The sequence below is a fragment of the Brochothrix campestris FSL F6-1037 genome, assembly GCF_000525915.1.
GTDB classification, from domain to species: Bacteria; Bacillota; Bacilli; order Lactobacillales; family Listeriaceae; genus Brochothrix; species Brochothrix campestris.
In genome coordinates, this window is sequence record NZ_AODH01000012.1 from 1 (window position 1) to 57,671 (window position 57,671).

Consider the following 57,671-nt stretch of genomic DNA (forward strand, 5'->3'; position numbering starts at 1 on the left):
TTCATTTTCTTTGTAATGCTATTACAGTGACTTTGTGTACGAGATGATAAGACTGAATAGAAATGTTGTTATATCCTCTCGTATTTAAATCCTAAACTTGGGTGATTTCAAAAATAACGCATCGACGGGAAATAGTCGAGACGTTATTTTTTCCAATCACTGCCGTTTAGAACGGCTTTAAATTCTTTTGTTCTAGGAAACACGAGCCTTGGAGGTGAGTGTACAGATGGTACTCGACTCCGATAAGGCGAGGCATTGACGACCTAGAACAGCGTTTATCTTCAGTTTGGAGCGATTATCCCTAGTGGGATAATCGCTCTTTTTCTAGTTTAACTTCATAATATTTGCCCGTATCACTGCGACCGTCTTATCTAGCGCTATTGTTTCACGTGAATCAAACGTTAGTGGAATAATCCGCTCGATGCCTCCTGCGCCCAGTAGAACAGGAACACCCATCGCCATCTTCGTTACACCATATTCACCATCTAAGACAGCAGCAGCCGCGGTAATAATTTTGGCGTCATTATAAATGGCCTGTACAAAGGCGGCAAGTACGTTACCGATACCGAACTGTGTATGTCCCTTCCGTTCAAAAATATCAAAACCGAAGTAAACAACCTTTTTTTTCGAGCGCTAAGCGTTCGACTGTTTGACCAAGTAATGTTTCATAATCCGCTAACGCTAGCCCGCCGATACGGACGTGAGAAAAACAAGCAAATTGCGAATTGCCATGTTCACCAATCATAAATGCTTGAATACTGCTCGGATTAACACCTGCCAACTGTTGTGACAATTGCCGACGTAAACGCATGCTATCTAAGGCTGTACCTGTACCAATCACATAGGCTCGCGGCAAACCTGATAGTTGCCAAATTAAATAGGTAATAATATCACAAGGATTGGTGGCAATCACATACTTGCCAAGAAAGCCCGCTTCCTTCAATTTTGGAATAACGCTTCGAGCAATTGTTGCCGAACCTTCAAGTAGCATCAAGCGGTCTTCTTCAAGCGCAGTTGCTCGTTCAGTATAGGCGACGAGGATCATATCACAGCTGGCTAAATCGGTTAATGAAACAAGTTTAACCTGAGTAGCTGTCTGTGTTACTTCGATACCATCCATAAAATCAAGCACTTCACCCTCTGCTCTATCTGTATCACAATCATAGACGAGTATTTCATCCACAAGCTGTTGATGCGTTAACGCTGATACAGCTGCGATACCGACATTGCCAATACCAAGAACACCCACACGACGTTTTGTTTGGCTCATTATCTCGCCTCCCCAAATAAACCTAAGGCTGCGATGCGAGCTACCGCTTCTACTAAACGTTCAGTTGGTTGCAACACACTGACTCGCACATAATTAGCTCCCATCGAACCAAAACCTTCTCCGGGTGCCACCGCAATCTGCGCTTCATCAAGTAAGTAGTTCGCAAAGGAAGCGCCTGTAAAACCATCTGGCACTTTAAACCAAGCAAATAAAGAACCTTTCGATGCTTCGACCGACCACCCAATTGCCTGCAAGCCCTTCACTAAGGTATTAAGTCGTGTTTCATACACGAGACGATTCGCTTCAACCTGCTCAAGTGAACCTGTTAAGGCTTGCGTCATCCCATCTTGGATAAAGCCAGGCACCATCGTGTAAGCATTGCTGTGGTAATTTTTTAAAGCGGCAATAATCGAGGCGTTCCCGACGACAAAGCCAAAGCGATAATCAGCCATCGAAAATGTTTTTGAAGCTGTATATAACTCAACACCTTGTGCTTTACCGTCTTTCATTTGCATTAAACTTAACGGCGTTACGCCATTATAACCAATCGCTGCATATGCAAAATCATGCACAATTGCAATCTGATATTTTGCAGCGAAACGTATCGCCTTTTCAAAAAAGACTGGTGTTGCAACCGCTCCGGTTGGATTGTTCGGATAGTTCAACATCATCACCTTTGCCGCTACAGCAACCTCCTCCGGAATCGCATCAAAATCAGGTAAAAAATCAGTTTCAGCAGTCACCGGCATTTCATATATCGTTGCCTGTGCTAATTTTGCTGCGGCGAAATAAGGTGGATAGGCTGGATTCGTCAACAAAATGGTATCACCTGGATTGAGTAAGGTTTGTGGCACTGCTACAACACTCACACCCGATGAACTCACAATCATCACCTCTGTAGCAGGATCAATCTCAACATCGTAAACACGCTTATAAAATTGTGCCACCGCGTCTTTCACATTATCCTTACCCATAAACGGTGGATAACTATGATTGCTCGGATCAATGATTGCCGCTTGCATCGCTGCTTGAATCGCAGGGTCAGTCGCTAGATCAGGACTCCCACTCGCTAAATCAATGACATCGTCACCAACCTTTATTTTTGCATTGATTCGATCGTCTATCTCACTGAAGTAATTAATCGGCAACGATTTTACAACGTCTGCCATTTCGAATTGAGCCATAAGATTGCATCCCCTTTTTATACAGTAATATACTGATATATTACACTAAAAACGGTTTTATTCCTAATTAAATTCACGATCATTCATATTTATTCATACGTCGATTAATGGTAAACACACCATAAAACAAAAAGATGCTAACAAAGAACAATATGACACCCGGCATAAATCCTTCGGGGGTAAACACCATTTCAATTGTATGTTCCCCTTTTGTTACTGGAATTGAGAGAAAGGCATCGTCAACAGTGTTAGCTTCAACTACCTTACCATCAACTTTGACCTCCCAACCATTATCGGCTGGAATCGTTGTAAAGAGCGTTTGCTTACGCGCTTTAACATTGACAGTCGCTGACGCTTTCCGACCGTCGACCTTAAATTCTACGCCACTTTGTTTAATCCGTCCCGCATCCTCTTGATATTGATTCACATCCAGAAAAATCACGATTGGCTTGCCAATCGAAACGGCATCCGTCCCATAAAAATTCGTTGTATACTCAATATCACGGGCCATTGGATAATAACCTAAATCGTAGTATTGTCCGTTAATTGATAATTGGGTTGCCTTATTAACACCATTAACAGTTAGTAATACCGATGATGAACCAATCTGACCATAGTTTGTTGGCCAAATACTCATGTATGCTTGTTTATTGGCAGGAACATGCACCTTCCAAGTGATTTTTTTATCAACTTCATTTTTAATTGCTGTATACGTCACATTTTCAGTGTTTGGATCAGTAACCGTGGACACATTATCGGTCGAGATAACAGTTGGTATTGCGCTCGTAAAATAAGTGTTGTGTGATTGCGCTAATTGACTGTACAGCTGCGTTTGTGTTCCTAAGTTATCATTTTTTTTCACTTTGAATTTGTTAATATTCGCATCGGTTAAGATACCTAACGGTAGCGCATTTTCATTTTTAAATAAATAGTAGCCTTTATCATTCGAATATTGACTAAACCCAAATTTATTAATCGGCATTTTAGTGATGTTGTAGCGCACGCCAAACAACGAATCCATTAACAAGGTATTATTGGCATATCGTATATTCAAGTTTGTACCTCGTGATTTAAATCCTAAGTCATTCATAAAGGATAACGTGTTACGATTACGGACCGATGAAAACTGACTCAGCCCATTAAAGCCATAATTAATCGCATCATTGGCAGAAACGGGATCCATTGTTTCGGTGCGATAAAACGTCGTTGCATCGGCTGTGATTGTTTTCTCAATCACTTCTCGATAACTTGTGTAAGGGAGCTGATACGAAGTTCTCGCGGGATAATTCCAATCTTCTAACACGCCATTAAGCATTGTTTTCATGTTGATGACAGCCTCACTCACCATCACAATCACCAATATAACTGCTAACTTTTTCATAATTGTGCGGTTCAAACTGGAAATTGCAAATACAATCGCATAAATGATTAAAAAGATTACAGTTAAATAGAGCGAATCTTGTTCTAAATACGTATAGAGAGACTCTGGCAGTAAGTATTTCACGCCTAAAAACAGCGCTGCTAAACTAATAATAATTGTAATTACACGGCCATTATCACTCCGTTGATAGTTAGTAAAACCGTAACCCGCTAACATCACGACGATAAATGAAAACAAGAATGAATAGCGGAATAAAAACATGTAAGGTGAATGCATTCCTTGCCAAAATAAATTCAAAGCCGAAATATTAAAGCTGATAAAGACAATCAACACTAGAGCGCCAAACGCTAATTTCGTCCGCAAGTTGCATTTTTTAGTAACAAAAAAGTAAATCGCCATAATCAAGGGGATTAACCCGGCATATGTAAATGGAATACTATCATATTTGGTGGTATCATAAACGCCGATCATAGATTTAACAACAACATCCCATAGATGTGTTTCACTCGTAAAAAAACTGGTCACCTTTGTAAGTGCTTCACCATTGTTGCGTAAATCCAACACCATCGGCAGAATCATAATCATCGCTGATAAGCCCGCTAAGAGAGCTGTTGCAAAATACAGCACCAGTTTGCGCAATCGTTTTTGCGGCTCAATAACGAGTAAGGCAAACATGTATAACACACTAAAAATGCCGATCATAAAGCCCATATAATAGTTAGAAATAAACAATAAGGCGTACGCCACAAACAATAACGTCGGCTTAAAATGCTCCATCAGACGATTCACACCCAATACAACTAATGGGAGATAAATCAAACCATCAAGCCACATGATTGACATTGAATAAGCCCCCACAAAAGACATCAAGGCATAAGCTACACTTAAACCAATCTGTATGAGTGGATGAATCTTAAATGTCGCTTTTGCATATATCCAAAACGTAAGACCGATTAGACCGACTTTAACAATCGTTAATAAATAAATGAAATCGGGAATATTGGCATTCGAAAAAAAAGTACACTAAAAACGGAAAAACACCGCCTAAATAATAAGACATAAAGGCGTAATAATTAAAGCCTAGTCCTAAATTCCAATTATAAAAAAGACTTCCCTTTCCATGTAATACATTATTAAAACTTGCATAAAAATTGCTATACTGTGAAAAACTATCACTTGCTAAGATTGAGCGTTCACTGCCCCAATAAATACCTAGGCTATAATAGACCAAAGCCATTACCACTAACGGAATCATAAAAGCACAAATATATTGTGTGAAATTATGTTTGATTACTTTGTATGCTTTTTTCATTTGTCTCCTCCTGCGTATACTGTCTCTTACATCATACTATATTATTGTTCTTCTCCTCAACAGATGCACAAATAGCAATAAAAAACCACAACAGCGAGTTGTGGTTTGGGAATGTAGACTGAATAGCAATGCTGTTGACTGCGTTGCTTTCACTTTTATTTCTCTAGTTCAATCAACCAGAAGCTTTCAACTTTATTTCTCTAGTTCAATCAACCAGAAACTTTCAACTTTTATTTTCTTCTAATAACTACGACTAACGCTGCTAAGCTTAACAGTAATGCAAGACCACTGACAAACCAAAGTCCAATCGATTGGCTTGTTTCAGCAGTTTTTTCGTGATTGCTCACAGTTGCTGTTTTTCCATGTGCATCTGTTTTTGTGTTTGCTTGTTCAATCATCGTCTGCGAATGTGGTGTATCAGCATCGGCGTCACCTGTCCATTCTACGATGCTTTTATCCTCATAGTATTGGTAGGCATTCCAGTCCATCGCTCCTGTTTGAGCAGGGTTTTGAGCCACAAATTGAAACGATTGGAATTGACCTTGTTCAATTCCACCCTCTTCATTTTTCTTTTCCCATGTGACACGTTCAATCTTATCTGCTTTATTTGTGGTGGTCGTTACCTTCCAACCTGGTAGCGGTTGATAGTTTAAAAAGTTGGCCGTTTCAGGGACAACGAGTACCACCTTTATAGTCGCATTGTCTTTTTCATTCGGCACCTTCATTGTATATGTTTCATAGCTTTCTGTTTGAGAAGTTGCCGGGCTCACCGTAACATGAGCACTGACCGACATTGAAAATCCAAATACACCAATTAATACAGCTATCATAACGCTAAGTTGTTTCATTCGTCTTGCTCCCTTCTTATCTGCTAATTCTAATTTCAAATGTATCTTCAACCGTTTCAAAGTCGGTTGATAAGGCTTTAATCGTCACCTGCCATTTACCAGTTTGACTAATAAACAACCCTTTGGCACGATAACGTTGCGCCTCTTTATCCCAGTCTAAGGTGGTTGTGGTTGATACCTCGCTCCGGTTTTTGGCAACAATCATTTGAACTTGCTGCCAATCAGCCTTAACATCAGCTTGATCCAGTTGCACATCAAAGACATTTTCACCAACGATTGCTGGCGCAATCGTTAAATTGATTTGATGCTGCTTGAGCGTACTCTTTAAAACGAGTGGCGTAGGCTCAGGTGGGGGTGGTGTCGCCGTATTTGTTAAAAAACCGACTAAGCCTAGAATGATAATTCCCGCTCCAATTTCAGCCCATAACGTGCCTTTATTTGGCACATTTGTACGCTTCATTGCCCGCGCCACGAAATGACCAATCCCAATCACACCCATAATAAACACCACTAGCGCTTTAATTAACAGTGTTCGTCCATAGGTCGATGTGAATACTTGCATGATTGAACTAAAATATAACGCACTTAACAAAATACCACTCATAATCAAGGTCAGCACCGCGCCAAAGGCCACTGGCGCAAAGCGTTGGAGACTTGTGTCATACGCCAACTTGACTGTGGTGGAGTATTCACGACGTAGCGTGAGATATAAGGTTAAAATGATCATCACCCCACCAATCCAGACGCTAGCCGCTGTTAAATGGAGCCAGTCGGTCACTGTCGATAACACGATAATCGTTGCCGCTTGTGAATGACCACTAGTTGCTGTCGCGAGTGTCATCCCAATGAAACCAACCGTCATAACACTCAGTTTAAGTGCCCATTTATCTGTCGAACGATTGAAATAAAAATGGCCACTAACTGCAAAGACCATTAAGGCACAACATCGCCAAAACCAAAGCCGACCAAATGTCGTCTCGGTGAGCGTTTGCCAAGCTAACTTAAAATCTAATGCTTGCCAAAGACTGACATTATTTAACAGGGCCGTTTGAGCAATAAACTGGAGGATAAACGCCAGAATCACTAACATCATTCCGGTCATCACCAGTGTTTTCAATGCGCTTTTTAACGCCTGTTTACTTGCGGTCGGAATAAGATAGAGCAAGGCTAATTGAACACCTGCAATCATGCTGAGACCAATATAAAGCGGCCATTTAACAAGCGATTGCATGATTGGTGTGTTCGACTGATCACTGGTTGCATCGGGAATCGCGTCTGTGGCTTGATAACCAAACATAAACGTGCCAGAAACAGCATGCCCATCCGCTGAAATCACCCGCCAATTCACACTATAAATCCCTTTACTTAAAGCGTCAGTCAATTTGACACTGACGATACGGTTGCTCTCTTGTTCAATAAAAGCAGCCCCTTTATCGACACGATTCCCCGCTTCATCTGTTACCGCGATGGTCGGTGCTTGATTTTGAATCGCTTCATCAAATTGAACCGACACCTGTGCTGGGCTCTCCTCGACATTCGCTTGCATCGCTGGGGTTGTTTGTTGCACATAAGCATGAGCCGATACAAGTTGCAATGGCATCAGCGTCAATACTACAATCAATCCTATTAATGTTCCGAGTTGGCTTATACGCAATTGCAACATGCATTCACCTCATTTACAATCCCGTCCATCTTACTATCAGAATGAAATCGTCTTTTTTTCAACATTGAAACCGCTCCTTTAAACGCTTACCGTTAGTATAGCAAAATCTCTGTCACGATTAACACACAAAATGACGCCTTCAACCACCTTTTATGTCCATTTTGTGACAGGTGTATATTTTTGAGATACGACTCTTATTAATTACTGCTATACTGATTATATCATGATAGAAAGAGGTGCAGAAATGACTCATTTAAATTGGGCAATACTCGGTTTAGGTTCAATCGCAACGGAGATGGCAGCTGCTCTACAAGAGGCACATGGCACTATTTATGCCGTCGCTTCACGTTCACAAACAAAAGCAAACACATTTGCAGCTGCGTATAATGTAACGGCTGTATACGGCTCCTACGAGACGATGCTGGCGGATGAAAACATTGATGTCGTTTATATCGCGACACCACACAGCAATCACTATGAATATATTATCGCTAGTTTGCTTCATAACAAACACGTACTCTGTGAAAAAGCCATCACTGTCAACAACTTACAATTAGCTGAAATCACCGCCTTAGCCAAACAAAAACAGTTAATTGTGGCTGAAGCGATGACCATTTTCCATATGCCGCTCTTCAAAAAAATCAAACAATTGATTAACAAAGGCGACTTAGGAACACTTAAAATGATTCAAGCCTCGTTCGGGAGTGTCAAGGAAGACGATGTATCGAATCGTTTCTTTGATCCAGCCTTAGCTGGTGGCGCCTTACTCGATATTGGCACCTATGCCGTATCCTTCGCCCGCTATTTTTTAAGCAGTCAACCAACCGTCATTAAAACAACGATGTTGCCATTCGAGACAGGTGTCGATGAACAGTCTGGGATTTTATTGCAGACGAAAGAAGGCGAAATCGCTGTTATCAATCTAAGTATCCGCGCAAAAATGCCCAAAACAGCGATTATCGGTGGCGATAAAGGTTATTTTTCAATTACAGACTACCCTCGTGGTACACAAGCCTCTTTTTTCAATACCGAAACTGGCACAACAACATTGATTGAAGCTGGCCGTGCTGCAGATGCCTTCCAGTATGAGATTGATGCGTTTGAAACGGCTGTTACCAGTCAGAAAGAACATACCTTATCACTGAGCAACGATGTTATCAGCATCCTAACTGAGGTCCGCCAACAATGGGGAATGTCTTATCCGTTCGAAAAATAAGGCAAAAAAAAGAAGGGGCGATTGCCCTTTCTTTTTTTTGCCTTATTTAATCACTTTATAGTTTTTAAAGTTTACGACTGTTGTTGGGTTCGCTTTAACTTCTTCAATTGCTGAATCTCGTTTAGTGATAGTTAACACCGCTGAGTTTGTTAAAAACTTAATAATGATACCTTCACCCGACATATCCTCACGTTTAAACTTAACTAAGTCGCCTACTTCTCCTACTGGTACGATTTCTTTTTTCTCTGACACATAAATCAACTCCTTTATACTATTAAGAATAACATATATTTGGAATTGTTTTGCTATTATTGTTTTAACGTGGTATGATAAACATGTGCTTTTGATAGGTAAATAAATGAATTCAAACTTCTTTTTATGCCTAAACAAGACTACAACTATTTGCACTTAGTGCATAACTGGAGGTTTTTTATAATGGAAACAGGTAAAGTAAAATGGTTTAACTCAGAAAAAGGTTTTGGTTTCATCGAACGCGAAAACGGTGACGATGTATTCGTACATTTCTCAGCTATTCAATCTGAAGGATTCAAAACTTTAGAAGAAGGCCAAGCTGTAAACTTCGAAGTTGAAGATGGACAACGTGGACCTCAAGCTGCTAACGTTGAAAAAGCGTAAGTAACTGTTAGACCTACCCTCGGGTAGGTCTTTTTTCATGTCTTTTTTTAAAGATAGTCAGACGCTGGAAAGTATGCTATACTGAGTACTTGCGATGAGTCTTTTGCAGCGTGTTCTGTCCGCTGCGCAGTGTGAAATAGTCACTGCACTAGCCCCCTCAACATCTTTGCTTTGTGGAAAGCAGTTGGGGGGGGCTTTTTAGATGCATTTTAACTGAATCGGTCTACCCCAATCGTCTTATTTTTATTTTCAATGCTCATTTCCTTGCATGACTGGACTTTCTTTTCTAGAATGATAGTAATGTGCAGCCTATTCTATACTTAGTTTCAGCGAAGGGAGCGTTTTGATGAGCAATTCACAAACAAAATATTTACAATTACTTGCTTCACATTATCCAACACCCGCACAAACGATTACCGAAATTATTAATCTGGAGGCTATCCTTAATCTGCCAAAGGGAACCGAACATTTTTTAAGTGATTTACACGGTGAATATGATGCGTTTGAACAGGTTTTTCGTAACGGATCCGGTGTCATTAAACGGAAACTAAGCGTTCTCTTTGCCAACGAACTATCTGAGACCGAATTGACGACTTTAGCTACCTTAATTTATTACCCCCGTCCCAAAATGCGTATCATCTTACGGACTTTTTCTGCTACTGAAAAGAATGACTGGTACCGTATTACCTTATTACGTCTCATTAAGTTAACAAGTTTTGTCTCTTCGAAATACACACGCTCTAAAGTACGGAAACTAATGTCGCCAGACTTCACTTACATCATTGAAGAACTACTTTACCAAAATAATGATCAAATTGAAAAAGAGGCGTATTATCATGAAATTCTCACGAGCGTGATTGAACTGAACAGCGCAGCTGATTTAATCCACGCCCTAGCGACCTTAATTCGGCGCTTGGTGGTTGATCATTTACACATCGTCGGTGATGTCTTTGACCGTGGTCCAGCGCCTGACAAAATCATTAACCGTTTAACAAAACACCAGTCGCTCGACTTCCAATGGGGCAATCATGATATGATTTGGATGGGAGCAGCGAGCGGGTCTGCTGTTTGCATCGCCAATGTTTTACGGATTTCAGCCCGCTATTTGAATCTCGATACGGTAGAAGACAGCTATGGTATCTCACTGCGTCCACTTGCGATTTTCGCTGACACGACGTACGAAAACACATCGACCGCTTTTATGCCTAAAAAGAGCCAAGAAAGCGCTAAAACAACATCTGAAATCAATCAAATCGCTCGAATGCATAAAGCAATAGCCATTATTCAATTCAAACTTGAAGGTGCCATCATTCAGCGACACCCTGAATTCAATATGACAGACCGTCTCCTGTTGAATAAAATCAATTATACTAACGGTACTATCACAGTTAACAACCACACCTACACGTTAACTGACACCGACTTCCCGACGATTGATCCAGCTAATCCTTATACACTCACTCCCGAAGAAAACGATGTGATTGAGCGGCTGTTATTAGGTTTTATCAACTCTGCTAAATTACAGGAACACGTTGCCTTCCTCTATGCGAAAGGCAGCATGTATTTACGCTATAATGGCAATTTAATCTACCATGGCTGTATTCCATTAAATGAGGATGGTTCCTTTAAAGCGTTGACGATTGCTAATAAACCGTATACTGGGAGAGCCTTGTTTGATAAATTCGATCAGTATGCCCGACAAGCCTTTTCACAACCTGAAGGGTCGAAAGAGAAAGAAGCAGCGCTCGATTACGTTTGGTACTTATGGACCGGCGAAACATCACCGCTTTTCGGCAAGACGGCAATGACCACCTTCGAGCGTTATTTCATCGCTGAAGCAGAAACTCATCACGAAGTTAAGAATCCGTACTATCTTAAACGCAATGACGAGGAAACAGTCGCCACTATTTTACGTGAGTTCAATCTTTCACCCGATGATGGTCATATTATTAACGGCCACACACCTGTGAAAGAAGGCGCTGGCGAAAGCCCAATCAAAGCCAATGGCAAGCTACTTGTGATTGATGGCGGCTTCTCCAAAGCTTATCAAAGCGTGACTAGCATTGCCGGATACACCTTAATCTATAATGCTTATGGGCTACAGTTAGTGAAGCACCAACCATTCACATCGACAGAAGATGCCATTATGAACGAAACTGACATTATTTCTACCCGTCGTATTATTGAAACAGAGACTATACGACAATGTGTTAAAGACACTGATATCGGACAGCACTTACAACAGCAAATTAACGATCTCAAATCGCTGCTCACAGCTTACCGACAAGGGCTGATAAAATAAAAAAACAGAGTTAGAATCGCGTGACACTTCGATTCTAACTCTGCTTTTTTTACTGTTTTACTCCTCTAATAAAAAATGAATAGCAACAACAGATTCACACCAAGATAAACACACCCTACCAACAAAAAATGTGCATAGGTTAAGGTGATTAATTCCGATAACATCCCTGCTTCTTGAATGTCTTCCTGTGATCGTTTATTCGGTCCAAAATTAAAAAACAAGCGCATCGATGAATGAAAAATATCAAAAAAGCCACCACGTACGACCATTAATAATAAACCGAGTAACAAGAAAATAATGCCCACTAAAAAACTAACGTTCATGAAATTTTCAACGGTCCATCCTGGTTGTTTAAACGTGACAATTAACACGACAACCAACAGACTCAAGCCTAAATAAAAGCCACTCTTTTTCACTATAAATGTTCCTCTCTCATCTAATGTATCTTAACCTTATTATAACTCACTTTTGTCAAACAAACAAAAAGCTACCACCACTAAGATTACTCCCTTAGTGACGGTAGCTGATTATTTGTGGCCTATTTGACGTAAGCTGCTTTTAAGCTATAGTCAGCACCAAAGTTATGACGGTACATATCTTTAATGTCTGGATTTTGTAAGATTGATAATGAACGTTGGTAAATTGGTGCAATTGCAACATCTTCATTAATTAAGATGTTTTGTGCTTTAATGAAGTTGTCCCAACGTTTGGCAGGATCTGCTGCATCTGTTGTTTTATTAGCTGTAATTAATGCATCATATTCTTTGTTAGAGTAGTTGATGTTCGCATTTGTTCCACCAGTCACATATAAGTCTAAGAATGTCATTGGATCTTGGAAGTCAGCGCCCCAACCTGATAATTCAATGTCGAAGTCAGATTTGCTATCTAAATCAACACGGTTGTTGAATGGTACATTTTTAAGACTAACTGTTAAGCCAGGTAAGTTTTTCTCTAATTGATCTTTCATGTACTGTGATGAAGATTTGGCGTTATCAGTATCGTCACTTAATAATTCAAGTGTCACTTTGTCGCCTACTTCTTTTTTAGCTGCTTCCCACGCTTTTTGGGCTGCTTTCACGTCGTATGTGAGGTAATCATTAGCAGAAGCTGCTGCCTTTGTAAAGTCTTCACCTTCTAAAGTTGCAAGACCTTCAGGAACTTCTTGATCTGTCGCAACTGAACCGTTCGCTAAAATGTTTTTAACGTAAGCTTCTTTGTCAAATGCTTGCGCAACTGCTGTACGAACATTTTTATTTGCTAAAGCAGTCTCTTTTCCATCACGTTTTTGATTGAATTTAAGATAGAAAACAGACGCTTGCGGTACACTGATACGGTTTTTATCGTTTGCATATTGTTTTGCATACTCAGCTGATAAAGTCACTGCGTCAGCTTCACCTTTAGTGTATAAGTTAATACCCGTTGATGGTTGTTTAACCACGTTGATTTTTGCACTTTCTAACTTAACGTTTTTAGCATCCCAGTATTTATCATTTTTAACATATTCCCATGTATCACCACTACCATCCCAGTCTTTCATTTTGAAAGCACCGTTATAAATAATGTTCTCACTTGTTTTACCGTACTCTTTGCCTTGTGCTTTAACGTATTTTTCATTTTGCGGCAAGAAAGTACCAAATGCATATAATGAGTTAATATATGTGATCGGACGTTCTAACGTAATTTCAAGTGTCTTATCGTCAATCGCTTTAACACCTAATGTATCAACAGCTTTTTTCTTTGTCATAATATCTGAGGCGTTTTCAACAACACCATCAAACATATACGCATATTGTGAACCCGTTTCTGGATTGACAGCTTTTTGCCAACCAAAGACGAAATCGGCTGCAGTGACATCATCACCGTTTGACCATTTGGCATCTTCACGTAGTTTAAACGTGTATTTCTTATTGTCGTCACTGATTTTTGGTTCTTCAGCAGCAACACCTAATTCATATTTATCATCTTTACCTAATGTATAAAGTCCTTCGAATACTTGGTCCATCGCAGTGAATGAGACAGTGTCTGTTGCCATTACTGAATCCATTGTCGAAATTTGTGATGATTCAAGTAAGCTGATTTTTTGCTCTTTTGTTTCTTTACTCGATTCTTTTTTATCACTCGATGAACTACTTCCCCCACCGCAGGCCGCTAACACAAGACCTACTACTAAAACGATTGCCATTACCACAGATGCCTTAAACTTCTTCATAAACAAATTCCTCCCCTAAAAATAAGTTTCTTTCTCGCTATTACATACCTGTTTGTTCGAACAAGTATGTGCTATAACACTATTGTATCATAAGTTGTTTCATTAATCACAAGATTCTGACATTTAAATAACTTTTTTATGTGAATTTTCTAATAACTATCAAAAGTACAGCTTTCAGTCGCATTTTGAAAAGCAGTCCACTCTTGTTATACTTACATTACTAGTCGGAGGTGCTGCAATGAATGGTTTATTAAAAAAAATTTGGTTGCTCGTCGCTGTTTTAGCGATTGTTTACATCATCATCTTATTCATTACATAAAAAGAGCCGCTTTATCATCGATTAAGCTCGATAATAAAGCGACTCTTTTTTGTTTTATTTAATATAAGCAGCTTTTAGGCTGTAATCAGAACCAAAGTTATGACGGTAAAGATCTTTGATTGCTGGGTTTTGTAAGATTGCTAACGAACGTTGGTAAATTGGTGAAATCGCTGCATCCTCATTGATTAACATGTTTTGCGCTTTCACAAAGTTATCCCAACGTTTTTGCGGATCAGACGCATCTGTTGATTTACTTGCATTGATTAAGGCATCGTACTCTTTGTTGCTGTAGTTAATGTTTGCATTTGTACCACCTGTTACATATAACTCTAAGAATGTTAATGGATCTTGGAAATCCGCACCCCAACCTGATAATTCAATATCGAAGTCTGATTTACTATCTAAATCAACACGGTTGTTAAATGGTACATTTTTAAGGCTAACTGTTAAGCCTGGTAAGTTTGTTTCTAATTGATCTTTCATGTATTGTGATGACGATTTAGCATTGTCAGTATCATCGCTTAATAATTCAAGCGTCACTTTTTCGCCCACTTCTTTTTGCGCTAATTTCCATTCTTTTTGTGCTGCTTTAACATCAAATGTTAAGTAATCATTTGCTGCCGCTGCTGTTTTAGTGAAATCTTCTTCTGTTTTTTCATTTTTAGCTAAGCCAGCTGGCACTTGTTGATCAGACACAACTGAACCGTTTGCTAAGATGTTTTTCACATAGGCTTCTTTGTTGTAAGCTTGAGCAATCGCTTTACGCACGTGTTCGTTTGCAAGAATCGTTGCTTTACCATTACGTTTTTGGTTGAATTTCATGTAAAAGACTGACGCTTGAGCCACAGTAATTTTATCATCATCATTCGCATATTGTTTCGCATACTCAGCTGATAAGGTTACCGCATCAGCTTCACCTTTAGTGTAGAGGTTAATTCCTGTTGAAGGTTGTTTAACAACGCTAATTTTAGCATTTGCTAATTTCACATCTTCGGCACCCCAGTATTTATCATTTTTAACATATTCCCATGAGTCACCGTTACCATCCCAATCTTTCATGGTGAAGGCACCATTATAGATGAGGTTATCACTTGATTTCGCATAGTTTTTACCTTGTTCTTTCACATATTTTTCATTTTGTGGTAAGAACGTTACAAAGGCAAATAATGACTTGGCATATGTAGTTGGACGCTCTAACGTCACTTCTAATGTTTTATCATCAACTGCTTTAACCCCTAAACTATCAAGTTCCTTTTTACCAGCCATAATATCAGAGGCATTGGCAATAAATCCATCAAACATGTAGGCGTATTGTGAACCTGTGTCTGGATTCACTGCTTTTTTCCAACCGTACACAAAATCTTGTGCTGTTACAGGTGTTCCGTTTGACCAGTTTGCATCTTCACGTAATTTAAACGTGTATGTTTTATTATCAGAACTGATTGTTGGCTCTGCTGCTGCCACACCAAGTTCAAATTTATCATCTTTACCTAATATATAGAGACCTTCAAATACTTGGTCCATCGCTGTTCCAGATACAACATCGGTTGACATAACTGAATCCATTGTCGCAATTTGTGAAGCTTCCAATAAGCGAATCGTTTGTTCTTTACTGCTAGTTGCTTCTTTTTTTTGTTGCACTTGATCCACCACCGCAGGCTGCTAATACTAACCCAACGATTAAGACAAGTGCTGTTACAACTGATAATTTCATTTTTTTCATTTTATTTCTCCCCCTGTTTCTTTTTTTAAAAAAAACATATTACTGTTACATGGTTCGAGCATCCACTATGTGGATGCTCAGCAAGTTTTTTCGCAATGAACCGTGTGTTTAAGCTTGAACTTTTTTAGCTGCTAATTTTTGTTTGTAAATGGCAACCTCATCCGCTTTACAGTAGACAAAGTGCCCCTCTTCAATTTCACGTAATTGGGCATCATCAGATTCAGTGTATTGATGCGCTGCTGTATCATAGACAATCCGTTGACGTGAACGTTCATAAATGGGGTCAGGAATTGGAATTGCTGATAACAATGATTCCGTGTACGGATGCAATGGTGTTTGATAGAGCGCATCTGATGTCGCTAACTCTAAAATACGACCCGCGTACATGACACCAATCCGATCACTGATGTATTTAACCATCGATAAATCATGCGCAATAAACAGATACGTTAAGTTGTTTTCTAATTGTAATTCTTTTAACAAGTTAACAACCTGAGCTTGAATTGATACATCTAAAGCTGAAATTGGTTCATCGGCAATGATGAATTTGGGCTTCACTGCTAGTGCACGAGCAATTCCAATCCGTTGACGCTGTCCACCTGAAAATTCATGTGGGTAACGACTTGCATGATCGCGGTTTAACCCCACACGTTCAAGTAAATCATCGACCATCGCATTACGTTCAGCCTTATCCTTCGCTAACTTATGAATGTCGATACCTTCAGCAACGATGTCACGTACTGTCATGCGTGGGTCAAGTGATGCGTAAGGATCTTGAAAAATCATTTGCATTTCACGACGGAAGGCTAACATTTGTTCACGTGATTTAACCGCATGAACGTCAGTTCCTTCAAAGTCGACCTCACCGCTCGTTGCTTCATAAAGACGTAAAATCGTCCGTCCGGTCGTAGATTTCCCACAACCCGACTCGCCAACAAGGCCGAAAGTTTCACCCTCATAAATATCAAATGAAATATCATTTATCGCACGTACTTCTTTTTTAGTACCGGCGTTAAAATATTGTTTTAAGTTTTTAACTTCTAATAATTTACGACGTTTATCTTCCATCAAACACGCTTCCCTTCCTCTAATTTAGCGAAAACGGCTTGACGACGTTGGATTTCCGCCGGTGCTTCTACTGCTGGAGCATCTGGATGCAATAACCAAGTGGCTGCAAAATGAGTCTCCGACACTTTAAACAACGGTGGTTTTTGTTCGCTATCAATCGTCATGGCAAATTCGTTACGCGGTGCAAAGGCATCGCCTTTTGGTGGAATAAGTAAATCAGGTGGCGACCCAGGAATCGCATACAGTGCTTCTGTACTTGCTTCTAAACTCGGCATTGAACTGATCAATCCCCATGTATAAGGATGTTTCGGATTGTAGAAAATTTCATCGACTGTGCCGATTTCAACAATTTCACCCGCATACATTACGGCAACACGGTCGGCGATGCTGGCAACAACACCTAAATCATGCGTAATAAAGATAACGGCTGTACCCGTTTTGGCTTGGATATCTTTCAATAATTCCAAAATTTGGGCTTGAATCGTTACATCTAACGCCGTTGTTGGCTCATCTGCGATTAACACTTCTGGATCACAAGCTAATGCAATTGCAATAACAACACGTTGGCGCATACCACCTGAATATTGATGCGGGTATTCTTTCAAACGTTTTTCAGCGTTAGGTATCCCTACTAATTCGAGTAATTCAATCGCACGCTTGCGCGCAGCTTCTTTACCTAAACCTTGGTGCTTACGTAAGGGTTCCATAATTTGGTTCCCAATTGAAATCGTCGGGTTAAGCGATGTCATTGGATCTTGAAAAATCATCGCGATTTCTTTCCCACGTACTTTTTGCATTTTTTTCTCACTATATTTCACAAGATCATTACCCTTAAACGTAATACTCCCGTTAGTTATTTCTGAATTCCGTGGTGGTAAAAGGCCCATGATTGCTTTCGATGATACTGATTTACCAGAACCAGACTCACCAACAATCGCTAAAGTCTCACCTTTGTATAATTCAAAACTTACGCCTCGAATGGCTCTTACTTCCCCAGCAAATGTGTGGAAAGAGACATTGAGGTTATCAACCTTTAAAATCTTTGATTTATCCATTGATACAACCTCTATTCTGTAAATTAATCACGCATTTTAGGGTCAAATGCATCACGTAAACCATCAGCAATTAAGTTAAACACAATCATAATTAAACAAATAACGACTGCTGGATAAATAATTTGATACGGTAAGAAACGCAATGATTTGTAGCCTTCTTCAATCAATGTTCCGAGTGATGCTGTCGGTGGTTGTAAACCAATCCCGATGAAACTTAAGAATGATTCAAAGAAAATCGCATCTGGAATCGTAAACATTGTATTGATAATAATAACACCCGATAAGTTCGGAATTAAATGTTTAAGCAAAATTCCGGCCGTTGGTTTGCCCATTGCCTGTGCTGCCATAACAAACTCTTGTTGTTTCAACATGAGCACCTGCGCCCGAATAACCCTTGCCATATTAATCCAACCGGTAATCGCAATTGCAATAATAATCGCATTTAAACCCGGCTTCATTATTAGCAACATAAGGATAACAACTACTAAGTTCGGAATCCCTGAAATAATCTCGATAATACGTTGCATGAAGTTATCGACACGTCCACCAACATAGCCAGACACCATTCCGTAAGTCACCCCAACTACTAAACTAATCACCGTTGCAATTAGAGCGATATATAGTGAAATACGTGTTCCTATCCATGTACGTGAAAACAAATCACGTCCGAGCGAATCGGTCCCAAACCAGTAATACTCTTTAACGTTATTTTCTTTATAAACATCAGTTTCAACACCTGCGACGTCTTGCTTACCATTCCAAAAAGGCATATCTTCAAAGCCTTGTACCTTTGGTGGTAAATTGGAATACTCAACGTTTTGGGCGTTAGGTGAATGTGGTGACATCCACGGACCCGCAATCGCCATAATAATCACTAGCACTAAAATCACCAAACTGACGATTGCTGCTTTGTTTTTACGAATCCGCATCCAACTATCTTGCAAAGCAGTCAGACTCGGACGTGAAATTTTCTCGCTTTTTTCAGTACTAATTCCAACTTGAGTAAACATTTCAGAAGGAATTTTATCATTTTCTTTATATATCATGCTTTACTTCCTCCCAAACGAATTCTAGGATCGATAATACCATAGAGAATATCAGTAATTAAGATGACAGCTACCAGCATCGCTGAGTAGAGTAACGTAGTTCCCATAATTAAAGAATAATCATTTAATTGAATCGCTTTAACAAACTGCTCTCCAATTCCTGGTATTGCGTATATTTGTTCAATAACCATTGAACCTGTCATTAGCCCAACAGCCAACGGTCCTAAAACGGTAATCAATGGAATTAAGGCATTACGAATGGCGTGTTTAAAGGCAATGGCTGGTGCTGAATTACCTTTCGCTTTCGCTAATAAAATGTAGTCCGATCCAAGTACATCGATTAACTCGGTTCGCATGTAACGTGCTGCAATCGCTAATGGGAACATCATCAAAGCGATGGTCGGTAAGATTGTGTACTCTGGCCCATCCCAGAAGGCAACAGGTAGCAGACCTAATTTGACAGCTACAAAATATTGTAATAACGCTGCAAATACGAATGACGGAATTGATTTACCGACAATGGCGATAAAGGTACTTGTTGTATCTGCCCATGTATTTTGGAAGATAGCTGCGATACATCCTAACACGATTCCGATAACAGTACCGAAAATAAGTGCTTGTACACCTAATTGTGCCGAAGGTGAAATACGTGCCATGATTAAATCAGTAACACTTTGACCCTGGAATTGATAACTCGTGCCTAAATCAAACTGGCAGAGGTTAACAATGTAATGCCAATATTGTACGATTAACGGTTTATCTAAACCATAATGTGCAATAATTGCTGCTTTCTGTGCTGCTGACAACTTCTCTTGCGCACTGAAAGGTGTACCCGGTAGAAACTTCATTAAGAAAAATGTTGCTGATGCAATAATGAAAAGTGTGATTAACATGTATAATACACGTTTTAGAATATATCTTACCATCTTAGTCCTCCTGTTGATTGATTAAATCAAAAATTCTGAAAATAAACTTTAAAAACATTTTCGAACTGCTCGTTCTTTTTGGTAATAGGTCTATTATATACTAATAGTTTTACTCTGACAATCACCTTTCGAATGAATATTTTTACGTCTGAAATGACTTTTTATTCACAAAGAGTATAGAAAACTCCCAACCAATCGCTTTTTCATCGTTATTATCGATTGATAACGCTTTATCCATCTTCATTTTTATTCATCAATCTGTATATTTCTGAATTATCAGTCTATAAAAAAATTAGACAATTCATACAATTGCCAATATGCCACGAAACGTGATGCTTTTTAACGATTGGTCTTATCTATAAAAGTGATTACACTGAACAAGTGTTTCTTCTTTTCTTTTCATTATAATTTGCTAAACTAATGAGGTAGTATAAATAAAGCTTTCCATTCCAGACTGACAACATACGCTACATAGCGAATTTTTCTACAATATTATCATTAAAGGTAGGCGACCTCATGGAAACAGTTATATCGAAAGGTCATATCAAATTATTAGATACCGCTCGATGGACAATTATTTTCGAACAGTTTTCTAGCATTGTTATCATGCTTATATGTTTACTTATCATTTTAGCAGTCACTGTTTTCTTTCGTAAGTCCATTCAATACTTTCTACACTCAACATTACTGACAACTATACTCTCACTGTCACTCTTTACCGGGCTTTGTTCTCTTTCATTCATGATCTACACTCATGCAATGATCGACAGTGAGAACATCAATCGAAAAGTTGTTCTAGCCCAAAAATGGAAAGAAAAAACAGCGATTCCCTTTATCAAATCGTTACCCACTCAACAACAGCTGCTCTTTAAATTTGAAGAAGAAAGAGGCAAAATCTCAGTTAACCATTTTATAGACTCGACTGGGTTACTGCCGTCTAGCATCCCTGAACGCAGTAGCGAAAACGATGCGAACTTAATCGATAGCAACAACATGGTTAAGCTGTTAAAAGGTGAACGGATTACTTTTACCTATGCCTTGAACGAGCAACTCGTTTCGGAAACCGGCTGGACTGCCATTCATTTCGAACCCAACGAGAGCTATTTATTCTTAAGCTGGGACAACGAACGCCACATCACGTTTAAACGACTCACAAGGGATTTGGGAAATGGCTTAACTGCCGGTATTTATGACATTAAAATTTATTTGCCCCAATCCGATTTAGAAACACTGTTCGGTAACAAAGTACCTGATGTTAAAGTCTCGTCAGAAGCAGTAAAAACGAGCGAATCAAAGGATGATAGAGCTAAATAAACAAAAACGACCTCCAAAAAAGGAGGTCGTTCCAGATTGTAGACAAAGTTGAATTCAACTTATTTTTTTGTGAATATAATTCAAGCGACTTTGGTTACAAGATGATAAGTCTGAATAGACATGCTGTTACAGTAGGAAAAATGAGCATTCGAGGTGAGTGTACAAATGGTACTCGACTCCGAAAACGCACGCATTGACGACCTAGAACAGCGTTTATCTTCAGTCTAAAACGACATCCGCATCGGGATGTCGTTTTTGTTTTATTCAAACTTAAAATGAGAGGTATCATTAACCTTTTCTGCTTTGAACAATCCATTTTCATAACTCAAGATTGATACACTGGCATTGTCTAATGAACTTCGTTGTGTCACTGAAGGATCGAGCTCATGAATGATATTACTAATTGTCACGCCATGTGCCACAATAAAAACATTCCCCCCAATCGAACGATGACGATTAATTATATCTAAAAAACCTTTTTCGACCCGTGACCAAAACATCTCGAAATCCTCAGCATCGTCCGCTGGGTCAGCTGCTCGGGTCGCATTCAGAATTTGTGGAACGGTCGATTGATCTAACAATTCTTGTGCTGTGGCAAGACCACGTTCAGCAGCGATTGTCCGCCAAGCCTCGTCGCCTTTCATCCCTTCAAATGAACCAAAAAAAGTTTCGCGGAATTCAGGACGTTGTTCGAGCTCTAGCCCATAGGCATGTTTATTCTCTTTGAGCATCGCATTTGCCGTTGCAACCGTCCGTTGCAAATCGCTTGAATAAGCCGCAATAAATTCAACATCCGCTAAACCACGCCCACTTGCTTTAACATTTTCCAAGCCTTCTGGTGTGAGCGGTGCATCAGACCAACCTTGCATCCGCTCATATTTATTTAAGTATGTTTGTCCGTGACGAATAAAATAAAGCGATAGTTTTTTTGTCATTTCATCCTACCTTCCAACATTAAAGTGATAACGCTTTCTTTATTATAACGTCTGCCAGAATGATTTTCCAACTTTGTTCCCTCGTTAATGTTTAATCCGCCTGTTAATCGATAGCATCCGATCATCTAACTCATTAACAATCGCTGCTGTACTCGTTAATTCCGCAATTAATCCGTCTGGCACAACTTGGTCAAATTTGTAATAAATTTTATGTTCGAGACTGGCCCAAAAATCCATCGCAATCGTTCGCAACTGAATTTCAACGCGCATGAGTTGCATCCCTTCCTTTAAAAAAATCGGTATTTCAACAATCATGTGAAAACTACGGTAACCATTCGCTTTCGGATTCGTCACATAATCCTTAATCTTAATCACATTGATATCATTTTGTTGCGATAACATCATAAAAATGTTCTCAATATCCGACGTAAAAGAACAAATAACACGGACACCCGCTAAATCATGAATATGGGCCTTCGCCGCCTCAGCTGTGAACGGTTGTTTTTTCCGTTCTAATTTTTTCGCAATACTTTCAAGTGATTTAACACGTGATTTGATGTGTTCAATCGGTGTCCCTTCATCATGATGTTGACATTCTTCATTTAATATTTTCAATTTCGTCGTCATTTCATCGAGCGCAAATTGATTCCATAACAATAGTTGACGCCATTCTTTTAACTCCGTCACTGGGGGCAATGTTTCCATCATCTGATTCTCCTTTTAACAATGTGTTTGAACTTGTGCTTGTTTCTCAAGCGCCAACAGCAAACTGAGTTGTTCAGCCTGTTGATAGTTATATCCTTTTTCTGCCGGCCATTCTGAAAACTGCTTTAAGACCGCATCAGTTGTTATACCGACGTATTTTGCGACTTTTGCAATGCAATCGACGTACGTTTGGTGCGACAGACTCGCACCACTAATGAGGTTCAGAAAGGTCGTCATTTGTAAACCGACGTTTTTTACAAATGTTTGTGGTGTTATTTGCATCTTTTCTATATAAGCATTGATATTGATTGCGAGTAATTGACGTTTTTTAACTGTTTGTTTTTTCATAAATGAAATCCTCCTATGGATTACTATCTAATATCAGTTTAACAGTTAATTATGTCATTTTTCTGATGATTTCATGATAAAGTATGAAGAATTTCGTAAAAAAAAAGCTAATTCGCTAGAACTAACGAATCAACTTTTTCATAAACTACCAAGGTCATTTACTTAAAAACCACTTTAAATTTTTCGAGGACAACACCCATTTTTTCGGTAAAAGCGAGGTCGACGCTCCCAAGTTCTTTAATAAAAAAATCACGATGCGCTTCACGCCAATGTGTAATACTGCGATCGCCCTCACCTTCAAGATAGGCGAATTCAGCCGTCACGTCCTCATAATAAACAACTTGCACATCTGTTGTTTCAATGATGGCAACCGCCTCACCGTTACCATCTAACACGACATTATAAAGACCAGGATAGGGCAACGCATTATCGTCTTCATACAGATCATAGGCTGACGAGGTCGCTGTTTTAATCCCTTTTAACACGAGTTGTGCGAGCGCATCTGCCATCTGTGGTGAATCACCAAACGACCACGCCGCATAATCGTCTCCGACAGCTGGATTTTGACGTTTGAAATTGGCCCACATGGCTGTAATTGATTGTTCGTTCATCTTTAACATCTCCAATTAATAAATTGTTTTATCTTGTTTATTCGCAAACTCATTAAAAGCGACAATTGTTTTATCGCGTCCTAATGGGCTCAGTTGTAAAACAGTTGTATCAACCGCTTGGCCTTCGATAAAATCATAAATGAAATCATCTCTAAAACCAATCGCATCGGCGTCGGCTGCTAAATTGCCGTAATATACAACCTTGATATTCGCCCAAATCGTTGCACTTAAACACATTGGACAGGGGTAACAGCTCGTATACAGTGTGCAACCACTCAAGTCATGCGTTCCCAATTTGGCACAGGCTGCTCGAATTGCCGAGACTTCTGCGTGGGCAGTTGGGTCATTTGTTGCTAACACGAGATTATGGGCCACAACAACTAGCTCGCCCTCTTTAACGATACAAGCTCCAAAGGGGCCACCTTCATTTGTTTTGTTGTTTTTAGACGCTTCATCAGCTGCCAATTGCATAAAATAATCATGGTTCGTACACATTTTTCATCTACTCCTATCATTAATATTAGTTGTGTTGATAATATTAACGTAGTCCAGCAGATTGGTGCCGGGTAGAAACAATTGAGCCATTTTCTCAAAATTATACGTTTGTTTTACACTTATTTTATTATACGTGATTTAGAGCTAACAATCAAAAAATGACTCAGACCAGCTTACCACATAACGACAAAAAAGCAGCATCGATAATTTCTATCGATACTGCTTTATTTCATTATTTTTTATTGTAAGACAAAGGCGAAGTATAAAATAAACAAAACGGCTAAGGCATACATCAAGGGATGCACTTCTTTGGCACGTTTAGCAACGGTCATTGTAATCGCATAGAAGACAAACCCAAAGGCAATCCCTTCGGCAATACTATACGTTAACACCATCATTAAAATCGTGAAGAAGGCCGGTGTTGCGACTTCAAATTTAGTCCAGTCAATGTGACGGACATTACCTAACATCATAATCCCTACAACCACTAATGCTGGCGCAGTAACTGCTGATGTAATAACAGCGAGTAACGGCGAGAAGAAGATTGATATACCAAACATAATCGCGACGACGACGGCGGTTAAACCTGTTCGACCACCAACCTGCGCACCTGATGCGGATTCAACAAAGGCCGTCGTTGTTGATGTCCCAAAAACAGCACCCGCTGTTGTTGCTGCTGCATCGGCAAACAACGCCCGACCTGCACGTGGAATTTCATGTTTTTCGTTCACAAGACCAGCTTGTGTCGCTACTGCTACTAATGTTCCCGCTGTATCAAAGAAATCAACGAAGAAGAACGTGAGGATAACGACAAGCATTTGCCAAGTGAAGATATTTGGTAAGTTAATAATGGCTTGACCAAACGTTGAAGAGACGTCTGGTACAGCACCAATAATACCGTCAGGTGTTGCAATCACACCGGTTAACATCCCAACGATTGCTGTCACAACCATACCGATAAAAATACCACCATTGATATTAGCTGCCATTAAACAAACCGATAAGACAATCCCAAAAATAGCCAGTAAAACCGAACCATTATGTAAGTTACCTAAGGCAACGGCTGTTGATTCATTAGGGACAATAACTTTTGCATTTTGCAAACCAAGAAAAGCGATAAACAAACCGATTCCGGCCGACACAGAATACTTCATCACACTGGGAATCATGTTAACGATTTTTTCACGAATACCTGAAGCAGTTAAAAGCATAAACACAACACCAGAGACGAATACTCCTGATAAGGCCGTTTGCCACGGAATTCCCCACGCACCTGCGACTGTAAAAGCAAAAAAGGCATTTAAGCCCATCCCTGGCGCCAAGGCAATTGGGTAATTCGCGAATAAGCCCATAAATAACGTACCGACCACTGCTGCTAATACAGTAGCAACAAAGACAGCACCCTTATCCATTCCGGCAATTTCAAGTAGGCTTGGGTTAACTGCTAAAATATAAGCCATTGCTAAAAACGTTGTTAAACCTGCAACAATCTCTGTTTTAATCGTTGTACCATTTTCTCTCAGTTTAAAAAAATTTGTCTAACAAACTGTTCACCCCTAATAGTTTTATAAGTTCTATTTAATATCACTTCCACAGTATACAGATAAACACGAACGTTTTCAACTTTTTTTTTTGATTTCGTTAACAAATAACCCTTGTTAGCGTTTTCAGAGAGATTATAAAGGGTTTTTTTAGCAAATAGACGTACAAAGCATTTAAAACGCAAGATTATTCTGATAATTTCAAAACAAAAAACGCACCCCTGCCATCAGGAGAATACCAAACAGAACCGTTACCAATAACTTTTTTGTTTTCAACGCGATAACGAGCGTTAGGAGCGCGACTACTAATCGTTCATCAACCCGATAGGTGCCACTATCACTAAGACTGATTAAGTTTTCGACAATCAAACAACCAAATAAACAGACCGGAATATATTGTAGCCGCTTCACAACACGAGGTGGCAAATCAAAACGAGTTGCTAAGATAAACGGAAGTACCCGTGGGATAATCGTCACAAGCATTGCTCCGACGACGACTGCGCTAAAATAACCTAACGTCAGCATTTTTCACACCCCCCACCGATGATTGCCCCAGTGATCGTACCGAGTAGCAAGGCGACACTAGCGGGTAGAAATACCAGCAGCAGTAACATCAGCACCACCGCGCTCGCCAAGGCGATTAAATAGGCTCGCAACGCGGGGAGACTCACAAGTTCGAGTTGTAACACCAACAAGGCAATAAACATCGCAACTAACGCAAAATCGAGTCCTAAAACCGTCGGATTCGGCAATAAATCGCCTAAATAGGCACCCACAAAACAGGCGAGACACCACCCGCTATAGGCGGTTACATTTAACCCCATCATCCATGAGGGATTAAGCAACTGTCGGGGCTTTTTTGCCTGCTGCACCATTGCCACTCCGAATGATTCATCCGTTAACAACATCCCTAACAAAAGGCGCTGACCGAGTGATTCGGTTTTAAAGTGGGGGGCGATTGTCATGCTTAATAACAGCATACGCAGATTTATTATCGCGACTGTAAAAACAATCACAAGAAAGGGTGTATGTACCATTAATAAACCCGCCATTACCATCTGAGCTGATCCTGCATAGACGAGCAGAGCTAACACCGTCACCTGCCATACAGTTAAAGAAGATGCCGTTCCGATTACGCCACAGGCGAGTCCGATACTAATATAACCGAGCAAGGTCGGCAAGCAATCCTTCGCCCCCATAATAAAGGCATTTGTTTGTTCGCCACTATTTTGCATTATTTCTCCCCCTTTCAATTGTTCTTTCACTTTACATTATATAAGAAAAAAGAGTAAACTAGCGATACTTACAATAGAAGGATGTGGCTCGTTTGTTTACCTTTTTACCTCATTCATTTCTACAAATGAATACCATTTTCATCTCGATATTAATCGAAGCCTTACCGTTCGTTATTATTGGCACCGTTATTTCTGGCATCATCCAAGCCTTTTTGTCTGAAAAATTGATTGCACGAATGATGCCACAACGTAAATTCACTGGCGTGTTATTTGGTTCAGCCTTGGTGTGCTGTTTCCGTCGTGTGAATGTGGGATTGTTCCAATTGTCCATCGCTTGCATACGAAGGGCGTCCCCTTGCATACTGGGATTGCCTTTATGCTGACAGCACCAATTGTTAACCCCATCGTCTTTTTATCGACCTATATCGCGTTTGGCAACACGTGGGAGATTCCACTGTTACGCGTCGCCGGGAGTTTAGTCGTCTCGATTGTGGTTGGCACGTTAGTGGCTTATTGTTACAAAGGTGAAGCTTTGCAACACTTTGTTGCTAAAAAAACTGCGGCTACTCACCACGATCATGCCCATTGTACACACACACATGCCGAACCACACTTTTGGGTAAAAGTATGGCACTCGCTGCAACATTCCATCGATGAATTTTTTGCGGTCGGTAAATTTTTAGTGTTTGGCGCTTTACTAGCGGCTGCAATGCAAGTCTACGTGAAAACGTCAGTTTTAAGTGCGCTCGGCGATAATAAATTAACTGCGATTTTAGTAATGATTGTACTGGCTTTTGTCCTCTCACTTTGTTCCGAGGCCGATGCCTTTATTGCAGCCTCATTCCGTGGTTTGTTTCCGCAATCAGCCATCGTTGCCTTTTTAGTTTTCGGTCCGATGATTGATGTCAAAAACATCTTAATGATGATGAATGCCTTTAAAGTGAAACTGACCTTGTTTATCGTCAGTGCCACAACTGTGACTACAATTCTTTTCGCCCTATTCATATAAAGGAGGTTTTTTTAATGTTACGCGTCTATTTGTTATACGGCTATGCCGCCTTAATGACGTATTTTCATGTCAGTGGCAAACTCGAACAATACATTAATATGAAGTATGCCTATTTAAGTTTAATCGCCCTCTTTGGCACCCTGATTTTAGGCACGATTCAACTCATTTTAGTGTTCCGTGACGAGGATGCGGATGCGCATAAACACATAGTGACCGCTAAACCTGCTCCCGGTGAACATGTTCATACCGGTGAAAATCGTTGGTGGAAAAAGGTGATTGTCTATGGTCTATTAGCTTTTCCGCTCTTATCCGGCTTTACCTTTCCTGAAGTCTCACTTGATTCAAACATCGTCGCTGCCAAAGGGTTTAAGTTTCCCACAAATACCGATGCCGTTGGCGATTCCTTTGTTCGCAATCAATACCTCAAGCCCGACACTAGTTTCTACTATAATAAGGAAGATTATACAAAAACAATGCAAGCTGAACTTAAACCATATGTTAATAAGGAGCACATTACCTTAACCGACGATAATTATTTAACCGTGATGGAATTGATTTATGACTATCCTGCTTTATTTTCCGGCAAACAATTAACCCTGACTGGCTTTGCCTACGAAGAAACGGCGAACACTAACAAACAACTCTTTCTCTTCCGCTTCGGTGTCGTACACTGTGTGGCCGATTCTGGTGTGTTCGGCTTACTGTTAAACTTACCGACCGACCAAAATTACCAGAATGATACGTGGCTCCAAGCAACAGGGACGATTGGCACTGACTTCTATGCGCCGTTCAAACAAACAATCCCAACCTTAACAGTCTCTGACATTAGCAAAATTAAAACACCGGCAGAGAAATACGTCTATCGTAAATACAATTAGGCATTCATTTGACGATTGCTTTGCGCTAGCCAAAACGGTACACTAAAGAGAGTGTTTATTATTTATTACAGAATGGAGAATTTATTTATGTTTAAAACTTTTTTAGCGATTCATGCCTCTTCGTGGGCGATTTTAATTGTGCTATTGATTGCAGCTGCGATGTTGTACAGTAATAAGGTTATCAAAGTCGGTACAATCGTTCACATGATCTTGCGCTTAATGTACGTCGTAATGCTTGTTTCTGGCTGCGGCATGCTCTTTTTAGCAATTGATAACAGCGGTATGAATTCATTTACTTGGACCTTCTTAGGTAAGGCCGTCTTAGCGATTGCCATGATGGGTGTTTCTGAAATGCTGTTAATTCGTATCAAAAAAACAAAAAAACAAGCCTTGTCATGTGGATTGTTGATATTGTTTTACTCGTTGCTATTTTAGGCATTGCCTTTTCACATTAAGCATCAAAAAAACCGTTGAAGCAACACTTTAACTAGTGTCGCTTCAACGGTTTTTTCGTTGTTATTTAGTTGTTACTTTACCATCAACTGAACGTTCAACTTTCATTGCATTGACTGATGAATAGCCGAGCTCAGTCACAACGCCTGTTTGGACATCATCAGATAACATGTAGTCAATAAACGCCTCTGTTTGTTTATTTGCATCTTTCTTCGTATACATATGTTCATAAGCCCAAATCTTCCAATCATTTGTTTGGACATTGGCTTCTGTCGGTTTAACTTTATCAATCGTTAGAGCCGTTACTGCGTCATCGAAATATGAGAAGGCTAAATAACTTATCGCACCTGGTGTTTTTGCGACCATTTGACGCACTGTCCCCGAATTATCTTGTTCCTGTGCCTTCACTGATTCCTTGCCATCAAGTGCCCATTTCTCAAATGTCGCCCGTGTCCCCGAACCCTCTGCACGATTAATAACCGTAATCGCTAAGTCTTTGCCACCAACCTCTTTCCAGTTCGTAATCTTGCCGGTGAAAATCCCCACCAATTGCTCTTTCGCTAAGTTGGTGACACCTGTATCTGGATTAACGATTGGTCCCATTCCAACAACTGCCACCTTATTATCTTTAATTTTCGCTGTATCTACGCCTGTTTTTTCTTCGGCAAATACATCAGAGTTTCCAATATCGACTGTTCCTGCTGCAATTTGACTGAGACCTTGTCCACTCCCACCACCTTGAACATTGACGGTCACCTTACTATTTTCAGCTGTAAAGGCTTTGCCCACTTCTTCAGCTAACGGCTGTAAAGCGGATGAACCAACAGCGGTAATCGTCCCAGTCATTTCTGCTGACGCTTTTCCTTCCTTTTCATTATTTCCACATGCAACCAGCACTAAGCTCGCAACCACTATTATTGAAAACAACCCGATTGTTTTTTTCATCTCATTCACTCCATTTCAAGTTTGGTGTTCCTTACAGTTATTACTATACCGACTAATTGTAAAGCTGTAATAAAGGTATTGTTTTGTTTGTGTAAAGAAACACACCGCACCCTCAATAGTTACAAACACCCAGCCAATAAAAACATACAGTCGCGTTATTTTGATTTCCCATCAGATAAATGGTATTCTAAAGTAATATTTGCTAGTAAATAGTGAATTTGTCTAGACGAAAGGAGCATCTATTACGATGTCTAAAAAAACGCGTAATCTTTTAATTAGCTTTATCCTGTTATTAGTTGGCATTTACGGTATCATCACCTATACCTATAAAGATACATACTTACCTAACACATCCGTTAACGGGGTACCGATTAGCAGGTTGACAGTCAAAGAAGCCGATAAAAAATTAACCGATCACTTCAATTCAAAAAAATATCATTTGACTGAGAATGAGACCACACGATTCACTTTAACAGGAAAAGAGCTTGGCTATAAGGCTCAGTTCAAACAACTTCTAACATCAAAACAACAAGCTCAGACCGCCTTTAGTTGGCCTATCGCTCTCATAAGGAAACAGTCCTATCAAACGACATCGAATACCTTCCTTGATGAAAAAAAATTAACGAGAACATTAGAACAACTTAGCCTCAATGACGGTCAACGCACCGCGTCTAAAAATGCAACAATCGCTAAAAACGAAACCGAGTTCAGTCTCGAAAACGAAATTTATGGTGATGAAATTGATTTACAACAAGTGATTAAGAAAATCAAAACAACAGTCAGTAAAGATAAAACGACGATTAATTTAAACGATACCTATATTAAACCGACTTTGTTAGCCTCCAATAAAACGTTATTAGCGAGTTTAGCTTCCTTAAATAAATTGAAAGAACAAACAATCACATTAGCAATAAGTAAAAATAGCGTACGTATTCCGCAAAAGACCATCATCGAAACGTTACGTGTTACAGATAAGGGCGAAATCGCCACAGATACACGTGCGATTACAAACTATGTCGCTACTTTAGCAGCAAAATATGATACGAACGAAACAGCACGCTCTTTCAAAACAACTAACAAGGGTACCATTACGACAGCGGCGAGTGGCACGTATGGTTGGTCACTTAACACCTCTGATACCGAACAAAAGTTAGCAAACGCCCTACTTACAGGTGAAAATCAAACGATTGAACCGCTCCATTTCGGTTCGGGATATGGTGACAATGATCATACGATTAGTGGCACCTATGTTGAAGTCGATACAACTGATCAGCATATGTGGTTTTATAAAGACGGAAAAAAAGTAACCGACACAGCTGTTGTTACAGGTGATTCGAGTAAAAAACACGATACACCTCGAGGTGTTTTCTCAGTTTGGAACAAAGAACGGAACGCTACCTTAGTTGGTGAAGATTATAAACAGCCCGTTTCTTATTGGCTCCCCATTGATTGGACTGGTGTCGGATTACACGATGCTGGTTGGCGACCTAAATTTGGCGGGACCATATATAAAACGAGCGGTTCTCACGGCTGTGTGAATACCCCTCCCGCCGTTATGAAAGTGATTTACGATAACATTAAGGTCGGAACACCTGTCGTCGTTTATTAATGAAACAAGCTGTCAGTCATTATACTGGCAGCTTTTTATGTGTGAAAACGATTGTGTTTTTCTTATTCAGGATATGAAAAAGACAAAAGAATGCTCTATCGCTGATTTTCGATAGAGAAACTTTGTTTGTTATTGCCACTAAACATTGGCGATATCAAATCAAATGTCATGCAGCTCCACTTTTTTCTACAAGATTATCATTAGGCACAAGTTCTTCCATCGAAATTAATAGAAGTTGCTTTCAATCTTCTATTTGTTGTTTGGATGCTATAGGAACGCCAGCTCCTTATTTATCTCTAATTTATAACAACAAAATGTATGTACAAAGTAATCAGTTTTTTCAGTGGGGCTTTTTTTCCGAACATTTTGAGGTGGGCTACGCGAGGTTGCGTTAGGAAAACACACCAAAGTATGGCGGTAAGGTAACACCCGCAACTGTTTCCCTCATAATTGGAAGGACAAAAAAAGTAGCAAACCCTATCGGTTTACTACTTTGTCTTAGGGCCACTCTTCTTTATTCAAGAAAAATGTCCCGCTCTCCATCTGATGCTAATCTCCCAAACTTAACTATATTTATTTGACAGTCACAGTCACAGTTTGGCGACCCCATTGAACCGCTTCAGCTGTAGACATATTTAAATCAATAATATTACCTTGAATCGCACCACCTGTATCACGGGCCACAGCTGTACCATAACCTGGAACATAGACAGTTGAACCTAACGGAATAACACTCGGATCAACAGCAATCACTTTTTCACTTGTTGATGTCACAAGATAACCTGAAGCTGTACGACCACCTAATGAGACAGCATCATATGCAGTTGCTTGCACTGTTACTTGACGACCACCTGTTGTATTGGCTTCTACTTTTGGTACTGCTTGCTCTGCTTTTGGTGCTGCTTGCTCTGCTTTTGGTGCTGCTTGCTCTGCTTTTGGTGCTGTGGTAGTTGCAACTGCTGAACTACCTGTTAATTTCAACACTTGCCCAGGAATAATAATATCTGTCGTTAAACTATTCCAACTTTTAAGATTCACTTCAGTTAGATGTTTAGCTGTCGCTATTTTCCACAATGAATCACCTGTTTTCACAGTATAGGTTGCATCTGAAGCTGTCAGTTGTAAAGCTTGATCAGCGTAAATGACATCAGATGATAATTTATTTAATGACTTTAATTCTTCAATTGAGATGTTCTTTTCATTGGCTATCTTCCATAATGAATCACCTGTTTTCACAGTATATGTGTTAGCTGATGCGCTAGTTGTTGTAAATGTCACAGTAGCAAGCGTTAATCCTGCCATAATTGTTGCCGTTAATTTTTTGATATTCATAAGTTTTAATAACCTCCTTAAGATTATGTATTAACTTTAACATCAAAAAAGATATCATGGGTTACACTCAAATTAAGAGCTAGTAACGCTCAGATGCTGAAATCGAGCACAACTGTTATAGTTGTAATATTTAATGGACGGTCAAAATGAGGTAGAATCGCTTATCACAAGAGCTTTCCTCCTTAATCGCACAAAAAACGGCTGTCTTATTTGTTGCCTGACTGTAATATGAGAACTAAAAAAACACCGCATATCTAATCGCGGTGTTTGATAATCAATAACTATTTAATTAATGTTAACGAACAGGTAACTGTTCATGTACAACATCGTAACGGCTAATTGAACTACTAATAATACCCTTGCGTTGTTCTTTTTGATGACGTGTATCTTTTGTACGGCCATGAGCCTCTTTAAAATGAGTGCTTTTCACCCAGTTTTTTTTGCGCCTCATCAGTCGTCCAACGACTTGTTACAACAACTTCTTCAAACTCGTCTTTTGCTTGGTTGTGAAACAATTCAAAGCCTAAGAAACCTTCAACGTCAGCAATGCGCTGTGACACATCACCTTGCGTAAATTGTGAAATCACATGTTCACCATAACCAGGTTCAATTTTAATTGTATTCGTAACAATAATCATCTGTAATCCCCTCAATTCTTAGTATATCTTTAATTATAGTTGATAACGATTATCATTGTCAATTGAATTTGAAAAATCATCTGTTAGTTATTCGCTTCAAATTGAAGTTTATAACCTGGCTTGTCAAAGGCAATTTCGGTAACATCATACGTCATACGTTGGACGTAGTCTAATAGCGCCTCTGTCAATTCACGGACAATAGCCGCGTCTATCTCATTAACCGCTTCAAAGTAATCGACAAATTGAACCATTCGACTAATTTTACCGACAACTTTAAAATCTTCTAATTGAATATCAAATGATAATTCGAGGCGACAAATTTTCCCTTTTTTAAACATCTCATTATCATCGGTACCGACAGGTGCTAATTCGATTATATTGGTTTCAATTGTTGGCGTGGTTTTCTCAAACTGTTTTTCAGGTGTACTAAAATTAAATGTTTCTACTTTAATTTCTGATCGATTAATTTGCATTGAATAACCTCCTAGTTTACAAGTCAGGATAACTTGCATATATATTATTTTAGCATATCTCAGCAAAATTATTGACTTATAACCATTGTATGCTATGCTATTTTACATTAACTGATGATTATCGTTGTATCATAATCAATCTACGGGAGACTGCTCATGCAAAAAAAAAATAATGTTACCGCTCACCCTCCTTCTGCTAATGACGTTGGTTTTAGCCGGATGTGGTTCACAACAAAAAACTGTTTCCTCTATTAAAGTGGGTATTTTAGCCGATAATATTATTTGGCAACAAATTAAAGACGCTAGTAGCGATAACTCTTTAAAAATAACCTACCTAACCTATGCTACGAACGATGAGCTCAATCAAGCTTTGGCTGCGAAGGAAATCGATGTTGCCGGTTCACAAACAATCAGTGCCTTCGATAACTCCAAACAGAAACTTAAGCTTGATTCCCTTGTGTCAATCGGTTCACTTTATTGGGCACCACTCGGATTGTACTCTAGCAAATACAAACAACTCACTGATTTACACAACGGCGACACGATTGCCTTACCCGCAGATCCTGCCGAATTGGGACGTGCACTTGTCTTATTAAACGAAGCCAAGGTTATTACTTTAAACGCTAACTTTAATGGTAAAGGCGACCTCAATAAAATCGTCAAAAATCCAATGAAACTTAAGTTTCATTTACTCACTACTGCTGATGAGGTTCGCCTTGATGACTACGAAGCTGTTGCTCTCACGAACGAAGCTGCTCGCAAGCAAAAGCTTACTATCAACGACAAAGCCTTAACAATCGAAGTTGTCGTACCGAAAGCTTATGTCACCATCCTCGCGACTCGTACAGACAACCAAACAGATCAAGTTGTACGCGATTTTTTGAAATTAAGCCAATCGAAACAAGTAATTACCGCTGTCACTAAACAAGCTGAAAATGGTGAACAAATCGTCAAAATGCCATTAGAAAGCTTGGACGGATATGAGACAAGTTATACCGAGAAAGTCTCGCAAAAATCCGGTATGTAAAGAAAGGGTGTTCACTCAATATCATCGAGTGAACACCCTTTTTTTAGTTATTCTTCAAATCGGCAATCGAATTAATGTTTGTCATATAGGTCGGTACTGCCAATCCAACTTTAGCACCTTTTAAGTTCGGACCTAAGTCTTCAATATCGGCTTTATAATCTTGCATCAATTTACCTGATGTATTTGGCAACCAAGCCGCAACCATTGCATCAGCCTTGTTGGTTGCGATTGAAATCCACATTGGCTGAATTTCCATTGCTTGAATGGTAACGTCATAGCCCACACCACGTAGTGCTTCCGCAATCACGTTAGTTGAGGCAATTTCAGAATCCCAAGCGACATACGTCATCGATAAGGTTTCACCTTTAACTTTAGGTACATCCTTCGTCCATTTAGCGACTTCATTTGCATGTTTTTTCACCCAAGCTGCAGCAGCAACCTGTGGATCATCACCATCATTCACCTGCAGCATCACTTCTGACATGTCTGCTGGTTTCCAATTAAAGCGATCAAGTACCGTATATGCTTCTGGTTTATCCTTCTTCAAGCCTTTTCGGACAATCGTATTAATGTTCTCACTACCACCAAAGACATTTTCTGGATCATCTAAAAACTTCAAATCGAACTTGGTAAACATCCAGTGTGGTGTCCAGCCTGTAACAACGATTGCTTGTTTATGTTTAATCGCCTTACTCAACGTACTGGTCATTGCCGCTGTCGAGCTCGTTTGTAACTGCCAATTATCTTCTCGTAAATTATAGACAGATAAGGCCTTATCTGTTCCACTCATAATACCGGTGCCCGCATCAATGCCAGTAATCGTATAGTTGATTTGCTTGCCAAGTTTTTCGTGGTCATCATACGCAGCAATCTCCGAACATGACGCCAACAAAACAGTAGTGATGAGCAGTAAAAATACTAATGTATATTTTTTCATTTCATCACCCTACTTTCTTTTAGCCGTAAAGGCTTGCGTCATTCGGTCTAAAATAATCGCTACAATGACAATCGCAATACCGGCAGTAAAGCCAGCACCTGCTTCGTTACGCCCAACAGCAAAGTATACTTGTGTTCCTAGTCCCATCGCACCAATCATTGAAGCGATAACAACCATCGATAAAGCTAGCATCATCGTTTGATTGATACCGGCCATAATCGTTGGTTTCGCTAGTGGCAATTGTACTTTAATTAATTTCTGCCATGCTGTCGAACCAAACGAATCGGATGCCTCGGTTAACTCAAGCGGCACTTCGCGTATACCAAGATTCGTCATCCGGACCGTTGGTGGCATCGCAAAGATAACGGATGCAACAACTCCAGGTACCATTCCGATACCAAAGAAGGCAACGGCCGGAATAAGATAAACAAAGGCCGGCATCGTTTGCATGAAATCGAGGATTGGTCGAATAATACTTTCAGCTGTTTTACTTTTAGCCATCAAAATCCCTAATGGCACACCAAAAATGAAGGTGATTAAGCTACTTGTAATGACAAGCGTTAACGTCTGTGTCATATCGCGCCAAAAACCAAGATTCCAAATCAATAGTAAACCAACTAGTGCAAACACTAATAAACCATATTTTTTTGATTTTCGTGTAACAGCAAAAATCACAGCTAACAAGAGGATAATAAAGAGCCATTCAGGTATTAAATCGAATACCCATTGAATACCATTAACGATACCGCCAATAATATTTGTGATGACATTGAAAAAACCTTCAAATAACGTTAATTTATCAACAAGCCAATCAATCCAGACATCTAATGGTAATTTTGGTAGTTTATCCATTATTCATCGCCCCCATTTCCCGATAACGCTGCTAGTAATGAGCCACGAATCACAATCCCAATAAACTTCTCATCTTTCAGGACCGCAATCGGAACAGGACTGCTTGACATTTCTTCGATTAAATCATTGACTGGTGTATCAGCATCAGTAGTTGGTATATCACGGTGGATGATATCAGAAAATTCACCTTCACTCTTTTTAATAAAGGTTGACACTTCAAGTGCATGTACCATACCGATTAATTTACGCTGTTTCGTTACAAAAATACTTGATAAACCTTCTTCACCCATTAACTTCAAGGCGAAACGTGGGCCACGACGTTCTATGTCAATTGTTGTCGGGCGAATCATTACATTTTCAGCAGTCAATACTTTCGAGCGATCGACATCTTCTGTAAATTCTTCAACATAGGTATTCGCGGGATTCATTAGTATTTCTTCAGGTGTCCCAATTTGAACAACTGAACCATCACGCATAATCATGATGCGATCACCAATTTTCAAGGCTTCATGTAAATCATGTGTAATAAAGATAATTGTTTTTTGTAAATGTGCCTGCAATTCGATCAATTGTTCTTGCATATCTTTTCGATTCAACGGATCTAACGCTGAGAAAGCTTCATCCATCAAGAGTACATCCGGATTGTTTGCCAACGCCCGTGCTAAGCCGACTCGTTGCTGCATCCCACCCGATAATTGATTAGGGTATTGTTCACCATATCCTTCTAATCCTACTGTTTTCAAGGCTTCTTCTGCTAACTTGAAGCGTTCTGTTTTGTCTACACCTTGAATTTCGAGACCGAATTCGACATTTTTTTGAATGCTGCGGTTTGGAAACAAACCAAAATTTTGAAACACCATACTCATCTTGCGACGTCTCACATCAATCAATTCTTTTTTAGTCATTGTCGCTAAGTTTTCACCATCTAATAACATCGCACCCGATGTTGGCTCAATCAGTTGGTTTAACAAACGAATCAGTGTTGACTTACCACTTCCTGATAAGCCCATAATGACGAAAATTTCTCCTTCTTCGACATTAAAAGAGACGCGATTAACACCGACAGTTGCACCTGTTTGTTTTAAAATCTCGGCTTTTGATGCTTTTTTATCCAATAAAGCCAATGCTTTAATTGTATTTTTACCGAACACTTTTGTTAATTCTTTGACTTCGAACTTCGACATTTAAACCATCCTTTCGTAGTAACCAATTGGTTATTTTGACCTTTTATTCACCAAAAAACACTTACTACTATCCTATAACCTTAACAAAGATATAGAACTACTTCAACAAGACTCACTCCAATTAAACGACTATTTTACACCTAACACTAGGCTACCGCTATCTTTGTGGAAAGTTATTTTTAAATCTAGCTAGGCTGTTTCTGAGTGTTTTTTAAGCAATTCAGTTGATATCACTGTTTTTATGTACTACTATTAAAGTAACTAGCTAAAGGAGCTGACAAAAATGGCATTTAAAATGTTACACACGTGTTACCGTGTCAAAAACTTACAAGAATCCATCGCATTTTATAAAGAAGCACTCGATTTTGAAATCGTCAAAGAACGCGATTTTCCTGATGCAAAATTCACGTTAGTGTATTTGAGTAATTCGTTAACAACGGATGAATACGAACTCGAATTAACGTATAACTATGACCAAACAGAACCGTATACAATCGGAACAGGATATGGTCATATCGCGGTTGAATCTGATGATTTAGAAGCAACGCACGCGCGTCATTTAGCAGCAGGATTTGATGTTGGTCCATTAAAAAGCTTAGCAAATAATGCGGCCTCTTATTACTTCATTACCGATCCAGATGGTTATCGAATTGAAATTATCCAAGCAAAATAAAGACATACTGCAGCGCCAATTTCGGATTGAATTGGCGTTTTCATTTAATGAAGGGAAGTTCCCATATGAAACGAAGCATTATCAATTTCCGTGATATCGGTGGTTTAAAGATTGCAGATGGACGATGTATCAAAAAAGAAACACTCTACCGATCGGGTAATCTTGCGCAAGTTAAAGCTGCTTCACCAGCCTTTTCAACTTATCGTATCGCAACAGTTTGTGATCTGAGAACGTTGGTTGAAAAACGTTATCAACATACGAAATATGATTTTGATAATGTTGTCAACGTCCCATTAGTCGATAAGAGCCGCCAACTTTTCACTAAAAAAACATTGAAATTAATCACGCGCAAAGCGACTGAGGCTGACTTCGAACGGTTGATGATTGATACGTACAAAAACATGGTACTCTATTGCCAACCTGAAATCAAAACAATTTTCACTCTTCTGGCTGATGCCACTCAATTACCATTACTGATTCATTGTTCTGCCGGCAAGGATCGCACAGGCTTTATCAGTGCCCTCATCCAGTTATTACTTGGCGCCTCATATGACGATGTTTTAGAACATTATCTCGCATCCAATGATGAACTCACCTCTTCCATACGAGGACCTGCTCGTCTATTAAAAGTGATTAGTTTCAATCGTTTAAGTTCTGAGACGTTAGCGCCGATTAGAATGGTCCGTCAAAGTTATTTAGATGCCGCCTTGACGATTATTACAACCAATTTCGGATCGGTTGAACAGTATTTAATACAAGACTGTGGCCTCACTGCCACAACCATTCAAGAAATCAAACAGAATTTACTCCAGTAAGGAGTTGCTGTTTGTTTCTTTAAGATGTAAAATGAAAGCGTATACAACAAAAGGAGTGATTGATTTGAAAAAAATTATGAATGCACCAGAAAATATTGTTAATGAAATGTTAGAGGGACTCACGACTGTACACAAAGAGCTCGTTTATCGTGTGCCGGGCACTTCTGTAATCGCTAAAGTGGCACAGTCAGCTGGCCAAGTGGGACTTGTTAGCGGCGGTGGTAGTGGCCACGAACCTGCACACGCCGGTTTCGTTGGTGATGGTATGTTGGCAGCCGCTGCTTGCGGCCCTGTTTTTACCTCTCCTTCTCCTGATCAAGTGCTTGAGGCAATTAAAGTTGCAGATAGTGGCGCAGGGGTATTGTTAATTATTAAAAATTACAGTGGCGATATCATGAATTTTGATATGGCGAAAGACTTAGCAGAGATGGAAGGTATTGCGGTTGACTTTGTTATTGTCGATGATGATATCGCGGTTGAGGATAGCACCTATACACAGGGGCGTCGTGGTGTTGCTGGCACGATTTTGGTACACAAAATTCTCGGCGCCGCTGCGCGTTCGGGATTGAAGCTCGCCGAGTTAAAAGCAATTGGCGATGCACTGATTCCTAATATCAAAACATTAGGTCTTGCGATAAATCCGGCAACGGTACCTGAAGTCGGTAAACCTGGTTTTGAATTAGGAGCTGATGAAATTGAATTCGGGATTGGTATTCATGGTGAACCCGGATACCGTCGTGAAAAATTAAAAACATCCGCTGAAATGGCAACCGAGTTGGTCGACACACTGGAACGAAGTATTTCATTAGAGCAACAATCGATTGCGGTCTTAATTAATGGACTCGGGGCGACACCGTTGATGGAGCAATATGTATTTGCTAACGACGCCTTACGGCTGCTTGAAGCAAAAGGCGCTTCAATTGTTTTTAAAAAACTAGGGGATTATATGACGGCCATCGATATGGCAGGTGTCTCGTTGACTGTTCTAACCTTGACTGACTCACGCTATCTTGATTGGCTTAATGAACCCGTTACAACAATCGCATGGAATTAAAGGAGGAATAACCAATGTTAACTAATGCTAATTTAATGACTGCCCTCAACTTGTTTTGTGATGACTTAATTGCTAATAAAGCCTATTTAAGTGATTTAGATTCACCAATTGGTGATGGTGATCACGGTGTCAATATGTCACGTGGGGCACTTGCTTTAAAAGAAGCACTTATCGAAAAACAACCTGGCACTTTATCAGAAACATTCAAACTGGCTGGAATGACGTTATTAAGCAAAGTTGGCGGCGCTTCTGGCCCATTATATGGCTCTGCCTTTATGGGCATGAGCAACATTAGCGGCACTGTTTTAGCGAATTCCGAACTCGCCGACGCCTTACAATTAGGAATGGACATGGTTGCTAAGCGTGGAAAATCGACGGTCGGAGAAAAGACCATGCTCGATGTTTGGGGGCCTAGCATTGCGCACATTCGCGCAAATGACCTTACAACCACAACGATTAAAGAGGCGGTTGATGCTACGAAAGACCTCCTTGCTACAAAAGGTCGCGCTTCTTTCTTAGGCGAACGCTCAATCGGTCACATCGATCCAGGGGCAGCCTCATCAGGCTTCTTCTTTAATAATTTATTGAAAGCAGGTGTCTTGGATGACTAATGCTGGTATTGTTATTGTCTCACACGTTCCCGAACTGGCGGAAGGCGTCGTTCGCTTACTAAAAGAAGCCGCAAAAGATGTGCCGATTACTTTTTCAGGTGGCAACGATGACGGTGAAATCGGCACGAGTTTTTCTGTCATTGAAGCTGCCTTAGCAAATAATAGCGGCGACGAAATTTATGCCTTTTATGACTTAGGTAGCGCCAAGATGAATCTTGAAATGGTTGCTGAACTAAGCGCTAAAAACATCGTCATTTACGATACTGCTTTTATCGAAGGTGCTTACACTGCCGCCGCCCTTTTAGCAACGGGCGCTAAGCGTTCTTTTGTCGAGGAACAGCTACAATCTTTAACCATTAAATGATTCATCAATTTATGCCTTGAATTACGCATAAATTGATGAATCACTCAAATTTTATCAAAAAAACCCGTCACTACTTGCTTTGCAAAGGTGATGGGTTTTTTTTACTGTCATTTAGTCTTTTGTACTAACTCTTTATGTTTTACAAGCTAGTAGTCGTATGGCAGAATGAACGTATCCTAACGAATATTATTTTATTTAATAAAACATTACCTTAGATTGGAGCGATAACAATTGAAAAAAACAGAACTCATTTCATTTTTTTTAGATTTAAGAGATTTTCCAACAGACAAAAAAAAACATAGTAACACCAGGCTAAATGATTTAACAATCAAATATGGCATTGATTTCGAAACTGCATCGAAATTCAATCAACTACTCAGTGATACTTATACTGAAATTGAACAACGAGGCGGTATCGAAAAATATCAACATTCTGATATCAGCTGGTTAAAGAGTGAGTTGGAATTATTATTACTCGCCTATCATTTCTGCTCAGATCAAGGCCTTAAAATCGCTGACATTTCAGTAATGCTAAGCGCTAACGAAACAGCAATCTTCCCCAAAACACCTAGTCAATTACAAAACACTTTTTATAAATTGAAAAAGCAGCTCATTCAAGTTGAAGATATCCATAAACGCAAACCGGGCCGGAAACGAAAATCAAAAGAAGAAAAATCAGCACAACAAAGAAGAAAATTACAAAACAAACAAAGAGAAACACACAGCTATTCGAATCCCGAAATCGTCCGCCTTTTTTCCGATACAATGAACAATATCCAAATACTTTCGCATAACCCAGAAAACGCTGAAAAAATAACAGATGTTCACCAACTAATTAATGGTTTACACACGCTTTCAAGCATTGCTGTTGCTACATCAAACGCTCATTCTGCTCAAGCAAATACTATGAATGATTATATGCGCTTAAAAAGTCGATTGCTCTCGTTAGAATTAGAACTCGATCAAACGAAACAACAACAACATTCCTTACAACATCTTCTTAGCCAATACCTTTTCAATGGAGAAACAGCTTCATTGATAAGTGAAACAGCTTCATTGATAAGTGAAACAGCTTTTCAACAAAAAGCTCATAACTTATTGGCTACACAAGGTATTACGGAGGAAAACTATCAACAATTCGAATATTTTTCTGATGGTTTCACAACACAAAACACATAAAAAAGATACTGTTGTTCTCCATACGGGAGCAACAGTATCTTTTGCGTTAGAAGCTTCCTTTTCAGATAAATAATTAAACTTATTTTAACCCCTCGTAAATTTGCGTGATGTTCCACTCCATCATCGCTAAGTAGGTCGCTCCCGATGAGCCTTGTACACCTAACGAATCTGTATATAACTTCCCTTCATTAATCGGCACCTTCGTTTCTTGTGACAAGGTTGCCATGCTCTTTGGATTGACACTTGTTTCGACAAATAGTTTCGGTATTTTCGTCGCTCTTGTTAAATCAATAATCCGCGTTAATTGCGCTGGTGTCCCTTCATTTTCGGAGTTGATTTCCCAAATATACTCAGACTTCAAACCATAAGCCTTGCTAAAGTATTTAAAGGCACCCTCACTCGTAATTAACACGGCTCGTTCAGTTGGAATCGTCGCCAGCTTCATCCGGGCTTGTTGATCGACCTTTGTTAACTTATCCTTATAAGCCGTCGCCTTTTTCTGATAACTGTCTTTATGCGTTGGATCTTTTTGCGCGAGTACAGCTGTAATATTATCAATGTAACGCATCCCATTGTTGATATCGAGCCAAGCATGTGGATCCTTTTCTTTTTTTCCATTTAACGTAATTGCTTTAATCCCTTTAGAAACTGCAAAAGTGACCTCATTTTCTTTGTCTTTTTGTTGGGTACTATCAAGTAATTTAGTAAACCACCCATTACCGACTTCCAAATTGAGGCCATTATAAAAAATAAGCGCAGCCGCTGCTGTTTTGGCCGTATCAATCGGTAAGGGTTCGTATTCATGGGGATCTTGCCCGACCGGTACAATACTATGTACCGAGACATGTTCACCGCCAACCTGTTCAACCATATCTTTTAAAATCGAATTGGTCACGACCACTTGCATCTTATCAGCCGCTGTTTCTGCTGTTTTTGACGAGGCACAGCCTGTTAGTAACAGCGTCAAACAGGCGATAACTATTAGCAAACCAGCTGTTTTTTTCTTAAAAGTCATTTTTATCTCCCCTTAGCTTTTAATCCGACGGATCGAACTTTTTTTTGACATTAGAAACGCAACGACAAAACACACGGCTGCACACATCACAATACAAGGACCCGAGGCAAGGTTATTCACAAAGCTCACATAGAGTCCGACGACTGCACTGAGCACACCAATTGTTACCGCTAAAAAAATCATTTGACCGAGTTTATTTGTTAATAAGTAAGCGGTTGATGCTGGGATAATTAACATTGCAACCACTAATATCACACCGACTGTTTGTAAGGCGACAACTGTCACTAACGTCAGTAATACCATCAAAAAGTAATGAATAACCTTTGTATTAACACCATAACTTTTAGCAATTATCTCATCAAAGGTGCTCACCGCTAATTGTTTATAAAACAAACTGACTAACACAATGACTAACAAAGTCACGACTAAGGTGACCCATAGGTCGGTCCGTTGAACAGCTAAAATATTACCAAATAAAATGTGATATAAATTAGTTGAACTTTTAGCAATCGTCACTAGAATCATTCCCAATGCTAAAAATGAACTTAAAATTATCCCAATTGCGGCATCGTTTTTCAAAGGACTACGCTCCGTAATGAACCCAATCCCTAAGGCAGCTAGTATTCCAAATACAGTCGAACCAATCAAAAAGTTAATGCCTAACATGTATGAAATGGCAACACCTGGCAAGACTGCGTGTGAGATGGCATCACCCATTAACGACATTCCACGCAATACGACAAAACTACCAATAATGCCTGAACTGATGCCGACTAAAATGGCTGTAATTAATGCCTGTTGTAAAAAGTTATACTCGCCTAACGCTTCAAAGAAAATCGAAACCACCTCCTATAAATTAATTGCGATACCGTATGCTTGCGCGATTGTTTCGCTCGTAAATACGTCAGCAACTTTGCCGTGAATCGCTGTCGTTTTATTCAATAACAGAACATCTTCAAAGTACTCCTGCACCTTCGTTAAATCATGATGCACAATTATGACGGTGTGCCCCTGTTGCTGTAAGCTGTGAATACGATGCATAATAATTTTTTCACTCACAATATCAACGCCTGCGAACGGTTCATCCAACAAATAAACATTAGCTTCTTGCACCAATGCTCTCGCAATTACAACTCGTTGCAATTGACCTCCGGATAAAGCAGAAATTTGTCGTTGTGCATAATTCTCCATCTCGACCGCAACTAAACTTTTTTTCACAGCTGCACGCTCTTTCTTACCCGGTCGTTGAAACAGCCCCAATGAGGGATAGGTTCCCATTAAGACCATATCAAATACCGTAATGGGATAACTTAAATCAATTGCTTGTCGCTGAGGCACATATGCCATTTTAGCGTCGAAATCATCGTAGGTGATAACCCCATCACTTGGAACTAATCCCACAAGCGCTTTTAAAAAAAGTTGATTTCCCCGCACCATTGGGACCAATTATGCCCGTTAACACACCTTTTCGAAGCGTGACGTTAATATTTTCTAACACGGTTACTTGGCCATAAGCAACTGACAAATGTTCTACTTTCATAGCTCCTCCTTTTGTTAGTCTTGACTAACTAAGTTTCCCAAGACCAACTTAATCATATTATAGCGTGTACGTTTTCAAAAATAAAGCAATAACCTCCAGGAGACTTTTGTTAAATATTCAGAAAATTCTCATTTAACTATTTACAGACTATTCTGAATAATGTATAGTTGTAGATAACACTATCTTGAATTGGGATAGATGAACGCTAATTGGGGGGATAATCATGACATTGAGAGCATTAGGAAAAAAAAGGCACCATTGCAACATCAGTCATCATCAGTGCCGTATTATTAGGGGCTTGCGGAAGTGATTCGGCGACAGATAGTAAATCCAAGGAGACGGCATCAAAGATTAAACTAAGTTCACAAACGAACATTTCTTACATGGATTCTCGCCTTGCAACAGATGAAACGAGTATTTTAACGTTAAATCAAACAAACGAAGGGCTTTACAGCTACGATTTAAAAGGAAAATTAATTCCAGCTGCAGCAGCGAGTGAAGCGACGACCAATAAAGATAAAACCATCTACACCTTCAAATTACGTGATGATGCACATTGGAGCAACGGCGATGATGTCACGGCTGACGATTTTGAATTTGCTTGGAAGAGTGCTGTTAATCCTAAAACAGGATCACAATACTCTTATTTATATGATGGTGTTGTCAAAAATGCGACTGACATCATTGCTGGTAAAAAAGATGCCGCTGAATTAGGCATTGAAGCGATTGATGACGAAACACTAAAAGTAACACTCGAAAAACCAGTACCTTACTTTGAATCGTTACTTGCCTTCTCAGTCTTCTTCCCATTGAATGAAGATTTCGTGAAAGAACAAGGTGCTGATTATGCTAAAAGTAGTGAGAACATTCTTTTTAACGGACCTTACACAATGAAAAATTGGGATCCAACATCTGACACTTGGACATTAACAAAAAAACAAAAAAGTATTGGGATGCTAAAAATGTAAAAACCGATACATTTGTCTATAACGTCATTGCCAACTCAGGGACTGGTGCCAACTTATTTGAAACTGGTGAACTTGATCGTGCCGAGTTAACAGGTGACTTTGCCAAACAATATAAGAGCAACGACAACTTCGTGAGCCGCGCTGGCGCTTTTATTTATTACGTTAAATTCAGTCAATCAGTCGATGTTGCTAAAACAGGCCTAGACAACGTTAACTTACGTAAGGCCTTAAGTGCCGCGATTGACTCAAACGGCTTAACAGAACACGTTTTATCAAACGGTTCTATTCCTGCTGAAGGGATTGTTCCTGCTGATTTTGTCGCTAACCCTGAAACAGGTAAAGATTTCCGTGAAGATGCTGAACCGGTCATTAACTTTGATGCCGACGCTGCTAAAAAATATTTAGCACTCGCTAAAAAAAGAAACCGGTAAATCAAGCTTTACAATTGAACTGCTCAATGATGATGCCGATGGTAGTAAACCAACAGCTGAGTACATTCAAGATCAATGGCAAACAAACTTACCAGGTGTAAAAGTAACATTGAAAACATTGCCTTATAAGAGCCGTCTTGAACTAAATGCATCGGGTGACTTCCAGGCACAACTGACTCGTTGGGGACCAGACTATCAAGATCCATCAACCTTTATCGATCTCTTTAAAACAGGATCATCTTATAACATGATGGATTACAGCAACCCAACCTTCGATGATCTATTAGTTAAAGCATCAGTTGATGAAGCAACAAAACCAGCTGATCGTTGGAACACGTATATTGAAGCCGAAAAACAATTAATCAAAGAAGATGCAGCTTCAGCTCCGTTATACCAAAATGCTGTTGCATCGTTAGAAAATGCGAAACTTAAAAACTATGAACGCTTCCCTTACGCTAGCACGATGTTGAAATATGTTTATTTAGAAAAATAAAAGTGCAGCAACCTGATAAAACTGTCGGAAGTGCAATCGAAAAAGTCAGCCCACTAATTGCGGAGCTGGCTTTTTCGATTTATGAGAACGATTAACCCCGACCGATTCCTTTTTTAGTAATTTATTTATTTTTATTTACAGAATATTCAGACTGTTATATAGTTGAAAGCAACACCATAAACAAAATGATATAACTATCTGAATTGGAGGAATATTAATGACAAAGACCAGCATTCGCAAAAAAGCACTTGTAGGGAGCTCAATTGTAATGACCGCCGTACTATTAGGAGCCTGTGGCAATAGTTCGGCCAATGAATCCAACAGCTCCAAAACAGCTTCAAAAATAAAATTGAGTGCTCAATCTAACATTGCGATGATGGACTCACGTGTCGCTTCAGACGAAACAAGTATCCAAGCCTTAAATCAAACAAACGAAGGGCTTTATAGTTATAATCTTGATGGAAAACTCGTTCCAGCAATTGCTGAAAAAACAACCACAAATAAAGCTAAAACAGTCTACACCTTTAAGCTCCGTGAAGATGCGGAATGGAGCAATGGTGAAAAAGTCACCGCTGCTGATTTTGAATATGCTTGGAAAAGCGCAGTCGATCCAAAAACAGCGTCAACCTATACTTATTTATTCGATGGTGTTGTGAAAAACGCAAGCGACATCATTGCAGGCAAGAAAAAAAATAGTGAGTTAGGCGTTGAAGCCACCGCTGCTGATACGCTAAAGGTAACGCTTGAACGTCCTGTTCCCTATTTTGATACTTTATTGTCCTTCTCAGTCTTCTTCCCCTTAAACGAAAAATTCGTAACAGCACAGGGTGAAAAATACGCCCAAGATAGCGACCGCATCTTATACAATGGCCCTTATGTCATGAAAGATTGGAAACAAGCCTCCGATTCATGGACGCTTACTAAAAATACGAAGTACTGGGACGAAAAAAAATGTCAAAACAAAAACATTTGTCTATCACCTCCTTGAAAACTCAGGCACAGGTGCTAACTTATTTGAAACAGGTGAAATTGATCGTGTGCTCTTAACTGGAGACTATGCCAAACAATATAAAACAAACGATAACTTCGTGAAGCGAACCGGCTCATTTGTTTATTATATTAAATTCAATCAAACAAAAAACACAGCGGTAACCGGCTTAGATAACCTCAATTTACGTAAGGCACTGAAAGCTGCAATCGATACGAAAAGCTTAACTGAGCATGTCTTATCAAATGGTTCCATCCCCGCTGAAGGGTTCATTCCGAAAGATTTCGTTGCTAATCCCGATACAGGCAAAGATTTCCGAGAAGATGCCGGTGCGGTAACGGCCTATGATGTTGCTGCTGCTAAAAAGTATTACGCAAAAGCAAAAGCTGAAACTGGCAAAGACAGCTTTACACTCGAATTACTCAACGATGACACCGATGGCAGTAAACCGACAGCCGAATATATTCAAAATCAATGGCAAACAAACCTACCTGGTGTCAAAGTCGAAATCAAAACTGTCCCAAAGACAAGTCGACTTGAACTCAACACTAAAAAAGACTACGAAACTCAATTAACAGCTTGGGGACCAGGCTACCAAGATCTCACAACTTATCTTGATACCTTGAAATCAGATGCAGTCAGCAATTCTATGGGCTATAACGATAAGGCTTATGATGAGCTCATCACAAAGGCTGCCGTCGATTATGGCACTGAACCATTAAAACGTTGGAACACTTTTATTGAAGCCGAAAAACTAGCCGTGCAAGAGGATGCCGCATTAGCACCTCTTTATCAAAACGCACTTGCGTCACTCGAAAATCCTCAATTAAAAAACTTCAAACGTTATCCGTATGCTTTAACAGCTCTAAAATACGTGTATTTGGAAAAATAATTCAGTATTGACTTACTAGTTTATAAACGATATTACCTTGTAGTCAAAGTCGCTTGCATTATTTTCGCAGAACAAGAAGTTTAATTCGACTTTGTCTACAATCTAACACCTTGACCTCGTCAAGGTGTTTTTTGATGATTCACTATGTTCTTTTGAATATAAACATCACGTGACAACCATTATTACAATGATAAGCATTATATATCTTATCGTTATCATGGAGATTTTTCAATTCAAATTAAGCGTTTACATTCATACTCTTATAAGGTAGGCTAAATTTAAATCCAACATCTTAGGAGGAATCACAATGACAAAGACCCCTTTTTTACGGCGCCTACTAATTATGACCGCTATCTTGATGCTAACGCTTTTAGCTGCCTGCGGTAGTAACGACACTACAAAAGCTGTTAAACCAGCAAAAGAAGAGGATACACCGATACGCCTATCCGTCTCATCCCCGATTACAACCCTAGATCCTCGTTTAATTGCTGACCGTACGAGTATGGAACAATTAAACCAAACCAATGAAGGCCTCTATTCCTATAATGCCGATGGCCAATTAACACCGGCTGTCGCAGAAGATTTCCCTAAACTAAATCAAGAACGCACGGTTTACACCATTCCCCTCCGTAAAAACGCCGTTTGGTCAAATGGCGATGCTGTGACTGCCAAGGATTTTGAATTTTCCTGGAAAAGCGCGATTGAACCTGATTCAGGTTCGCAGCTCACTTACATGTTTGATGGTTTGTTGAAAAATGCCACAAAAATTCTCGAGGGCAAAGCAAAGCCTGAATCATTAGGTGTAAAAGCACTCGATGATTACACACTCGAAGTTACATTAGAACGACCCGTTTCATACTTTCCTCGCCTACTACCATTCACAATTTTCTATCCGATTAATGAAAAGTATGCCACAAAAGAAGGCAGTAAATTCGGAACAGACTCTGAACATATTCTCTTCAATGGTCCCTATAAGCTAACTAACTGGGAACAAGCATCTAACTCATGGAAATATGAGCTAAATAATACGTATTGGAATAAAAAAGCCATTAAAACAGCGAATTTCACTTTCGATGTCGTACCTGATTCCAATACTGGGGCCAACTTATTTGAAACAGATAAATTAGATTTTGCTGAACTTTCAAGCGAATTCGCGAAACAATATAAAGATAACCCAAACTTCAAAGTGTTCCCAGGTGACACAACCCAATTCGTCCGTTTTAACGAAAAATTCGAAACAGATAAAACACATCTCGACAACACCGATCTTCGACTTGCTCTATCGCTCGCAATTGATCGTAAGACCTTAGTCGACAAAGTGCTTGATAACGGTTCAACGGCCACGGAAGGACTTGTACCGGCTGGTTTTGTTGAGAACCCCGTAACAAAAGAAGATTACCGTCAGCAAGCCCCTGCCGTTGTTCATTTTGATACGCAGAAAGCACAGACTCATTTAGCAGCTGCAAAAAAAACAACCGGCAGCTCTACCTTCACCATTGAATTATTAACAGATGATGGTGACAATTCAAAAATCGTCTCGGAGTACATTAAATCACAATGGGAAACAAACCTTGAGGGTGTCACCGTTAACATTAAACGCGTGCCACTTAAAAGCAGACAAGAGCTCGATCAAAACGGTGAATACCAAGCGCAAATAACCGGGTGGTCACCTAACTACCAAGATCCTCTTACCTATTTAGAAATATTCAAAAGCGATCAACCTGGTGAATCAATGGGCTACAAAAACGACACATTCGACCAGTTAATCCATGAAGTTGAAACTACACTCTATGATGATGAAACAGCACGCTGGGATACGATGGTTGCTGCTGAAAAAGTTGTGATTGAGGACACTGCTGCCGTTGCACCACTTTATGTCAATTCGGTCGCCACACTCCAAAATCCAAACTTACGAGATTACAAATTACACCCTTATACCTTATTGGCATTACGTTATATGTATTTAAAATAAAGACAAAAAAACTGTAAGTTGCGATTGCAACTTACAGTTTTTTTTACGCCTTTTTACGATGAATTAATAAATACACCGGAATCCCGACTAAAACAATCGCGATTGAAATGATAACTCCTTTTGGATCAGCGACCATTTGGCTCCAAATAATGTAAACTGAACCTAAAATTGCTACAATCGGCGTGATTGGATACAACGGTACACGATAGCTGCGTTGAGGGCCATTCTTATTCCGACGTCGTAGAATAAAGACACCGATAAAGGCAAACACATAAAAGATATAAATAACAAAAATACAGATGACTGATAAATAATCCGCATCGAAAAAGAGCATCATAATAATTGAAATTACCATCACAGTCGCAATCGCCATTATTGGTGTGTTCGATTTTGGATTAACATACGCTAACTGTTTTGCAAACGGCAGATCTTTTTCTTTTGCCATCGCATAAACAATCCGTGGAAAGGTCATAATCTTACCGTTTAAACAGCCTAATATTGAAATAATAATAGCAATATTTAATAACTTCCCACCAATATCACCAAAGAGTAAGATTGCAACAAAGGGTGCCGCTTTCTCACCTTGTGCAACAATCGTATCTGCGGGTAGCATTTTATAAATCGCAAGGTTGATGAGCATGTAACACCCCATCACGACAAATAATCCAATCGTCATTGCCCGTGGCAATAATTTCTGTGGGTTTTTCAACTCACCTGCCATGTTCGATAATAAAATCCAACCATCGTATGCATAAAGTGTCGCTAAAATCGCTACACCAAAGCTACCAGCTGTCGTCGAAGTTGCGTGTGATAACACCTGCCCAAGAGCCGCTTCATCCCCTTTTAATAGTCCAAAGATGACAATCGCTACAATTGGAACCAACTTACAGACGGTTGTAATAATTTGTGCTTTTGCACCATAGTTTGTGTTGATCATATTCAAAGCCATCACACATAAAGAAGCAAAAATAGCGATTGGTACACGCCACTCATCACCTACACCAAAAAATTCAACAAACAAAACAGCTAAGTAAAGACTCAATGAAGCGATAATCGCAGGACCATAAATGACAATTTGCATCCATCCTGAAAGAAAGCCCCAAATCTTACCATAAATATGGCTCATATAAATGTATAAACCACCTGTATAAGGTAACTGTGTTCCGATTTCAGCAATCGTAAGACCCGCAGCAATCGTTAAAATTCCACCGGCTGCCCAGGCTGCTAAAGCCATATTTGTATTTCCTACTTCTGAAAGCACTGACGCCGGTTTAAAAAACACACCTGAACCAATGATTGTACCAATAATTAATGCCAAGGCAGACCAAATGCCAAGTGTCGGTTTTAGTTCATTTTCTCTCACAGCTTTCCTCCATTGATTAGTTATTTTGCTCGTTAAAAACAATAAATTGATTATAGCATACTCTATTACGATAAAGCAGTTCCACTTTTTTCCCTCTGATTGCTAAAGTTGATTAATACTGTTTACGCTGTATTGTCCCTCCGATATTCAACTGGAGACGGTACTTTGCGACTGTTCGTCGTGAAATTGTAATCCCTTGTTTTTTCAGTTGATCGGTAATTTTTTGATCAGATAGCGGCTTACGCTTATCTTCTTCTGCGATGATACTGCTAATCATCGATTGTACCGTTTTATTCGACACCGTGTTTGCTGAAATACCAGTCGTGAAAAAAGAGCGTAACTCAAACACACCAAAACTCGTTTCCAAATACTTATGGTTTACCGTTCGACTAATGGTTGATTCGTGTACCTTCATTAATTTTGCAATCTCTGCAAAAGTTAGCGGTATTAACGGATGGTGCTCCTCATAAAAAAACGCTTGCTGTTTTTCTACAATTGCCTGTGTCACCGTCACAATAGTACTTTCTCGTTTCGCCAGCACCTGCTGTAACCATTTGAAATCAGCTTTTTTATGTTTTAAATAGGTCGTCACCTCCGCTTCCGTGTGATGGGAAACAGACTTAAAATAAGTGTCATTAAAGGCAACTTGTGGAATTCCTGCCTTAATCGGGACAATCTGTAGTTGTCCCTCACTCTTTGTGACACGTACATCAGGTGAAATATACACATTGACTTCTTTGTTATAGCGTCTACCAGGAAACGGTGTTAACGTTTTAACATACTCTGATATCTCAACAATCGCTGTGATTGACAGGTTTGTCGCCATTGCAAGCTCTTGCCATTTTTTGGTTGTGAACAAGTCAAAGTAGTCACTGATTACTCGATAGGCTTGTTTAGGTGCCCGTACATCACGATCAATTTGCAGACAAATACATTCACACAGCGTACGTGCTCCGATACCAGCCGGGTCTAATTGATGCAATAAAGTTAACGCATTTTCAAACTCAATCGCAGTCATTGGCAATGCCTCAACTAGTTCATCGTATGTAATCGTTAAATAGCCCTTTTCATCTAAGTTTCCAATTAATAATAAGACAATCTCTCTTAACTTCATTGGCCGCATGCTTAACATCACTTGTTCTTTTAAAAACATCGCTAAATCAAACGATTGATCGGGCAACTGAGCAATATAATCCTCATCTGAATGATATCCCCCTTTATCTTGATAACGATCTTTATCTAACACACTTTTTTGATCGATCGTTACTTCTAAAAAAGGATTATCTAATGCCTTATCTTCTAAATAAGCTGTCAATTCTTCCTTATTGTATTGCAACACCTTGATGGCTTGTTGCAATTCCTGTGTCATTCGTAACTGCTGTTGTTGTGTTTGAAGTGCTTTAAATTCTAGCTTCATAATTGCTCCTTCATCAAAACGTAGTCTCGTTACATTTAATGTTAGATACTTCAATTGCTAATGTCAATAAAAAGAAGGAGCTAGCACAATGCTAACTCCTTAAACTTTTGAAAAAAATGTGTATTTATAGTTTCTTCATCATTTGTTTCGCCCATTTACGACTAAAATGTAATTCCTTCATTTCGCTCTCCAGTAAACCTTTAACATGTACATTATCGGCAGATTCTTCCGCCCAAACTGATTTTTTATAGTTAATTAAGACTGTTAAATATTGGACATAATTAGCATAAATATTAACGGCATCATAATGGCTCACCCACTGAATCGCACTTAATTTCACTTTAAAATGCATCATATATAAATGTTTAAAATCAATGGGTTCAATCATTAATTTATGAAATTCAACCCGCCCACGCTCAGTTATACAATAATCTTTTTTGCTTTTTTCTTTATCTTTTGTTTTAACTTCCTCTATCCAACCTTTTTCGGACAATTCATGTATGAGCGGATAAAGTACACCCCAACTTATTTTCTTAAAAGGACCTAACACCTCATTAAGAACTTGCTTCAATAAATACCCGTGCATCTTTCGTTCCATTAACGTTCCTAAGATAAAGAGTGTATAAATTTTTTTCATAGTTGCCTCCTTAAAAATCGTATGTGCTAAAAGCAGTATACGCTGTTTTTTAAAATCAGCTACGAAATACACCAACTCTCTGTATTTCACCCATAATCATGTTAAAATGAAGAGTCTATACCATCCCTCCTCAGGACAGTTTAACTAATTAGTTTGTTACTGCTCTACTGACTACCTGCTGTTACATAATTTTAAAAATTGATGATAAGGAGTGCTTTTACTGTGAATGAAAAAAAATATTAAAAAAAATCACACTAGTCATCATGCTTTTACTAGTTAGTGGTTCGGTGTTTTATTCATCTTCACAACCATATGGGAATCAAACACTAATTCCATTTTTAGAGAAAGTCTTGCCATCTCAGCCCTTCAAAGAGGTTTTACAGAAGGTGGAATTTTATTACGGGGGGAAAATCGTTAGTGTTGAACAGAGTGGGTATTACAATTTCATTGAATTCTTCTTTCGCAAAGCAACACACTTTTCAGTTTATGCTATTATGGGAGCGATTTATATCTTAATTTTACATGCTTTTAATATGAAAAAGCAACTGATTTGGGCAGTGGCCCCGTTGACCCTAATCTTCTTTGCTATATCTGATGAATGGCATCAATCCTTTACTGCCAATCGGACACCTTTAGTTACCGATGTGATGATTGACACACTAGGTATTTGCGTCGGTATCATCGTTACACAATTGCTAAAAAAAGCTTAACAGCAACTAACTGTTAAGCTCCATCTTGTAGAAAAAGTTTCATCAAACGTCTTTTTCTGTGAAAATAGTTCAAGCGAACCCCTCAATTTATACGTTGCTAGATAAATTAATTTCACTTTTATGCGATGATTACTCCACCATATACAGCCGCGACTAGAATAACGAGGGCCGGATGCCACTTCAATCGTTCTAAGGCGATATAACTAAGTACGGCTAACACTCCAAATTGCAACCATCCCAATTGGCTCACGGCCGTTGCTCCCATTGTATAGGTAACTTTCCACATCAGCACTGCTACAACAGGTTGTACAAGTAGCATTACTCCGAGCAACACCTTTGATTTTTTATACTTATCCAGTTGTTTGAAGATGATAATCATTAAGAGCGCGGATGGGACAATCGTTGCTAAAATTGCTACACTCACACCGAGCACGCCACTAACAGGATAACCGACTGACGCTGCAATTTTCGTAGCAATCGGCCCCGGTAAAGCATTAGCTAGCGCAATCCCATTCGAAAAATCGGTTTCGCTCATCCATTGATGCTTATCAATAACTTCGTGATAAACTAGTGGAATCGAAGCTGGTCCACCGCCGTAACCAAAAATATTCGCCAGAAAAAACGACTTAAATAGTTCCCACAATAACAGCATTACTTAGCACCCCCTTTAGCGACACGATAATGTTGTGTGCCATAGATAATAAAGATAAAAATAACGAGGGCTGGATGAATATAGTACAGTAAGACTGCTGCTAAAACACAGGCAATCAATGTTAAAATAAAGCCTAGGCCTTCATAAGCCTTCTTCGCAAAACGATACCCCATTAATAAAAGCATCATAAACACAACTGGCGTTACAGCCGCAATGATGCCTTGCACGATTGTTGAATGACTAAGAACATTTGCCATCGATATAAAGGCAGCCATCGCGATTGTACTTGGTAATATATGCCAGAATACCGACCAAATAGCTCCGAGCCAACCTTTTCGTTCATAGCCCAGATGAGCTGCCATTTTTGTCGCGATTGGACCCGGCAACACATTCGCTATTGCTAACGTATTATCAAAGTCAGCTTCGTTCATCCAGTGATACTTTTTAACTGCCTCATGTTGAAACAAGGGCATCACCGACGGACCACCACCAAAACCTAAAATACCTGTACGTAACATCGCTAACATTAACTCTAGGTAGACCTTCTTCGTTTGTTCCATGCGTTCGCCTCCGTTCACTACTCAATATCTTCATTTTAGCACTGTCAAAACTAAATTCAAAGATGGATGACATTAAAAAGGCACTCCAACCATTTGTTAGAGTGCCTCAGCTTATTATTTCGCTACAGTTTAACTAATAACTGCCGTAATACCTGTGTTTTCATTGAAATTTAATTTAATACCCATATTAGGGTCTAAATCGGTTTCTTTTTCAGCCCAGTAGCGAATCGCTTGAATTAATGAGAAGTGATCGAGTGATTGAATGATGCTACCCGAAGTGTTTAACACCTCTGCGCCAAAACCTTTGTTTTCGTCATAGGTCAAAGATACTTGCATTTCATACATGTTAATTTGTTTCTCGTATGAAAAGAAATCGATAACCGCATTAGAAATATTATCTTCGTTTAACACAATATCGCTATCATCAGTCGTTGCTGACGCACCACCCATTGCATTTTGATAATTGGTTTGGACTTCCTCATCACGGTTCATGTGACGAGCATCTGTATAAGCACCTGCAGATGTTGCTTGAGCTTTTTTATTTTGACGCATGCGCGAAACGAGCATGATCACAAGACGAAGAATTACTAAAATCGCTAAAATATTAATGATCATCCCGATGATGTTACCAAACCCGCCCATGTTAGCTAATAAGCCT

58 protein-coding genes, 3 pseudogenes and 1 riboswitch (1 of these 62 running past the window's edge) are annotated in these 57,671 nt (G+C 39.5%); of the genes and pseudogenes, 22 read left to right on the forward strand and 39 right to left on the reverse strand.

Annotation, left to right across the window (positions count from 1 at the left end):
- Positions 1-324 precede the first annotated feature (324 nt).
- The 7 genes from BCAMP_RS13405 to BCAMP_RS03065 form a co-directional block, all read right to left on the reverse strand.
- A complete protein-coding gene (locus BCAMP_RS13405) occupies positions 325-597 on the reverse strand; it encodes a hypothetical protein (RefSeq protein ID WP_156921123.1) in 273 nt (90 codons plus the stop codon).
- Between the two features lies 1 nt (position 598).
- Positions 599-1,270 (reverse strand): lactate/malate family dehydrogenase, encoded by a 672-nt coding sequence (locus tag BCAMP_RS03045; protein WP_051456848.1) that lies wholly within the window; start codon positions 1,268-1,270, stop codon positions 599-601.
- On the reverse strand, positions 1,270-2,454 hold the full coding sequence (locus BCAMP_RS03050) for an aminotransferase class I/II-fold pyridoxal phosphate-dependent enzyme (protein ID WP_035313580.1): 1,185 nt from the start codon (positions 2,452-2,454) through the stop codon (positions 1,270-1,272). Before BCAMP_RS03050 ends, BCAMP_RS03045 begins: the two co-directional genes overlap by 1 nt.
- Positions 2,455-2,533: 79 nt before the next feature.
- The gene (locus BCAMP_RS03055; RefSeq protein ID WP_198015693.1) at positions 2,534-4,834 is read right to left on the reverse strand and encodes a YfhO family protein; all 2,301 of its coding nucleotides are present in this window, start codon (positions 4,832-4,834) and stop codon (positions 2,534-2,536) included.
- Positions 4,800-5,147 (reverse strand): YfhO family protein, encoded by a 348-nt coding sequence (locus tag BCAMP_RS13735; protein WP_198015688.1) that lies wholly within the window; start codon positions 5,145-5,147, stop codon positions 4,800-4,802. Before BCAMP_RS13735 ends, BCAMP_RS03055 begins: the two co-directional genes overlap by 35 nt.
- Positions 5,148-5,377: 230 nt before the next feature.
- The gene (locus tag BCAMP_RS03060; protein ID WP_035313581.1) at positions 5,378-5,995 is read right to left on the reverse strand and encodes a YcnI family copper-binding membrane protein; all 618 of its coding nucleotides are present in this window, start codon (positions 5,993-5,995) and stop codon (positions 5,378-5,380) included.
- Between the two features lie 16 nt (positions 5,996-6,011).
- Entirely contained in the window at positions 6,012-7,658 is a 1,647-nt protein-coding gene (locus tag BCAMP_RS03065) for a copper resistance CopC/CopD family protein (RefSeq protein WP_035313582.1), read from the reverse strand.
- Positions 7,659-7,902: 244 nt separating this feature from the next.
- Between BCAMP_RS03065 and BCAMP_RS03070 the strand changes: the two genes are divergently transcribed.
- Positions 7,903-8,874 carry a Gfo/Idh/MocA family protein gene (locus BCAMP_RS03070; RefSeq protein ID WP_035313584.1) on the forward strand — a complete coding sequence of 324 codons (972 nt, stop codon included), beginning with the start codon at positions 7,903-7,905 and terminating at the stop codon, positions 8,872-8,874.
- 42 nt (positions 8,875-8,916) lie between these two features.
- On the opposite strand, the gene BCAMP_RS03075 is transcribed toward BCAMP_RS03070, so the two are convergent.
- The gene (locus tag BCAMP_RS03075; RefSeq protein ID WP_035313586.1) at positions 8,917-9,126 is read right to left on the reverse strand and encodes a DUF2187 family protein; all 210 of its coding nucleotides are present in this window, start codon (positions 9,124-9,126) and stop codon (positions 8,917-8,919) included.
- Between the two features lie 183 nt (positions 9,127-9,309).
- Here BCAMP_RS03075 and BCAMP_RS03080 point away from each other — a divergent pair, with 183 nt between their 5' ends.
- Entirely contained in the window at positions 9,310-9,510 is a 201-nt protein-coding gene (locus tag BCAMP_RS03080) for a cold-shock protein (protein ID WP_035313588.1), read from the forward strand.
- A 346-nt stretch (positions 9,511-9,856) separates the two neighbouring features.
- Complete coding sequence (locus BCAMP_RS03085; protein WP_035313589.1) at positions 9,857-11,812, forward strand: fructose-bisphosphatase class III; 1,956 nt, start codon at positions 9,857-9,859, stop codon at positions 11,810-11,812.
- 65 nt (positions 11,813-11,877) lie between these two features.
- On the opposite strand, the gene BCAMP_RS03090 is transcribed toward BCAMP_RS03085, so the two are convergent.
- From BCAMP_RS03090 to opp3b, 7 genes are all read right to left on the reverse strand, one after another.
- A complete protein-coding gene (locus BCAMP_RS03090) occupies positions 11,878-12,228 on the reverse strand; it encodes a DUF3899 domain-containing protein (RefSeq protein ID WP_035313591.1) in 351 nt (116 codons plus the stop codon).
- Positions 12,229-12,350: 122 nt separating this feature from the next.
- Positions 12,351-14,021, reverse strand: a complete 1,671-nt coding sequence (locus tag BCAMP_RS03095; protein ID WP_035313593.1) for a peptide ABC transporter substrate-binding protein — start codon at positions 14,019-14,021, stop codon at positions 12,351-12,353.
- A gap of 373 nt (positions 14,022-14,394) precedes the next feature.
- Entirely contained in the window at positions 14,395-15,981 is a 1,587-nt protein-coding gene (locus BCAMP_RS03100) for a peptide ABC transporter substrate-binding protein (protein ID WP_232217900.1), read from the reverse strand.
- Positions 15,982-16,171: 190 nt separating this feature from the next.
- Positions 16,172-17,131, reverse strand: a complete 960-nt coding sequence (locus BCAMP_RS03105) for an ABC transporter ATP-binding protein (RefSeq protein ID WP_035313595.1) — start codon at positions 17,129-17,131, stop codon at positions 16,172-16,174.
- Positions 17,131-18,186 (reverse strand): ABC transporter ATP-binding protein, encoded by a 1,056-nt coding sequence (locus BCAMP_RS03110; protein ID WP_035313596.1) that lies wholly within the window; start codon positions 18,184-18,186, stop codon positions 17,131-17,133. Before BCAMP_RS03110 ends, BCAMP_RS03105 begins: the two co-directional genes overlap by 1 nt.
- A gap of 23 nt (positions 18,187-18,209) precedes the next feature.
- A complete protein-coding gene (opp3C, locus tag BCAMP_RS03115) occupies positions 18,210-19,232 on the reverse strand; it encodes an oligopeptide ABC transporter permease (protein WP_084038489.1) in 1,023 nt (340 codons plus the stop codon).
- Positions 19,229-20,158, reverse strand: a complete 930-nt coding sequence (gene opp3b, locus BCAMP_RS03120; protein WP_035313597.1) for an oligopeptide ABC transporter permease — start codon at positions 20,156-20,158, stop codon at positions 19,229-19,231. Before opp3b ends, opp3C begins: the two co-directional genes overlap by 4 nt.
- Positions 20,159-20,674: 516 nt before the next feature.
- Between opp3b and BCAMP_RS03125 the strand changes: the two genes are divergently transcribed.
- Positions 20,675-21,472, forward strand: coding sequence for a hypothetical protein (locus tag BCAMP_RS03125; RefSeq protein WP_035313599.1), 798 nt, complete (start codon positions 20,675-20,677; stop codon positions 21,470-21,472).
- 260 nt (positions 21,473-21,732) lie between these two features.
- Here the strand turns inward: BCAMP_RS03125 and BCAMP_RS03130 are convergent, their stop codons facing one another.
- The 8 genes from BCAMP_RS03130 to BCAMP_RS03165 form a co-directional block, all read right to left on the reverse strand.
- Positions 21,733-22,407, reverse strand: a complete 675-nt coding sequence (locus BCAMP_RS03130) for a histidine phosphatase family protein (protein WP_035313601.1) — start codon at positions 22,405-22,407, stop codon at positions 21,733-21,735.
- Positions 22,408-22,491: 84 nt separating this feature from the next.
- Positions 22,492-23,112 (reverse strand): GTP pyrophosphokinase, encoded by a 621-nt coding sequence (locus BCAMP_RS03135; protein ID WP_035313603.1) that lies wholly within the window; start codon positions 23,110-23,112, stop codon positions 22,492-22,494.
- Between the two features lie 15 nt (positions 23,113-23,127).
- Positions 23,128-23,460 (reverse strand): hypothetical protein, encoded by a 333-nt coding sequence (locus tag BCAMP_RS03140; protein WP_035313604.1) that lies wholly within the window; start codon positions 23,458-23,460, stop codon positions 23,128-23,130.
- Positions 23,461-23,618: 158 nt separating this feature from the next.
- Positions 23,619-24,071 (reverse strand): ASCH domain-containing protein, encoded by a 453-nt coding sequence (locus BCAMP_RS03145; protein WP_035313606.1) that lies wholly within the window; start codon positions 24,069-24,071, stop codon positions 23,619-23,621.
- A 15-nt stretch (positions 24,072-24,086) separates the two neighbouring features.
- The gene (locus BCAMP_RS03150; protein WP_198015689.1) at positions 24,087-24,566 is read right to left on the reverse strand and encodes a nucleoside deaminase; all 480 of its coding nucleotides are present in this window, start codon (positions 24,564-24,566) and stop codon (positions 24,087-24,089) included.
- A gap of 29 nt (positions 24,567-24,595) precedes the next feature.
- Positions 24,596-24,694: riboswitch (purine riboswitch) on the reverse strand.
- Positions 24,695-24,805: 111 nt separating this feature from the next.
- Positions 24,806-26,089 carry an NCS2 family permease gene (locus tag BCAMP_RS03155; protein WP_035313607.1) on the reverse strand — a complete coding sequence of 428 codons (1,284 nt, stop codon included), beginning with the start codon at positions 26,087-26,089 and terminating at the stop codon, positions 24,806-24,808.
- Positions 26,090-26,308: 219 nt separating this feature from the next.
- Positions 26,309-26,632, reverse strand: coding sequence for an AzlD domain-containing protein (locus BCAMP_RS03160; RefSeq protein WP_035313608.1), 324 nt, complete (start codon positions 26,630-26,632; stop codon positions 26,309-26,311).
- Positions 26,626-27,342: an AzlC family ABC transporter permease gene (locus BCAMP_RS03165; protein WP_035313609.1), complete on the reverse strand. Its 717-nt coding sequence runs from the start codon at positions 27,340-27,342 to the stop codon at positions 26,626-26,628. Before BCAMP_RS03165 ends, BCAMP_RS03160 begins: the two co-directional genes overlap by 7 nt.
- A 92-nt stretch (positions 27,343-27,434) precedes the next feature.
- On the opposite strand from BCAMP_RS03165, the pseudogene BCAMP_RS03170 reads away from it, so the two are divergent.
- The 3 genes and pseudogenes from BCAMP_RS03170 to BCAMP_RS03180 all read left to right on the forward strand — a co-directional run bounded on the left by BCAMP_RS03170 (position 27,435) and on the right by BCAMP_RS03180 (position 29,664).
- Positions 27,435-28,351, forward strand: a pseudogene (locus BCAMP_RS03170) (permease).
- A gap of 14 nt (positions 28,352-28,365) precedes the next feature.
- On the forward strand, positions 28,366-29,229 hold the full coding sequence (locus tag BCAMP_RS03175; protein ID WP_035313612.1) for a TIGR03943 family putative permease subunit: 864 nt from the start codon (positions 28,366-28,368) through the stop codon (positions 29,227-29,229).
- Between the two features lie 87 nt (positions 29,230-29,316).
- Positions 29,317-29,664, forward strand: coding sequence for a DUF1516 family protein (locus BCAMP_RS03180; protein WP_051456849.1), 348 nt, complete (start codon positions 29,317-29,319; stop codon positions 29,662-29,664).
- 81 nt (positions 29,665-29,745) lie between these two features.
- Here the strand turns inward: BCAMP_RS03180 and BCAMP_RS03185 are convergent, their stop codons facing one another.
- Positions 29,746-30,627, reverse strand: a complete 882-nt coding sequence (locus BCAMP_RS03185; protein ID WP_035313614.1) for a phosphate ABC transporter substrate-binding protein PstS family protein — start codon at positions 30,625-30,627, stop codon at positions 29,746-29,748.
- 247 nt (positions 30,628-30,874) lie between these two features.
- Here BCAMP_RS03185 and BCAMP_RS03190 point away from each other — a divergent pair, with 247 nt between their 5' ends.
- On the forward strand, positions 30,875-32,236 hold the full coding sequence (locus BCAMP_RS03190; RefSeq protein ID WP_035313616.1) for a L,D-transpeptidase family protein: 1,362 nt from the start codon (positions 30,875-30,877) through the stop codon (positions 32,234-32,236).
- A gap of 573 nt (positions 32,237-32,809) precedes the next feature.
- Here BCAMP_RS03190 and BCAMP_RS03195 read toward each other — a convergent pair.
- From BCAMP_RS03195 to BCAMP_RS03205, 3 genes and pseudogenes are all read right to left on the reverse strand, one after another.
- Positions 32,810-33,568 (reverse strand): 3D domain-containing protein, encoded by a 759-nt coding sequence (locus BCAMP_RS03195; RefSeq protein ID WP_051456850.1) that lies wholly within the window; start codon positions 33,566-33,568, stop codon positions 32,810-32,812.
- 295 nt (positions 33,569-33,863) lie between these two features.
- Positions 33,864-34,206: pseudogene (locus BCAMP_RS03200) on the reverse strand (antibiotic biosynthesis monooxygenase).
- 83 nt (positions 34,207-34,289) lie between these two features.
- Positions 34,290-34,679 carry a DUF1149 family protein gene (locus tag BCAMP_RS03205; RefSeq protein WP_035313618.1) on the reverse strand — a complete coding sequence of 130 codons (390 nt, stop codon included), beginning with the start codon at positions 34,677-34,679 and terminating at the stop codon, positions 34,290-34,292.
- A 205-nt stretch (positions 34,680-34,884) separates the two neighbouring features.
- Here BCAMP_RS03205 and BCAMP_RS03210 point away from each other — a divergent pair, with 205 nt between their 5' ends.
- Positions 34,885-35,706 (forward strand): MetQ/NlpA family ABC transporter substrate-binding protein, encoded by an 822-nt coding sequence (locus tag BCAMP_RS03210; RefSeq protein WP_198015690.1) that lies wholly within the window; start codon positions 34,885-34,887, stop codon positions 35,704-35,706.
- Between the two features lie 43 nt (positions 35,707-35,749).
- Here the strand turns inward: BCAMP_RS03210 and BCAMP_RS03215 are convergent, their stop codons facing one another.
- Genes BCAMP_RS03215 through BCAMP_RS03225 form a run of 3 tightly spaced genes read right to left on the reverse strand, consistent with a single transcriptional unit; the run spans position 35,750 to position 38,679 of the window.
- Positions 35,750-36,643 carry a glycine betaine ABC transporter substrate-binding protein gene (locus BCAMP_RS03215; RefSeq protein WP_035313622.1) on the reverse strand — a complete coding sequence of 298 codons (894 nt, stop codon included), beginning with the start codon at positions 36,641-36,643 and terminating at the stop codon, positions 35,750-35,752.
- Positions 36,644-36,652: 9 nt separating this feature from the next.
- Positions 36,653-37,495, reverse strand: a complete 843-nt coding sequence (locus BCAMP_RS03220; RefSeq protein ID WP_035313624.1) for an ABC transporter permease — start codon at positions 37,493-37,495, stop codon at positions 36,653-36,655.
- Positions 37,495-38,679 carry a quaternary amine ABC transporter ATP-binding protein gene (locus tag BCAMP_RS03225; RefSeq protein WP_035313626.1) on the reverse strand — a complete coding sequence of 395 codons (1,185 nt, stop codon included), beginning with the start codon at positions 38,677-38,679 and terminating at the stop codon, positions 37,495-37,497. The genes BCAMP_RS03220 and BCAMP_RS03225 overlap by 1 nt, the downstream gene beginning before the upstream one ends.
- A 283-nt stretch (positions 38,680-38,962) precedes the next feature.
- Between BCAMP_RS03225 and gloA the strand changes: the two genes are divergently transcribed.
- From gloA to BCAMP_RS12445, 6 genes are all read left to right on the forward strand, one after another.
- Positions 38,963-39,352 carry a lactoylglutathione lyase gene (gene gloA / locus BCAMP_RS03230; protein ID WP_035313628.1) on the forward strand — a complete coding sequence of 130 codons (390 nt, stop codon included), beginning with the start codon at positions 38,963-38,965 and terminating at the stop codon, positions 39,350-39,352.
- Positions 39,353-39,417: 65 nt separating this feature from the next.
- A complete protein-coding gene (locus tag BCAMP_RS12440; RefSeq protein WP_051456851.1) occupies positions 39,418-40,167 on the forward strand; it encodes a tyrosine-protein phosphatase in 750 nt (249 codons plus the stop codon).
- A gap of 64 nt (positions 40,168-40,231) precedes the next feature.
- Positions 40,232-41,221: a dihydroxyacetone kinase subunit DhaK gene (dhaK, locus tag BCAMP_RS03240; RefSeq protein WP_035313700.1), complete on the forward strand. Its 990-nt coding sequence runs from the start codon at positions 40,232-40,234 to the stop codon at positions 41,219-41,221.
- A 14-nt stretch (positions 41,222-41,235) separates the two neighbouring features.
- On the forward strand, positions 41,236-41,832 hold the full coding sequence (dhaL, locus tag BCAMP_RS03245; RefSeq protein ID WP_035313629.1) for a dihydroxyacetone kinase subunit DhaL: 597 nt from the start codon (positions 41,236-41,238) through the stop codon (positions 41,830-41,832).
- Complete coding sequence (dhaM, locus tag BCAMP_RS03250; RefSeq protein ID WP_035313631.1) at positions 41,825-42,196, forward strand: dihydroxyacetone kinase phosphoryl donor subunit DhaM; 372 nt, start codon at positions 41,825-41,827, stop codon at positions 42,194-42,196. Before dhaL ends, dhaM begins: the two co-directional genes overlap by 8 nt.
- 231 nt (positions 42,197-42,427) lie before the next feature.
- Entirely contained in the window at positions 42,428-43,375 is a 948-nt protein-coding gene (locus BCAMP_RS12445; protein WP_051456852.1) for a DNA-binding domain-containing protein, read from the forward strand.
- Between the two features lie 79 nt (positions 43,376-43,454).
- On the opposite strand, the gene BCAMP_RS03260 is transcribed toward BCAMP_RS12445, so the two are convergent.
- From BCAMP_RS03260 to BCAMP_RS03270, 3 genes and pseudogenes are all read right to left on the reverse strand, one after another.
- Complete coding sequence (locus tag BCAMP_RS03260; protein ID WP_035313632.1) at positions 43,455-44,390, reverse strand: metal ABC transporter substrate-binding protein; 936 nt, start codon at positions 44,388-44,390, stop codon at positions 43,455-43,457.
- A 12-nt stretch (positions 44,391-44,402) separates the two neighbouring features.
- Positions 44,403-45,227 (reverse strand): metal ABC transporter permease, encoded by an 825-nt coding sequence (locus BCAMP_RS03265; RefSeq protein ID WP_156921128.1) that lies wholly within the window; start codon positions 45,225-45,227, stop codon positions 44,403-44,405.
- 12 nt (positions 45,228-45,239) lie between these two features.
- Positions 45,240-45,930 (reverse strand): annotated as a pseudogene (locus BCAMP_RS03270) (metal ABC transporter ATP-binding protein).
- Between the two features lie 383 nt (positions 45,931-46,313).
- Between BCAMP_RS03270 and BCAMP_RS14630 the strand changes: the two are divergent.
- From BCAMP_RS14630 to BCAMP_RS03285, 6 genes are all read left to right on the forward strand, one after another.
- Positions 46,314-46,898, forward strand: coding sequence for an ABC transporter substrate-binding protein (locus BCAMP_RS14630; RefSeq protein WP_051456853.1), 585 nt, complete (start codon positions 46,314-46,316; stop codon positions 46,896-46,898).
- Positions 46,850-47,329, forward strand: coding sequence for an ABC transporter substrate-binding protein (locus BCAMP_RS14635; RefSeq protein WP_051456854.1), 480 nt, complete (start codon positions 46,850-46,852; stop codon positions 47,327-47,329). Before BCAMP_RS14630 ends, BCAMP_RS14635 begins: the two co-directional genes overlap by 49 nt.
- A gap of 13 nt (positions 47,330-47,342) precedes the next feature.
- Complete coding sequence (locus BCAMP_RS14640) at positions 47,343-47,822, forward strand: ABC transporter substrate-binding protein (RefSeq protein WP_084038497.1); 480 nt, start codon at positions 47,343-47,345, stop codon at positions 47,820-47,822.
- A gap of 217 nt (positions 47,823-48,039) precedes the next feature.
- On the forward strand, positions 48,040-48,810 hold the full coding sequence (locus tag BCAMP_RS14645) for a peptide ABC transporter substrate-binding protein (protein ID WP_051456856.1): 771 nt from the start codon (positions 48,040-48,042) through the stop codon (positions 48,808-48,810).
- Positions 48,749-49,702 (forward strand): ABC transporter substrate-binding protein, encoded by a 954-nt coding sequence (locus BCAMP_RS14650; RefSeq protein WP_269479258.1) that lies wholly within the window; start codon positions 48,749-48,751, stop codon positions 49,700-49,702. The genes BCAMP_RS14645 and BCAMP_RS14650 overlap by 62 nt, the downstream gene beginning before the upstream one ends.
- Positions 49,703-50,009: 307 nt before the next feature.
- Positions 50,010-51,674, forward strand: coding sequence for a peptide ABC transporter substrate-binding protein (locus BCAMP_RS03285; protein ID WP_051456858.1), 1,665 nt, complete (start codon positions 50,010-50,012; stop codon positions 51,672-51,674).
- A gap of 43 nt (positions 51,675-51,717) precedes the next feature.
- On the opposite strand, the gene BCAMP_RS03290 is transcribed toward BCAMP_RS03285, so the two are convergent.
- From BCAMP_RS03290 to BCAMP_RS12475, 3 genes are all read right to left on the reverse strand, one after another.
- Positions 51,718-53,037 carry an APC family permease gene (locus BCAMP_RS03290; protein WP_035313636.1) on the reverse strand — a complete coding sequence of 440 codons (1,320 nt, stop codon included), beginning with the start codon at positions 53,035-53,037 and terminating at the stop codon, positions 51,718-51,720.
- A gap of 112 nt (positions 53,038-53,149) precedes the next feature.
- The gene (rpoN, locus tag BCAMP_RS03295) at positions 53,150-54,454 is read right to left on the reverse strand and encodes an RNA polymerase factor sigma-54 (RefSeq protein ID WP_035313638.1); all 1,305 of its coding nucleotides are present in this window, start codon (positions 54,452-54,454) and stop codon (positions 53,150-53,152) included.
- Between the two features lie 124 nt (positions 54,455-54,578).
- Positions 54,579-55,091: a PadR family transcriptional regulator gene (locus tag BCAMP_RS12475; protein ID WP_051456859.1), complete on the reverse strand. Its 513-nt coding sequence runs from the start codon at positions 55,089-55,091 to the stop codon at positions 54,579-54,581.
- A gap of 263 nt (positions 55,092-55,354) precedes the next feature.
- On the opposite strand from BCAMP_RS12475, the gene BCAMP_RS03305 reads away from it, so the two are divergent.
- Complete coding sequence (locus BCAMP_RS03305) at positions 55,355-55,801, forward strand: VanZ family protein (RefSeq protein ID WP_051456860.1); 447 nt, start codon at positions 55,355-55,357, stop codon at positions 55,799-55,801.
- Between the two features lie 118 nt (positions 55,802-55,919).
- Here BCAMP_RS03305 and BCAMP_RS03310 read toward each other — a convergent pair whose 3' ends face one another.
- The 3 genes from BCAMP_RS03310 to BCAMP_RS03320 form a co-directional block, all read right to left on the reverse strand.
- Positions 55,920-56,453: a chromate transporter gene (locus BCAMP_RS03310; protein WP_035313642.1), complete on the reverse strand. Its 534-nt coding sequence runs from the start codon at positions 56,451-56,453 to the stop codon at positions 55,920-55,922.
- Positions 56,453-57,013, reverse strand: a complete 561-nt coding sequence (locus tag BCAMP_RS03315; protein ID WP_035313644.1) for a chromate transporter — start codon at positions 57,011-57,013, stop codon at positions 56,453-56,455. The genes BCAMP_RS03310 and BCAMP_RS03315 overlap by 1 nt, the downstream gene beginning before the upstream one ends.
- 129 nt (positions 57,014-57,142) lie before the next feature.
- Positions 57,143-57,671, reverse strand: the 3' portion of a protein-coding gene (locus tag BCAMP_RS03320; protein ID WP_035313646.1) for a DUF2653 family protein. The gene runs 326 nt beyond the window's last position; the window shows 529 of its 855 coding nt (coding positions 327-855); the start codon falls outside the window, past its right edge; its stop codon occupies positions 57,143-57,145.

Coding starts and splice junctions, on each gene's coding strand:
- BCAMP_RS03045 (WP_051456848.1), bottom strand. CDS start 1,270: ATGAGCCAAACAAAACGTCGTGTGGGTGTTCTTGGTATTGGCAATGTC.
- BCAMP_RS03050 (WP_035313580.1), bottom strand. CDS start 2,454: ATGGCTCAATTCGAAATGGCAGACGTTGTAAAATCGTTGCCGATTAAT.
- BCAMP_RS13735 (WP_198015688.1), bottom strand. CDS start 5,147: ATGAAAAAAGCATACAAAGTAATCAAACATAATTTCACACAATATATT.
- BCAMP_RS03060 (WP_035313581.1), bottom strand. CDS start 5,995: ATGAAACAACTTAGCGTTATGATAGCTGTATTAATTGGTGTATTTGGA.
- BCAMP_RS03065 (WP_035313582.1), bottom strand. CDS start 7,658: ATGTTGCAATTGCGTATAAGCCAACTCGGAACATTAATAGGATTGATT.
- BCAMP_RS03070 (WP_035313584.1), top strand. CDS start 7,903: ATGACTCATTTAAATTGGGCAATACTCGGTTTAGGTTCAATCGCAACG.
- BCAMP_RS03080 (WP_035313588.1), top strand. CDS start 9,310: ATGGAAACAGGTAAAGTAAAATGGTTTAACTCAGAAAAAGGTTTTGGT.
- BCAMP_RS03085 (WP_035313589.1), top strand. CDS start 9,857: ATGAGCAATTCACAAACAAAATATTTACAATTACTTGCTTCACATTAT.
- BCAMP_RS03095 (WP_035313593.1), bottom strand. CDS start 14,021: ATGAAGAAGTTTAAGGCATCTGTGGTAATGGCAATCGTTTTAGTAGTA.
- BCAMP_RS03105 (WP_035313595.1), bottom strand. CDS start 17,131: ATGGAAGATAAACGTCGTAAATTATTAGAAGTTAAAAACTTAAAACAA.
- BCAMP_RS03110 (WP_035313596.1), bottom strand. CDS start 18,186: ATGGATAAATCAAAGATTTTAAAGGTTGATAACCTCAATGTCTCTTTC.
- opp3C (WP_084038489.1), bottom strand. CDS start 19,232: ATGATATATAAAGAAAATGATAAAATTCCTTCTGAAATGTTTACTCAA.
- opp3b (WP_035313597.1), bottom strand. CDS start 20,158: ATGGTAAGATATATTCTAAAACGTGTATTATACATGTTAATCACACTT.
- BCAMP_RS03125 (WP_035313599.1), top strand. CDS start 20,675: ATGGAAACAGTTATATCGAAAGGTCATATCAAATTATTAGATACCGCT.
- BCAMP_RS03130 (WP_035313601.1), bottom strand. CDS start 22,407: ATGACAAAAAAACTATCGCTTTATTTTATTCGTCACGGACAAACATAC.
- BCAMP_RS03135 (WP_035313603.1), bottom strand. CDS start 23,112: ATGGAAACATTGCCCCCAGTGACGGAGTTAAAAGAATGGCGTCAACTA.
- BCAMP_RS03140 (WP_035313604.1), bottom strand. CDS start 23,460: ATGAAAAAACAAACAGTTAAAAAACGTCAATTACTCGCAATCAATATC.
- BCAMP_RS03145 (WP_035313606.1), bottom strand. CDS start 24,071: ATGAACGAACAATCAATTACAGCCATGTGGGCCAATTTCAAACGTCAA.
- BCAMP_RS03150 (WP_198015689.1), bottom strand. CDS start 24,566: ATGTGTACGAACCATGATTATTTTATGCAATTGGCAGCTGATGAAGCG.
- BCAMP_RS03160 (WP_035313608.1), bottom strand. CDS start 26,632: ATGCTGACGTTAGGTTATTTTAGCGCAGTCGTCGTCGGAGCAATGCTT.
- BCAMP_RS03165 (WP_035313609.1), bottom strand. CDS start 27,342: ATGCAAAATAGTGGCGAACAAACAAATGCCTTTATTATGGGGGCGAAG.
- BCAMP_RS03175 (WP_035313612.1), top strand. CDS start 28,366: ATGTTACGCGTCTATTTGTTATACGGCTATGCCGCCTTAATGACGTAT.
- BCAMP_RS03180 (WP_051456849.1), top strand. CDS start 29,317: ATGTTTAAAACTTTTTTAGCGATTCATGCCTCTTCGTGGGCGATTTTA.
- BCAMP_RS03185 (WP_035313614.1), bottom strand. CDS start 30,627: ATGAAAAAAACAATCGGGTTGTTTTCAATAATAGTGGTTGCGAGCTTA.
- BCAMP_RS03190 (WP_035313616.1), top strand. CDS start 30,875: ATGTCTAAAAAAACGCGTAATCTTTTAATTAGCTTTATCCTGTTATTA.
- BCAMP_RS03195 (WP_051456850.1), bottom strand. CDS start 33,568: ATGAATATCAAAAAATTAACGGCAACAATTATGGCAGGATTAACGCTT.
- BCAMP_RS03205 (WP_035313618.1), bottom strand. CDS start 34,679: ATGCAAATTAATCGATCAGAAATTAAAGTAGAAACATTTAATTTTAGT.
- BCAMP_RS03215 (WP_035313622.1), bottom strand. CDS start 36,643: ATGAAAAAATATACATTAGTATTTTTACTGCTCATCACTACTGTTTTG.
- BCAMP_RS03220 (WP_035313624.1), bottom strand. CDS start 37,495: ATGGATAAACTACCAAAATTACCATTAGATGTCTGGATTGATTGGCTT.
- BCAMP_RS03225 (WP_035313626.1), bottom strand. CDS start 38,679: ATGTCGAAGTTCGAAGTCAAAGAATTAACAAAAGTGTTCGGTAAAAAT.
- gloA (WP_035313628.1), top strand. CDS start 38,963: ATGGCATTTAAAATGTTACACACGTGTTACCGTGTCAAAAACTTACAA.
- BCAMP_RS12440 (WP_051456851.1), top strand. CDS start 39,418: ATGAAACGAAGCATTATCAATTTCCGTGATATCGGTGGTTTAAAGATT.
- dhaL (WP_035313629.1), top strand. CDS start 41,236: ATGTTAACTAATGCTAATTTAATGACTGCCCTCAACTTGTTTTGTGAT.
- dhaM (WP_035313631.1), top strand. CDS start 41,825: ATGACTAATGCTGGTATTGTTATTGTCTCACACGTTCCCGAACTGGCG.
- BCAMP_RS03260 (WP_035313632.1), bottom strand. CDS start 44,390: ATGACTTTTAAGAAAAAAACAGCTGGTTTGCTAATAGTTATCGCCTGT.
- BCAMP_RS14630 (WP_051456853.1), top strand. CDS start 46,314: ATGGATTCTCGCCTTGCAACAGATGAAACGAGTATTTTAACGTTAAAT.
- BCAMP_RS14645 (WP_051456856.1), top strand. CDS start 48,040: ATGACAAAGACCAGCATTCGCAAAAAAGCACTTGTAGGGAGCTCAATT.
- BCAMP_RS03285 (WP_051456858.1), top strand. CDS start 50,010: ATGACAAAGACCCCTTTTTTACGGCGCCTACTAATTATGACCGCTATC.
- rpoN (WP_035313638.1), bottom strand. CDS start 54,454: ATGAAGCTAGAATTTAAAGCACTTCAAACACAACAACAGCAGTTACGA.
- BCAMP_RS12475 (WP_051456859.1), bottom strand. CDS start 55,091: ATGAAAAAAATTTATACACTCTTTATCTTAGGAACGTTAATGGAACGA.
- BCAMP_RS03305 (WP_051456860.1), top strand. CDS start 55,355: ATGCTTTTACTAGTTAGTGGTTCGGTGTTTTATTCATCTTCACAACCA.
- BCAMP_RS03310 (WP_035313642.1), bottom strand. CDS start 56,453: ATGCTGTTATTGTGGGAACTATTTAAGTCGTTTTTTCTGGCGAATATT.
- BCAMP_RS03315 (WP_035313644.1), bottom strand. CDS start 57,013: ATGGAACAAACGAAGAAGGTCTACCTAGAGTTAATGTTAGCGATGTTA.